A 55,534-nucleotide genomic window follows, 5' to 3' on the forward strand; every position below is an offset into this window, starting at 1 on the left:
GCGCAGAAGTCCTTTTCGCGCTTTGATTCCGAGGGCCAACGGCGTATAGCGGCCTTGCACGACGGCCGTCGCGACAATCTGGAAATCGCCCCCAACCTGTGGGCTGGCGTCGGCCTGGTGCGTGGCGGTGCCGGCACGGCGTTGGTGGGCAACCCTCAGGAAGTCGCTGAGCGCATCAAGGAATACGCCGACCTGGGCATCGAGAGTTTCATCTTCTCCGGTTACCCGCATCTGGAAGAAGCCTATCGCTTCGCCGAACTGGTTTTCCCGCTGCTGCCGGAACCGTATCGCAGCCTGGCCGGACGCGGCATCACTAACCTGACCGGACCGTTCGGCGAAATGATCGCCAACGATCTGCCGCCGCAGAAGTGAACCCTATGCAGTTACTGACGTTGCCGCCCAACCCGGCGCTGGCCACCTCGATTCGTGCCACCGCGCAGGTGTTCGAAGACCCAAAATCCAAAGCCCTGCTGGCACATTTGCAGCAGGTGGCGCCGAGTGATGCCAGCGTCCTGATCATTGGCGAAACCGGCACCGGTAAGGAATTAGTGGCGCGGCATATCCACAATCTGAGCGAGCGGCGTAATCAGCCTTTCGTTGCGGTGAATTGCGGGGCTTTTTCCGAATCGCTGGTAGAGGCCGAACTGTTCGGCCATGAAAAAGGTGCCTTCACCGGCGCCCTCGGTGCCAAGGCGGGCTGGTTCGAAGAAGCCAACGGCGGCACCTTGTTCCTCGATGAGATCGGCGATTTGCCGATGCCGATCCAGGTCAAGTTGCTGCGCGTGCTGCAAGAACGCGAAGTGGTGCGTCTGGGTTCGCGCAAAAGCATCCCGATCAACGTCCGGGTGCTGGCGGCGACTAATGTGCAGCTGGAAAAGGCCATCAACGCCGGACATTTCCGCGAGGATCTGTATTACCGGCTGGATGTAGTCAATCTGGAACTGCAACCGCTGCGCGAACGTCCCGGCGACATCCTGCCGCTGACCCGGCATTTCATCGAGGCTTACAGCCGACGCCTTGGCTACGGTTCAATTCGTTTGAGCAGCGAAGCCGAGCAAAAACTCAAAAGCTACAGCTGGCCAGGCAACATTCGTGAACTGGAAAACGTCATCCATCACACCTTGCTGGTGTGTCGCGATGGCGTGATTCAGCGTGACGACCTGCGCTTGTCCAATCTGCGTATCGAACGTCAGGAAGACTCAGCTGCCATTGACGACTCGGCTGAAGCCCTGCTGAACCGGGCGTTCCAGAAGCTGTTCGAAGAACAGGCCGGCGCGCTGCATGAAAAAGTCGAGGACGCGTTACTGCGCGCCGCCTATCGTTTCAGCCACTGCAATCAGGTGCACACCGCCGCATTGCTGGGCCTGAGCCGCAACGTCACCCGCACGCGCCTGATCAATATCGGCGAATTGGCCGTTAACAAACGCCGCCCCGGTGAAAACCTGCAAGGTGATCGTTTGATGCAGCTCTCGGTCTGACCTGCGCCCTGGCCTAGCGCGTCGGGGTGACACCGCCCAGCACTTGATAAGCGTTGAAGTTGACTGCGCTGACACGGTGTTCGCGCAGGAACGCCGTGAAGTCCTGCTCGGCGTTGCGCAAGGCTTCTTCACTGGCCGTCCTTGATTGCCACAACACCTGATTGAGCACGCGCCGCCCGTCGTCGCTGGCCTGCACCGTTGCGCTGATAAAGCCCGGATAGGTGCAGGTGAAACGCTCGACCTGATCGAGCAGCGCCGTGACCAATGCCGCCTGCTGGCGCGGGTCGGTGGTGAACTCGATGAGCTGATTGACCAGGCGGTAACTCACAGGTTGCGTCATGTCATTTCTCCACTGTCTTGACCAGGGTCGGTTGCGAACTCAGGCCTCGAAGGGTAAAACCTCTAGCTAACTAGAGGTCAAGCAGCAAATCGCAATGAACGATGCCGAGCAAAAAAAACCTAATCGACAACTGACCGTCGGCCAACTGGCGACCCGCAGCGGCGTGGCCGTGACGGCGTTGCACTTTTACGAAAGCAAAGGCCTGATCAGCAGTCAGCGCAATGCCGGCAACCAGCGGCGTTATCCCCGGGAAATGCTGCGGCGCGTGGCGTTGATCAAGGTGGCCCAGCGTTTGGGGCTGCCGTTGGCCAGCATCCACGCGGCCTTGCAAACCTTGCCCGAAGGCCGCACACCCACTGCCGCCGACTGGCAAAAGCTGTCCGCTCAGTGGAAAGCCGAACTGGATGACCGGATCAATCGACTCACCGCGTTACGCGACCAGCTCACCGGGTGCATTGGTTGCGGTTGCCTGTCGATGGACGCCTGCCCGCTGCGCAACTGGGGGGATAAGCTGGGCGAACAAGGATCGGGGCCGCAGTTGCTTTAAACCTGAGGGAGCCAACTTGTTGGCGAAGCGTTAATCCTGCGTCCCGGTAAATATCGTCTCGCGAACAAGTTCGCTCCTTGTATGTTGCCAGCGCGAATCAGTCAGGCATCATTTGTTTTGGCGCCGCGCTTTGAATCGAGTGGCACCAACAGTATTTGCGGCTCGGCTTAATCAGGTTTCGCCCTGACGGTCGACCCCCTTTGTTTCGGCAAAGGGGGGAAACCATTCTGCGCTGACGTCCGGCCCCCGCTTCGCGGCGGTTCCTTCGCTCCGGTGCCGTGGTGGGGCGACGCGCCGACGGGCCATCCTTGGCCCAACGGCGCTCGCTCGGCATCCATGCCGAGCGCACCCCACCACGACACCTACGCTCAGCCTCCCGACGCGCGTTTGGCGGTGTCTGCCAAATCGCGGCACGGAAAAGCGAAAATCAAAAGCTGAAGTCTCGGTTTCGTTGGAGCGAGGCTTGCCCGCGAAGGCGTCAACTTAGCCAGCGAAAATGTCGGCCGATAGACCCATTCGCGGGCAAGCCTCGCTCCAACAGAACCGGGATAAATCCGGTTCACTGAACACCGCAGAACCCCTGTGGGAGCGGACTTGTCCGCGAATCAATGTTTCAGGCGCTAAATCTATTTCGGATGTACCGACCCTTCGCAAATCGATTCGTCCAAAAGGGTCGTGCTACTCCTAGGCTCCAATACCTTGCAACAGAGTATCTACAGAGCGATATTCGTCCGCACGTTAAAACCCCGCCAGCCGCGCTGCCAGGGCTTTGGCTTGCAGGGCGACGTCGGTGACTGCGGTGCTTTCCCACCACATACCGCGCAATGGCGGGCCCATGGCGAACAGTCGCGAGGATATTTGCCCTTGCGCATCGAGCACCGCGCCACCCAGGTCCGCAGCGATGCCCAATGCCAGCGGCCCCGGCTGAATCAGCCCGCGCGCCAGCAACTGTCGGGGCAGCGGGCGGTCGACCCGGCGCCAGTCGTATTCAATGCCCGTTGAGTTAATCAGCGCATCCCCCGTCACCAGCGACGCCTCCTGTTCACCGCGCCGACGAATGCGAATCTGCAGCTGACCCGAAGGCAGCGTTTCAAAGCCTTGCAACGAAGCGGCCTGGATGGTCACGCGCCCCTGGTTGATCAATTGGCTAAGCAATGCGGCGCTGGGCGGTGGCGAACGGTGATGATGGCTTTCCCACCATGGCCGCACATGTCGTACGAATTGGCGACGCTGCACGTCGGTAGCCTGATTCCAAAGCCGTCCGATGTTGGCTCGCACTGTGTCCAGCGGCGCTTGCCAGTCGATACCATTTTCTATAGCCAGCTCACACTGTTCACGTAACGCGCGCACCAACTGTCGAGTACTGCGAATGCGGTGGTCTTCGGCGAGAAAGTCCACCCAGGTCGTCGGTTGCCGACGCACATGGGGCAGCAGCCCGTGGCGCGAGAATATTTCAATAGGGCCGCGATGGCCGGCCTGCTGCAACGACACCACCGCATCGACCATGGTCAGACCCGAACCGATGATCAATACCCGCGATTGAGGATCGAGCTGGCGCATGGCGCTGACATCCCAAGGGTCGACGGCCGCTGCGTTGAGCCCGCTGGACTGACGTTGCGGGGTGCGCGCAGCGGCATACATGCCGGTCGCCAGCACGGCATGTTGACCAGAGAGTTGCTGACCGTCGGCGAGGCTGATTGTCACTCCGGTTTCACTGACTTGCAGATCCACCACTTCACCGCGCACATGCTCGGCCGCCGAACCCCGGCTTGCCCCAAGCGCACGGGCTTGCGCCAGACGCTGCTGCACATACAGGCCAAAAATGCCCCGCGGCGGGAACAACTCGGCAATCGGCACGTGCTGCTGATCGGATTCAGGCCAACCACCACCAGCGATAAAATCTGTCAGCCATTGAGTCAGGTCATCGGCATTGTCGGGATCGACGCTCATCCGCGCCGCATTGCCGTTGAGCGTATGGCCCAGTTCCGTGGCGCTGTAGGCTTCGCCTCGGCCCAACTCTTCCCGTGGTTCGACAATCAGGATGCGTCGCGTACCTGGCAGGCGCAGCAGTTGCACGGCGAGCATGCTGCCGCTCAAGCCGCCGCCGACCACCAGAATGTCGGCACTGCGAGAAAGGTCAACGGTTTGCTGAATCGGGGAGATCATTGGGGTTTTACCTTTGAAGGGCCGCGCTCGGGCTGGCGTCGATCCAGATGACAGTGCACAGGCCGTGCCCGCCCCTGGAAATGAGTTGAACGCCGCTATCAACGCAAGAATAACCTCGCGTCGGGATTTGCAAAGTAGTCATTGGTACACAAACTGTTGATCTGCTGTAGCGGGGCAAACAGTTGTTGTAGTTAGCGCTACAGCACGACGTTGCGCACAAAGCGCACGGTAACCTCGCCTTCATTTCGATAGCTGTGGACCTGGTTGCTGGCAAACATGAAGAACTCACCCGGGCCGACTTGCCGCACCTCGTCGGTCAGATTGATGGTCAAGTGGCCATGCACGACATACACCTGCTCGCTCCAGCCATCCGGGTCCGCTTCAGACTCATAGACTTCGCCGGGTTCCAGAGAGAATTCCCACAGTTCCACTTCGCGCCGGGCGGTGGCTTTGGCCAGCAGCACCGCACGACTGCCAGGGATCGAACCTGCCCAGGCAACTTCGTTGATGCGGCTGGGATCACGTCCTTCCGGCGCCTGAATCAGATCACTGAAAGCAACATCCAGCGCTTCGGCGACCCGGTCCAGCGTTGCGAGGCTGACGTTTTTCTCCCCCGCTTCAATCGCCACCAACATGCGCCGACTGACCCCGGATTTTTCCGCCAGCGCGGTCTGGCTGAAGTCCAGCGCATTACGCAGGCGGCGCACATTTTGACTGACGTGTTGCAGCACGGGTGCGCGTTGGGAATGGTCGTCATTCACTATCATTTGCTCTCTTGACCTGATTGCGCAGTATACTGCGCACCTTTTGACGCATGATGCGTTGTGCCTTTGCGATACGCAAGGCGATCAAGCCCGGTGAAAGCATGAAGTCTACCCTGATGAAGCCCCGATTCAGCAAAGCGGAAATGGTATTGGTGCTGATCACCTTGATCTGGGGCGGGACATTCCTGCTCGTGCAACATGCCATGACCGTCAGTGGACCGATGTTTTTCGTCGGCCTGCGCTTTGCTGCCGCCGCCTTGATCGTCGCGTCGTTCTCATTGAATGTCATGCGCGAGCTGACCCTGATCGAACTCAAGGCGGGCGTCGCCATCGGTGCGGCGATCATGCTCGGTTACGGCTTGCAGACCATGGGCCTGCAGACCATTCCCAGCAGTCAATCCGCATTCATCACGGCGCTGTACGTGCCATTCGTACCGCTGTTGCAGTGGCTGGTACTCGGGCGGCGACCGGGATTGATGCCCAGCATCGGCATCGCCCTGGCGTTTGCCGGTCTGATGCTGCTGTCAGGCCCCGACGGTGCGTCGTTGCAGTTCAGCTCCGGGGAGATCGCCACGGTGGTGAGCGCCATCGCCATCGCGGCCGAGATTATTCTGATCAGCGCATACGGCGGCAAGGTCGATGTACGCCGGGTCACCGTGGTGCAACTGGCTACCGCGTCGCTGCTGTCGTTTCTGATGGTGGTGCCCACGGGTGAACGCCTGCCGGATTTCTCCTGGCTGCTGGTGATCAGCGCCATAGGCCTGGGCGCGATGAGTGCAGTGATTCAAGTGGCGATGAACTGGGCGCAACGCACCGTCTCGCCAACCCGCGCTACGGTGATTTATGCGGGCGAACCGGTCTGGGCCGGCATCTTCGGCCGCCTGGCCGGTGAGCGTTTGCCAGGCATCGCCTTGCTCGGCGCGGCATTGATCGTCGCCGGCGTGATCGTCAGCGAAATGAAAGGCCGTGGCAAACCAGCCACCCAGCAGCAACCTGAAGAGGAACGTCTGAACGAAGCAGATTGATGTAATTATCTGCCTTCTCGACTTGCGAAAATGTTTAATTTGTTCGCCGCAATGAGTTGCAGCCTACAAATCTTGTAGGATTCTGCGACACCTTGGCGGTTGGTGATGCCGGGGCCAGCACGTATGATCCTTGACATTTCCCCGCAGATTAGAAGCCTATGTCCCTGATAGTTCTACTGCTTCTGCCGTTTATTGGCAGCTGTCTGGCGGCACTTTTGCCGCACAACGCCCGCAATGCTGAATCTATTCTTGCCGGAGTGGTTGCACTGACCGGCGCAATTCAGGTGGCCTTGTGGTACCCGCAAATCGTTGATGGCGGCGTGATTCGCGAAGAATTCTTCTGGCTGCCGAGCCTGGGCCTGAATTTCGCCCTGCGCATGGACGGCTTCGCATGGCTATTCTCGATGCTGGTGCTGGGCATCGGTACGCTGGTTTCCCTGTATGCCCGTTACTACATGTCGCCGGATGATCCGGTGCCGCGCTTCTTCGCGTTTTTCCTGGCATTCATGGGCGCCATGCTCGGTCTGGTGATGTCGGGCAACCTGATTCAGATCGTGTTTTTCTGGGAACTGACCAGCGTTTTCTCATTCTTGCTGATCGGTTACTGGCACCACCGCGCCGACGCACGTCGCGGCGCTTATATGGCACTGATGGTCACCGGCGCCGGCGGCCTGGCGTTGCTGGTCGGCATGATACTGCTCGGTCATGTGGTGGGCAGCTACGACCTGGACCGGGTGCTGGCCTCCGGCGAAATGATTCGCGCCCATGCGCTGTATCCCGTACTGCTGACGCTGATTCTGATTGGCGCCTTGAGCAAGAGCGCGCAATTTCCGTTTCACTTCTGGCTGCCCCATGCCATGGCAGCGCCGACGCCGGTTTCCGCGTATCTGCATTCGGCAACCATGGTCAAGGCCGGGGTCTTCCTGCTGGCGCGGTTCTGGCCGGCGTTGTCCGGTAGCGAGCAATGGTTCTGGATCGTCAGTGGTGCAGGCGCCTGCACGCTGATTCTCGGCGCGTATTCGGCGATCTTCCAGAACGATCTCAAGGGTTTGCTCGCCTATTCGACCATCAGTCACCTGGGCCTGATCACCTTGCTGCTGGGCCTCAACAGTCCACTGGCGGCGGTGGCGGCGGTGTTCCACATTCTCAACCACGCCACGTTCAAAGCCTCGTTGTTCATGGCGGCGGGCATCATCGACCACGAAAGTGGTACGCGGGATATACGTAAGCTCAGCGGCCTGATCACCTTGATTCCCTACACCGCGACGCTGGCCATGGTCGCCAGTGCGTCCATGGCCGGGGTTCCGCTGCTCAACGGCTTTCTGTCCAAGGAAATGTTCTTCGCCGAAACGGTGTTCATTTCCTCTTCCGCCTGGGTCGAGATGGCGCTGCCGATAATCGCGACCATCGCGGGTGTGTTCAGTGTGGCGTACTCCCTGCGCTTTACCGTGGATGTATTTTTCGGTCCCAAGGCCACCGATCTGCCGCATACGCCCCATGAGCCACCGCGCTGGATGCGGGCGCCGGTCGAGTTTCTGGTTCTGGCCTGCCTGATTGTCGGGATCTTCCCCACGCATTCTGTCGGCCCATTGCTGGCGGCAGCTGCCCAACCGGTAGTGGGCGGCACGCTGCCTGAATACAGCCTGGCGATCTGGCATGGCTGGAACGCACCGATGATCATGAGCCTGATCGCCATGGTCGGCGGCATCGCCTTGTATCTGCTGTTGCGCCCCTCATTCAAGCAGCACCGCTTCGCCGGCCCGCCGCTGGTCAATCGCCTTAATGGCAAGCGCCTGTTCGAGCGTTCGCTGGTCATACTGACCCGCTGGGCACGGCGCTTCGAGCGGCAGATCAGCACCCGTCGCCTGCAACCGCAGCTATTCCTGTTGGTATTGGCGGCGTTGGTCGGTGGCTTCATACCGATGTATTTCAGCGGCCTGACCTGGGGTGATCGACCGAAAATCCCTGGCTCCGGGGTGTTCGTCACGTTATGGCTGATCGCAATCGCCTGCGCACTCGGCGCTGCATGGCAGGGTAAATATCACCGCCTGGCCGCGGTGATCATGGTCAGCGTCTGCGGCTTGATGACCTGTATTACCTTTGTCTGGTTCTCTGCACCGGATCTGGCCCTGACCCAACTGGTGGTGGAAGTGGTCACCTCGGTGCTGATTCTGCTCGGCCTGCGCTGGCTGCCACGCCGTAACGAGGATGTGGCGCCGCTGGTCAGTACTCGCACGCGAGCCAGAGCGCGTCGCGTTCGCGACCTGATTCTCTCGACAATGGTCGGCGGCGGCATGGCGCTGTTGTCCTACGCCATGCTGACCCGCGCCACGCCGAATGTGATTTCCTCGTTCTACCTCAGTCGGGCGATTCCGGAAGGCGGCGGCAGCAACGTGGTCAACGTGATGCTGGTGGATTTCCGTGGTTTCGATACCTTCGGTGAAATCACCGTGCTGGCCGCCGTGGCGCTGACCGTGTTTGCCCTGCTGCGCCGCTTCCGCCCGCCGAAAGAAAGCATTCCCTTACCTGCCCAACAGCGTCAGTTGGCCCGGGATGTGGTCACCGATCTGGTCAACCCGCGCAGCGCCAGCGATACCGCGCTGGGTTTCATGATGGTGCCCGCCGTGCTGGTGCGTCTGCTGCTGCCAATTGCTTTCGTGGTGTCCATGTATCTGTTCATGCGCGGACACAATCAACCGGGCGGCGGTTTTGTTGCCGGGCTGGTGATGTCGGTGGCGTTTATCCTGCAATACATGGTTGCCGGAACGCAGTGGGTCGAAGCGCAGATGCGCCTGCGGCCGTTGCGCTGGATGGGCACGGGCTTCCTGTTTGCGATCATGACTGGCCTGGGCTCGATGCTGCTGGGTTACCCGTTCATGACCACCCACACCGCGCACCTGAATCTGCCGTGGCTGGGCGATATTCACGTGGCCAGCGCGCTGTTTTTCGACATCGGGGTGTACGCCGTCGTGGTGGGCTCGACCTTGCTGATTCTCACTGCACTGGCGCACCAATCAGTGCGTAGCCATCGCCCGACGTCGCTGCCCAAACCCGTGCCCACCCCCGTCGCTGAACAAGGAACCGTCTGATGGAAGAAGTCATCGCAATTGCCATCGGCGTTCTCGTGGCCTCCGGCGTCTGGTTAATCCTGCGCCCCCGAACCTTTCAGGTGGTGATGGGCCTGTGCTTGCTGTCGTATGGCGTCAATCTGTTCATTTTCAGTATGGGCAGCTTGTTTATCGGCCGTGAGCCGATCATCAAGGACGGCGTGCCGCAAGACTTGCTGCACTACACCGATCCATTGCCGCAGGCGTTGGTGTTGACGGCCATCGTCATCAGCTTCGCCATGACCGCGTTGTTTCTGGTGCTGCTGCTGGCGTCGCGCGGCTTGACCGGCACCGACCATGTGGACGGCCGGGAGCCTAAAGAATGACGTGGATGAATCAACTGATCGTCGCGCCGATCCTGCTGCCGTTGCTGACGGCGGCGATCATGCTCTGGCTCGGCGAAAAGCACCGTCCGCTCAAAGGCCGAATCAATCTGTTTTCCAGCGTGCTAGGCCTGGGCATCTCCATCGCGCTGTTCATCTGGGTCCAGAAAAGCGGCACCACCGGCTCGATCGGCGTGTACCTGCCGGGCAACTGGGAAGTGCCATTTGGCATAGTTCTGGTGGTGGACCATCTGTCGGCGCTGATGCTGGTGCTGACCGGCATCGTGGGTGTCTGCGCCCTGCTGTTCGCCCTGGCGCGCTGGGATCGAGCCGGTGCCAGCTTCCACGCGCTGTTCCAGATTCAGCTGATGGGTCTGTATGGTGCGTTTCTGACGGCGGACCTCTTCAACCTGTTCGTATTCTTCGAGGTCTTGCTCGCAGCGTCCTACGGCCTGATGTTGCATGGTTCAGGACGGGCGCGGGTCTCGGCCGGCCTGCATTACATCGCAATCAACCTGCTGGCGTCGTCGTTGTTCCTGATTGGTGCCGCATTGATTTACGGCGTGACCGGGACGCTGAACATGGCTGACCTGGCCATGAAAATCCCGCAGGTTCCGGAAGCGGACCTTGGGTTACTGCACGCTGGCGCGGCGATTCTTGCGGTGGCGTTTCTGGCCAAGGCGGGCATGTGGCCGCTCAATTTCTGGCTGGTTCCGGCCTACTCGGCGGCCAGCGCACCGGTCGCAGCGATGTTCGCGATCATGACCAAGGTCGGCATCTATACCTTGCTGCGCTTGTGGACCCTGCTGTTTTCCGGACAGGCCGGAGCCTCGGCCTTGTTCGGCGGCGACTGGCTGATCTACGGCGGCATGGCGACGATTTTCACCGCCGCCGTATCGATCATTGCTGCCCAGCGCCTGGAGCGTATGGCCGGTCTGAGCATTCTGGTGTCGGCGGGCATTCTGCTGGCGGCCATCGGCTTCGCCCAACCAAGTCTGACCGCCGGGGCGCTGTTCTATCTGGTCAGCTCGACCCTGGCCTTGAGCGCGCTATTCCTGCTAGCCGAATTGATCGAGCGCTCCCGCTCAGCCAATGAAATCCCGCTGGACGACGACGCCGACCAGTTGCCGCGAACCATGGAATCCCTGCATCCGCCGCCAGGCACCAATCTGGATGACCAGCAAAAAGCCGTGGTCGGTCAGGTTATCCCGATGACCGTGGCGTTTCTGGGTTTGAGTTTCATCGTTTCGGCGCTGCTGATTATCGGCATGCCGCCGCTGTCAGGCTTCATCGGCAAGCTGGCACTGCTCAGCGCCCTGCTCAATCCGTTCGGGCTCGATGTTGCCCAGAACGAAGCGATTGCCACGCGCACCTGGGTGTTCACTGGCCTGCTGATTTTCTCTGGGCTGGCCTCGTTGCTGGCGTTTTCCCGGATCGGTATCCAGCGCTTCTGGACGCCAAAAGAGCAACCGGCACCGCTGCTGCGGCGCTTCGAATGTTTGCCTATCGTGATTTTGCTGGGCCTCTGCGTTGCCCTGACGTTCCAGGCTGAGCCGCTGCTGCGCTACACCCAGGACACCGCTGCGGCGCTGCATGAGCCCAAGCAATATATCCAGTCGGTCATGGCTACTCGCCCGCTGCCGGGCCCGGTCAGTGACTCGGCAATATCGGCGGTGCAACCATGAAGCGCCTGTTTCCGGCTCCGCTGTTTTCTGTGGTATTGGCCGTGTTGTGGCTGGTCCTGAACCTGTCGATCAGCCCGGGCAATTTGTTGTTGGCGATTCTGTTCGGCGTGCTTGCCCCGCTGTTGATGGCCCCGCTGCGCCCGCTACCCGTGCGGATTCGCAAGCCAGGCACAATCCTCAAGCTGTTTTTTCTGGTGGGTCGTGATGTGCTGGTTTCCAACGTCCAGGTGGGCTGGACGGTCTGGAACGCCAAGCGCAGGCCGCCGCGTTCCGCCTTCGTCAAGGTGCCGCTGGACCTGCGCGACGCCAACGGGCTGGCTGCGTTGTCGATGATCACCACCGTGGTTCCCGGCACCGTGTGGTCCGAGTTGGCGCTGGACCGCAGCGTGTTGCTGATGCACGTTTTCGACCTGGACGATGAAGCCCGCTTCATCGAGCATTTCAAGACCGCTTACGAGCGCCCGTTGATGGAGATTTTCCAATGAGTGCCTTGCTCGGCAATGCCATTCTGGCCAGTCTGCTGATCTTTGCGCTGGCCATGGTCCTGACGCTGGTTCGCCTGTTCAAAGGCCCGTCGGCGCAGGATCGGGTTCTGGCCCTGGACTATCTGTACATCATCGCCATGTTGATGATGCTGGTGCTTGGCATCCGCTACGCCAGCGACACCTATTTCGAAGCAGCGCTGTTGATTGCCCTGTTCGGCTTTGTCGGTTCGTTCGCCCTGGCCAAATTCCTGCTGCGCGGCGAGGTGATCGAATGAATTCCCCTGTGGTTCTACCGTTTTGGGTCGAAGTTCTGACCGCCGTGTTGTTGATCGTCAGCAGCCTGTTTGCGCTGACCGGCGCACTTGGGTTGCTGCGCATGAAGGATTTTTTCCAGCGCATGCACCCGCCCGCGCTGGCATCGACGCTGGGCGCCTGGTGCGTGGCGCTGGCCTCGATCGTCTATTTTTCGGCGCTAAAGTCCGGGCCGGTGATCCATGCCTGGCTGATTCCGGTACTGCTGGCAATCACGGTGCCGGTGACGACCCTGCTGCTGGCGCGCACGGCACTGTTCCGCAAGCGCATGGCGAAGGAAGATGTACCACCGGAAGTCAGCAGCGGTCAGTCAGGGGATTCGGGCGGTAGCTGAGCGGCCATCGAAGCGGCCGCCGGTTTTCCAGCCCTTCAGCGATTTACTCGCTGGCCTTGAAAACCAGTTCGCCCTTGCGCCATTTGGCGGCCTTGGCGACTGCGGCTTTCAGAGTCTTGGTGAGCGCGCCCTGCAGCTGATCGTTGGCGGCGAAAACCATCATCACACCATGGCCTTCCTTGAACACGATGCCATGGCCTTCGGGGATATCCACGTAGGCATATTCGCCCAGACCGTAGACGGTCAACTTGATGTCACGGAACTTCAGTTCAAACTTGCCGCCTTCGCGACTGGGCAATACTGCGGCACGGAAATGATCGCCGACCTTGAGTTCCAGGCGGGGTTTGTCATCCACCACCAGAGCGCTCTCGGTATCGATCTCGGCAATGTAAATCCCTTCAGCGGATTGCTCGGTGACATACACAAATCGAGATTGGAACTGCTTGACCAACTTTGCGCGTAGGTCACCCAGTACGAATAGAGCGTGCGTATCCAGACTAGTTACTGCCAATGTGTAAACCCCCAACATGAAAATGATCCCGCCCGAGCAGAATCGGGCGATCAAAAAAGTACTTCTTTTCCTTTCTACCGCATTGAGCGGGCAAGTCCTTTGCCTGGCGTTGAGGCATTCGCGGCCACGGTGTGACGCAAGGAAGCCATCGCTGGCGCTACGGGGCAGAAGGAAATCGACAATACCGACGCGCTTTCAGCGCTGGCACGAAGGGGATTCTACCGGCTCCGGATGCCTGCGGGATATATCCCTTTCACTTGCAACAGCATCATGGGCGGTTTCCGACGCGATCAAGACCGAAATAACCCATCCCGCGAAGACAAATCCTACTTTTCAATCTCAATCCGCAACCGGTCATTCGTCATTGCCACTACTTAAAGACGCCTGTACAGGCCAACAACTGCCATACTCGCGCAAATCAAAAAAAATCAGACCTTGCGTCCATTCACCTTGGTCGCAAGCGGCTCGTCATCCATGGGAAGGTAATAAGTGACTGAATTTGATATTGGCGAGTTCTTTATCTGGGGTGAGTCCAGAGAAATAGAAGGTGAGTTTCAGGCCGTCATTGTCATGCGGGCAAAAGAAGGCAAGCAGGCGATTACCTGGCATCAGGTTGAAAAAGACCGTTGGTTCAAGACTGCCGAGGTTGCCGCCATCGCCGCCAGGGAAGCAGCAGAAGCGTTGAAAACTGCTGTTGATCAAGGCGCCTTGAGCGTTTAGCCGCCATCTGCAGCAGCCCGGACTCGCCGGTTCATCGGTTCGAACTCTTACGCCGCTTCAGCACTCTGATACATGACGAAGGCTCAAGAGAGCACTGACCAACAGGGTTTAGTACCCGCCGAGGAGATAACATGGAACTGACCACACCGACGCTGGCGACACTTTTCAAACAACTGGGTCTGGATTCCGACCAGGCGAGTATCGATGCGTTCGTGCTAGCCCATCAGCTGCCCGAAGACGTGAAGCTGTCCGAGGCTGAATTCTGGACGCCGGAGCAGGCACAGTTCCTCAAGGAAGAATTACGCGAGGACGCTTACTGGGCGCCTGTCGTCGACGAGCTGAATGTATTGCTGCATACACCCGCGTAACTACGCCGGCCCCGTAGGACCGGCTTCAGCCGGGAGGGCGCAAGGTCTTACGGCACAACTGCTGCCAATGTACCGGCCTCCTCCCGGCTAAAGCCGGTCCTACGTTCCAATTCAGATGGTTGTATGACGAGGATCGAGACGATGTTTGCAGATCCTTAACCCGGCATTTCGACATTGGGATGCCGCACCCGACCTCCGCGTGCCGGGGCATGCACGAATAACGCCTCGTTCAGTTGGCCGGTGCCGCGAATGGCAGCCTCCCAATGTGCCGAACGATGTATGTAACGTCGGCGCAATAACTGTTCCTCTCGTTTATCCAATGTATAAATTCCGTTTTTTGCATAGCCCGTCAGTTTTTGCGCAATGCGTTGCAGTTCCGGCGGCAGATTGAATGCATCGCTGACCGGAATCGGCTCCAGCGGAACCTCCTCGGCGCAGGCCAGCCCGTGCATGACGCGCAAATGCACCAGGGAAAGATGCCCGAATACCTTGCGCCGCAAGCACACTGCGGCCATCACCGACTTGACGTTGAGCTTGTTGCAGGACTTCATCAGCATCGTCTGCTCGCACACCACTGATAGCGACGCCTCACTGTCCAGCGGATCGACCAGTTCGCTGGCGTCCAGTGCTTGCAGGTCCCAGTACGCCTTGCGCCATGCGCCGGTCAACTCAGACGGCGTGTCACACCCCACCACGCTCCAGCGCGGGCGAGTCAGTAGCACTCGCTCCTGCATTTGTGGGTGATAACCGCCACCGATATCTGAATGCGCCCCCGGCAGCAGAATTTCCCGCTGCCAGTGAGGTGCGACGCTATTGAGGGCGAAATTGCGCCGCAACTCATCGCGCGCCACCAGATGCACGACATGTTCGACAGAGCCCGGCGGCAGGTACAAATTGACGTTTCGATTGCTGGCGTCCCTGACATTGCCCAGATCCTTGAAGCCGCCGATGGCCGCCACCGTGTCGAACAAGCCGACAAACTTGATTCCAACGCTGCCGTTGCCCCAGGAGAATTCCGGGCTCAGCGGAACCTTGCGCTGATTGAGCGCGGGTTCAAGACTGCCCTTTTCCTGTTTGAGTACCTCGTTGATGAAGTGCCGGGCTGCTGCCGCGCCGCGACTGAAGCCAAATACATCGAATTCCAACGCACCGATAACGCAGTCGGGGTTATCCCGTGAAAAGCCCTTGAGCCGCTCGCCTATTTTTTGCATGGCGCGAGCGACCTTTGCCACGACCCCGGTCGGCCCGCGACCGAATGTCTGTCCCGGCCAGAAAGAATCGCGCCCACCGGAAATCGTCCCCGCACCGCTGATATAGACCGGCCAATAGACATTCAGGCCTGCGCCGTTATTAATGGCTTTGGCCTGCAAGCGATAAAGCCCGGCTAGCCTGGCGATATTACTCAAATCATTGGCGTAACTACTGCCGGGCTCATCGTGACGCCCTTTACATTCGCGAATATGCGCCTTGTTGTTTATTTCAACCATCGCCCGACAATCCGCGCCGATCTGGCTGTTTACCCTGTTATTACCTGTTCCATCAAAGAAAACTCCAATACGGACAGTGACACTGAGCATAGCTGTACCGGGCGTATCGGACGATGTGTTTACATTCCATGTATTTATCATCGGAGCATCCGTTTATAACGCGACTGAATCAAGCCGCATGAACCAATGACAAACATTGATACAATCAGCTTGCTCAGCGATACTCGACCGTCAAGGCTTACAAACAAACTCAGACTTATCCCACACACTGGATTGGCAAAGATAAACAACTTAACGATATAAATCCGACATAAAAAAAGCCGCCTATTCAGGCGACCTGTTTTTAATCACATCAAACGAACCGGAGCAAGTTGAATTGAGAAACCTGCCAATCGGTCGACGCGCGGCCGGGCAACGCAGCGTAACTCAAACGCTCAGGAGTGACGCAGCGGCAAGCCCTCCGGTTTGTAGCCCAGGCGCAAACCACCCCAATGCCGCCCCTTGACCATGATCGGAACGGACAAGTCGTGCATCAGCTCACCCGTGTCACGGGTGTAGGTCTGCAGCAATACCGCCTGTTGATGACTGCCACAGCGGATTCCCGTGCGGTCGTCAAATTTGCGCTTGCTGCGATTGCGCGCCGTATCCACGGCAATATCCCCGGTCAGCGGTTGATTGAACGCATTGTTGTGGGTGGGAACGTAGCCCTGAGGCGTACAGGCAATCGCAAACACCAGGCCGTCGTGCCGCGTCAACAGCGGTTCCTGAATCGCGGGTAGCACCTGATCGGTGTAACGATCGAAACGGGTCTGAAATTTCGCCGGTGCGGTTTTGGCAATAGGTTGGTAATTGCGATCGAACAAGTCATCGAGACTGACGCGGGCTTCATCGATATCCTGTTCGAACTTCAGCGCGATCTGACTGGCGCCCTCCTTCGCCAGGTCATAGATGCGCTGGTGATAATCATCCAGACCCACTTCTGCCAGGCGCTCGCTGATGGTTTCTGCCTGGCCCTCCATCTGCACGGCGGCATCCGCCAGTTTGCGGGTCTGGTCATCGCTGATGGCCAGGTCGCTACGCATCTGTTGCACGGCGACGAACAGGCCATCCAGCTGCTCTTGATTAGTTTGCGCGCCCAAGGCGATTTCGCTGACCTGCAGCTCAACCCCGGCGGTCAGTCGCGCGATGTTTTCCAGGTGCCGCCCCGTGAGTTCGACTTGTTCCACACCGCTGTCCAGATCGGTGGATAACTGACGTATCTGCTCGACGACCTGGCCGGTGCGCTGCTGGATGTCTGCCACCATCTGGCCAACTTCCTCCGTCGCGGTTGCGGTACGCCCGGCAAGGCCGCGCACTTCATCGGCAACCACGGCAAAGCCGCGTCCATGCTCGCCCGCGCGGGCGGCTTCGATGGCGGCATTCAGGGCCAACAGATTGGTCTGACTGGCGATGGACTGGATAACCAGGGTCACGCGCTGAATCTCTTCACTGCGCTGACTCAAGGCCTCGATCAATTCCCGGCTGCTGATGGCGCGTTTACTGAGGAGGTGCATGCGGGTGATGGATTCGCCCAGCACGCTGCGGCCCGCGTCGCTGCTTTGCCGCGCCTCGCTCGAAGCGCTCAAGGCCTGCTGACTGAGCTGCGCGGTCTGGTGTTCCGTGGCGATCATCACGTCGGCACTGGTGACGATTTTTTCCGCAGCAGACAACTGCGACTGAACCTTGCCCGCCAGTTGCCTGACGGAAAAAGCCACGCCAGCTGCCGACAATGCGTTATGGCTGGTGGTGCGGGACAAGTCTCGGGTCAGGCGAGTGATATCTGCGTTCGCGTCATACGGCGGTTCGGCAGATGGCGTGCCAGTAAAGAACAGCGGTAGCCAGATAAATACCAGGGCCAGCGGCAAGGCCGCGTAGACGGACAGTCCGGCAAACGCCAGCGCCAGCAATAACAAGCCGAACGCGATGCTTTGCAGGCCGGGCACCAGCCAGCGGGCTTTCCGGGCCGATCGGGTTTCGGTTGGCTGGTTATCCAGCGGCGTGCCGGTCAAGGATCCATTTGCGGCCATAGCCTTTACCCCGTTTGTGCTTATCGTTATTTTGTCTGCATTAAACGCCAGATAGCGGCCACACGCCATGAGTCGTTAGTTGTAAGTAATCCGCGATAGAACTCTTCCTGCTCCTGCCCGGTCGTATCTGCATACAGCGGGGCAACGGCAAGCGACACGCTCGGTCCATCGATTTTTCTGATCAAGTTGAGGCATGTCTTGAGTTCTGCAACCACCCTGGTTTCGGCTGACATTTTTATCGGCGACAGCACGATGGCGCAGCGCATGAGGGCTCATGACTGGGCTGCGACTGAATTGGGTCCCGCAGAGCATTGGCCGCAGTCGCTAAAGATGGCACTGCAGATTCTGCTCACTTCGAAGTTCGAAATGTGGCTGGGCTGGGGCGATCAAGTACATTTCTTCTATAACGATGCCTACCGCCCGACTCTCGGACAGAAGGATGCCCATGCGCTCGGGATGCCACTGCGCGAGCTATGGCCGGAGATCTGGCTGGAAGTCAAACCGCGCATCGAGGCGGTGTATCAGCAAGGCGTTGCGACCTGGGATCAGTCACTGCTGCTGATTCTGCAGCGCCATGAATACCCGGAGGAAACCTACCACAGCTTCTCCTACAGTCCACTGATCGGCGATCAGGGAAAAATCCAGGGCTTGTTCTGCGCGGTCACCGAAGACACCGACCGCGTACTCAATGAACGCCGCCTGGCGCTGCTGCGCTCAGTGGCCAGCGGGATGGCCGGTACCCGGGATCGAAGCGGTATTTTCGCCAGTCTGCAAAGCGTCCTCTCGCAACAGCCCCGTGACTTGCCGTTCAGCCTGACATTTGTTCTTGATGAGCATGGCGTGGCAACGCTGAGTGGCTGCAGCGGTTTCGACGAGCGCCATGGCGATGCCGTCCAGCAGTTGACCACGCTCGAACAATCGCACTGGACCACCTCTGGCGCGCAGCGGCCGGACCGCCTGGCGCTGCTGGACGTGACGTCTGTCGCTGCGATTCTGCCCTGTGGCGCCTGGGACCAGCCGCCCGCAGTCATGGCCATGGTTCCCCTCAAAAGCACCGATCCGCTGCACCTTAATGGCTTCATGCTGATTGGCCTGAACCCCTATCGGCCCCATGACCCGGATTACTTGAGCTTCATCGAGCTGATCGCCGGGCAAGTGGGCTCCAGCCTGACCCGTGTCGATGTGTACGAAGCCGAGCACCGTCGCGCCGAGGCACTGGCCGATGCCCTGCAAATGCGTCAGGCCGCCGCCGAGCTGTTGCACCAAGCCAATCAGCAGCTGAGCGCCGAAGTCGAACAACGCAATCAGGCCCTCGGCGAGGCGTTGGCGCAGCTCAAAAAAGAGGCCAGCGAGCGTGAAGCCATCCAGGAAGCGTTGCGCCAGTCGCAGAAAATGGAAGCCCTGGGGCAACTCACCGGAGGCATTGCGCATGATTTCAATAATCTGCTGACGGGCATCATCGGTTCGCTGGAGATGATCAGCCGCCATAGCAGCAGCGGTAAAGTTTTCGACACCCAGCGCTATATCGACGCCGCTACCCAGTCAGCCAATCGTGCCGCGACCCTCACTCATCGGCTGCTGGCGTTCTCCCGACGCCAGCCGTTGATCCCGCGCCCTACGGACGTCAATCAACTGATGCTGTCGATGGAGGACATCCTTCGACGTTCCCTGAAAGAAGACATTCGCATGCATCTGTTTGCCCACGACGAGCTGTGGCAAACCCTGTGCGATCCGCATCAACTGGAGAGCGCCCTGCTCAATCTGGTGATCAATGCCCGCGACGCCATGCCCGATGGCGGTCAGCTGACCATCGACATCGGCAATGTCACCCTGACCCGCACCGCCATTGCCAGGCAGGTCGACGCGGTGCCGGGTGATTATGTCTGCATCTGTATCCGGGACACCGGTTTTGGCATGTCGCCCGATGTACTGGCCCATGCCTTCGAACCGTTCTACACCACCAAGCCGCAAGGCCAGGGCACCGGTCTGGGTCTGTCCATGGTCTATGGCTTCGTCCGCCAGTCCGGCGGCTACGTGCGCATCGATTCCACGCAGGGAAAGGGCGCCGAAGTGCGGCTTTACCTGCCCCGCCACGATCCGGTCGAGTCGCCGCAAACCGCGCCAATGCCGGATGAGAGCTCAGCCACGGTCACTGGATTTACGGTTCTGGTGGTGGAGGACGAACAGACGGTACGGGAGTTGGTGCTGGAAGTGTTGCAGGATTTTGCCTGTGTGACGCTGCAAGCCGCAGACGGGCTGTCCGGCCTGGCGATTCTGGAAAGTGAACAGACTGTGGATCTGCTGATCAGTGATATCGGGCTGCCGGGACTGAACGGGCGACAGCTGGCTGACGCGGCACGAGTCAAGCGTCCGACTCTGCCGATTCTGCTAATGACCGGCTACGCAGAAAATGCGGCGCTCGCCAGTGGATTTCTGGAGGAAGGCATGCAAATGCTGACCAAGCCATTCACTCTTGCTGATCTGACTGGACGGATTCACGCGATGCTCGATTACCGGCAGGCGCAAACGACCGAGAAGCCTTGAGGGCTAAACCCTGAGGGCTTCTCGGCGCCGTTGTGGTCAGGCTTGACGCTGATGCTTGTCGATCTGCTCGTGACGCTCTTGCGCTTCGATGCAGTATTTGGTGGTCGGACTGATCAGCAGGCGTTTGAGGCCAATAGCCTCGCCGCTGTCGTCGCACCAGCCAAAGCTGTCATCGGCAATGCGTGCCAAAGCCATTTCCAGCTGTGGAAGCATGCGCTGATCACGATCGATCACGTTCACCAGCCAGTGACGCTCTTCCTCGACCGAGGCGGCGTCTGCAGGATCGGCAGGCGTGTCCAGGCTTTCGATAGCGATGCGGCTCTGCTCGATGCGCTCGTGGATTTCGATCTTCATGCCCTGCAACAGCTCGACGAAGAAAGCGTGCTGCTCGGCATTCATGTAGTCATCGGCCGGCATGGCCAGCAACTTTTCCTTTGTCATTGATTTCTCTATAAAAAAAACGTGCATTAAGGCGAATTAAGGAGCGGCTCAGCGTTGCCGTAAAAGCGCCATAGTCTCCAAGCGCCACCTGGCACTCAATTTACGAGGGGCGGCAGTCTAAGGCCGGCTTGGGCAGTCGGCAACATAATTGACGCGAATTGGTGTAACAAGTCCCGCAACAACTTGTTAAATGCGGGCGGTAACGCCTGTCCGCTGGTCACCGGGATCGACTTGGCCAGCCCATGACAGAAAGCATTCGCGGACAAAGCCACTTAATAGCAGGTTCAAGGACCTGGAAAAGTGGTCGTGTCCGCGACTGGATGACTCAAATTCCGCGACTTGCGCCAGCGACCCAATTCTGACTGCCTGCAAGCACATCGGTTCCGAATCGTTTCATAACAACAGGTGCCTTGCCCGGGCAGCTTTTGTACAACAATCAAAGTGGCATCTGGCCTTCAGTCCGGAATATACGCAGCAACAGCAGCAAAGGTAAAGCCACTGACCGTCCTGGCGTTAAAAAATCACGACTCGCCCCTCTTGGGCGCTCAGGCGCGCAGCATCCAGCACCCGCGCCGAAGCTACCGCGTCATGCGGATCCACCGGGTTGGGCCCGCTGCCTGCAATGGCGTCCCGCAATTGTCGATAGAACTCCAGCCAGCAGCCACGTTCGGACGCCACTTGTTTACGGTTTTCGCCCTGCTCCAGCCAGCCCCAGCGTTGACTTTCTTCGACTCCCCAGCGCTCGCCTTCGGAAACAGGCGTCAACCCTGCCAACGAGGCAGCCTCCTGACCGTCAAGACCTTCGACGCTATAACAGCCGGATGCGCCGCTGACCCGAAAGCGTGGGCCGGGGTGATTCTGCAGGCAGCTGCCCCATAAATGTGAAACCACCCCGTTGCGATGGGTCAGGGAAACAAAAAACTGATGGTCGACAGGCTCGCTCGGCGTGGCGAATTGCAGCTCTGCGTACACCTTGGCCGCCGGTCCGAACAGCAGCAACGCCTGATCCACCAGATGGCTACCGAGATCGCGCAACATGCCGCCGCCACTGGCTTTGCCGACAGATTTAGGGGAATAACGCTCGACCCGGGATTCAAAACGGCTGACATCTCCCAGAACGCCCTCATCAATCAATTTGCGCAGGGTCAGGAAGTCAGAGTCCCAACGGCGATTCTGGTAAACACTGAGCAGCACGCCCTTGCGCTCGGCTGCATCCACCAACGCCTGCGCCTGCTCGGCATCGGCGGCGAACGGCTTGTCGCTGACCACCGCGACACCGAGTTCGATGGCCTCCAGAATCAGCGCCTGGCGCGTTGCCAGCGGCGTGGAAATCGCTACCGCATCGACCCCGGCGGCAACCAGATCAGCCAGGCTGTCAAAAGCCTTGGCTTGAGGATGATCCTGCGCCAGTTCTTGCCGACGCTCCGCCGAACGGGTCACAACACCGACGAAGGTGGCGCCCGGCAAACTGGCAATCAGCGGCGCATGAAAATAACGACCGCCTTTGCCATAACCGACCAATCCGATTCGCATGGTCCTTTCCTTCTATTCATGTTCGTGGGATTGGAGCCCAGGCCTTCAGATTGGTTCTTGCCAGAGACGTCACCTGTACACGCAGCAGGCCCTTGTCCAATCTTTTTGTGCTCAAAAGGCCACAGACACCCTCAACTGGATCCATTTCTTATACATGTAAAATTATTTGTACAATTAATTGCGCATTCTTGTACAAGGCTACTATGATGGCCTTATGCAATGGAAAGCATAAGGACCGTCTTGAGGTCCTGCCTGCCACGGATCTGGGCGTCACGTTGTGTACCCAGCCGAGCCCGTCATTATGCTATTCAACTCTTCCAAGAAAGAAATACTCGAACTCCAACAGGTCATCGCCCAACAAGCGGAGCTGTTGCAGGCGATTGACCGCTCAATGGCCACCGTTGAATTCGACCTGAATGGCGTACTCATCAGTGCCAATGACAACTTCCTCAGGACCATGCGCTACAAGCGTGAAGACGTGGTCGGCCAGCCGCACAAGCTGTTCTGCAGCTTCGAATATGCCCGTAGCGCCGAATACCAACAGCTGTGGTCGCGTCTGCGCGCCGGCGAATTCGTGTCGGCCACTTTTCGCAGATTGGCTGGCGATGGGCAGAATGTCTGGCTGGAAGCCAGCTACAACCCGATCAAGGACAGTTCCGGCAACGTGGTCAAGATCGTCAAGTACGCCCTGGATGTGACGGAACGGATCCAGGCCGAAAGCGAGGCCGCCAGCAAGCTCGCCGGGCTGGACCGCGCCATGGCGGTGATCGAGTTCGATATGGAAGGACGTATTTTGCGCGCCAACGACAATCTGACGCGGCTGCTGGGCTATAGAGAAGCTGAAATGGTCGGCAAGAACCACCGCATGCTGTGTCCGCCCGAGTTTATTAACAGCAGTGAATACCGGGATTTCTGGGAGCGCCTGAACAAGGGTGAATTCTTCAGCGGCCAGTTCAAACGTCTGAGTCGCCAAGGCGACACAGTGTGGCTGGAAGCCAGCTATAACCCGGTGTATGACGCCAACGGCGATCTGGTGAAAGTGGTCAAGTTTGCGACCGACATCACTGCACGTATCGAGCAGCATATCCGTGATACCGAAAGCGCTGCACAGGCTTATCACATATCAGTTGAAACGCAGAAAGTTGCCGAGCAAGGCACGCAGGTGATTCACCTGGCCGCCAGCGAAATGCGCCAGATATCGTTGAACATTGATTCGTCGTCACGAATGATTGCGCAACTCGGTGAGCGTTCGGATCAGATCACTACCATCGTTAATACCATTCGCAGCATTGCTGACCAGACCAACCTGCTGGCGCTCAATGCTGCCATCGAAGCCGCTCGCGCTGGCGATCAAGGCCGGGGTTTTGCCGTGGTCGCTGACGAAGTTCGTCAACTGGCGGGACGCACCAGCCGCTCGACGGCAGAAATTTCGGAAATGATCGGGGTAATTCAATCGGAGACCCAGCAAGCGATTTCCAGCATGGACAACACCCGCGCCAATGCCAGCAAAGGCGTGGAACTGGCTGACCAGGCTGGGGCGGTGATCGTGCAGATCAGCGAAAGCACCAACAATGCGGTGGATGCGGTGAGAATGTTTGCGCAGGCTTCGAAGCGGTAAGGCCCGAGCGAAGTGTGTTGGAGCGAGGCTTGCCCGCGAATCAGGCACCTCGGTGAGCCAGGCCCACCGCATTATCGTTCTTCGCGGGCGAGCCTCGCTCCAACGGGTAAAGGGCTAGAGCTTGGCCTGATTCCTCTCCCCCATCTTCTTGCTGCGCTTTTCCAGGATCAGATACACGACAAGGGCAATCAGCAGTGGCATGAGGAAGTAGATGGCCCGATAGCCGATCAACGCCGCGAGCAAGGTGCCCTTGGAAAACTCGTGCTGCATCAAGGTGATGAATACGGTTTCCAGTACGCCCAGCCCGGCCGGGATATGGGTGATCACGCCTGCGATGCTACTAATCAGCAACACCCCGAGAATGGCCGGATAAAACGCTTTTTCCGGCAGCAGGATGTAGATCACCAAGGCCATCAGCGACCAGTTCAACGCGCCAAGGCTGGCCTGGGTCAGCGCCTGTTTCAGGGAAGGCAGAGTGACTTCGTGCTCACGGATCGTCCAGGAACGACGTGTGGAAAAACGACACGCCAGCAGATAGCCAACTGCGACTACCAACAAGGCAACGCCGATCAGGCGCAATGAGGTCGTGCCCACCGCCCAATCCTTGGGCAGCTCAAGAAATCCCATGGAGAACACCACGCCCGCCACCAGCATATAGCCCAGCCAGTTGGTAATCAGGCTGAGGCTCAGGATGCGCGTAATGGTTGGCACGTCCAGCCCGAGTCGCGAATAGAGCCGATAGCGCAAAGCGATGCCGCCAACCCACGAGCTGAGATTAAGGTTGAACGCGTAACACACGAATGCCACCGGGACGACTTGCTGGATCGACAGCTTGTGTCCGGTATAAAACCGCGCCAGCACATCGAAACAGCAATAGGTCAGGTAACTGCACAGGGCAATCCCGAAGGCGAGCGCCAAGGTGCTGATCTTGTAGGACAGCAAGGCCTGTTTGACTTCCTGCCAGTCGAGATTCTTCACCAATAAAAACAGCAACACCGGCACCGCGACGAGGAAAAACACGTTGAACGCGCGCTTGGCCCATTTCCATTTGCTGCCCTGCTTGCTGCCCTGTTTTCCGCTGGTGCGCTCGGAAGGTGCATCGGATGCCTGAATCATGCGGATTTCTCCTGATCGGACTGCAGATTGACCCGCAAGTCATGGGGGACGCCATCTTTTTGCTCTTGCTCGATGACACTCGCCTCGGGAATCACATCCGCCGCGCGCAGCGGTTTAAGCCGCAGGCCATGGGCGGGAAACAGGCCGGCAATGGCCGGGAAGTGCCGCAGAAAATGGAAACTGAGGAAGATCATCGGCGCTCGCCACCATTGCCCGCGCGCGGCACCTTTGAGGCTGATTTGCTGACTGTGCGCAGCGGCCAGATCACGCAAATGTTCATGCAATTGCTGATTGAGCCCAGGGTCGCGAATAAACAGATTCACTTCCAGATTCAGCGCCAGGCTCAACGGGTCGAGGTTGCTGGAGCCCACGGTGGACCATTCGCGATCAATCAGCGCCACTTTGCCATGCAGCGCCCGCTGTTTATATTCGTGGATCACCACGCCTTCACGCAGCAGGAAGGTGTAGGTCAGCCGCGAGCAGACGCGTACAAATGGCATATCAGGCTGCCCTTGCAGAATCAGCGTCACTTTGACGCCACGCCGCGCCGCGTTGCGCAACTCGCGCAGGAATCGATAACTGGGGAAGAAATACGCATTGGCAATCGTGATGCGATGGCTCGCGTTGCGCATCGCCAGCAAGTACTGCTCTTCAATATCGGTGGTGTGTTCCTTGTTGTCGCGCTCGCACAGCAACATGCGCGCGCTGCCCGCGTGATGCGGCTCGATCCGCAACGGCTTGAACTTCGACCGCACGGCTTCGCCAAGCATACCCATGGCCGAGGCGTGAATATCCGCGACGATGGGACCACGCACCATCACCGCGTAGTCCTGCTTGGCGGTCACGCCGGTGTCGCTCATGTGATCGACGCTGTAATTGATGCCACCGATGAAACCGATCTCGCCGTCCACCACCACGACCTTGCGATGCAGGCGCCGGAACAGGTTGGTGCGCATGCCCATCACTCGCGGCCGAGGATCGAACAACTGGATATGAACCCCGGCGGCAATCATGCGGCCGACAAAGGAGTTACTCAGGTCCGAGGTGCCATAGTCATCAACGGTGACCACCACCCGCGCGCCATTGGCAGCCGCCTGGAGCAAGGCTTGTTGCAGCGCTTCGCCGACCCGGTCTTCGAAAATGATGAAGGTTTCCAGCAAGACTTCCTTGCGCGCCGCGCGGATGCAATCGAAGACTCGGGTGAAATAATCCTCGCCATTGATCAGCAGCTCTACCGAGTTACCGTCGCGCCACTGTCCGTGGTGTTTCATGTGATCGTTCATAAGGTCACCTCCACTGCGAGTGGCGCATGATCGGAGAGATGCGACCATGGCCGGTTGGACAAGACTTTGGGCCTGTGGGTGGTCGCGTTGCGCACATAAATCCGGTCCAGCGCCAGCAACGGCCAGCGCGCCGGGAAACTCTTGGCCGGTGTGCCAAATTTATCGACGAAAGCCTCATGCAGGCCGGTGCCGACCAGTTGCGCATCGGCGCGTTGGCGCCAGTCATTGAAATCCCCGGCGACAATCACCGGAGCCGACTCCGGCAGACGCGCCAACAGCTCGGCGAGCAGCTTCAATTGCTGACGACGGTGCCCTTCACGCAGACCGAGGTGCACGCAAATGGCATGCACCTGACCAAACTGCGGGACTTCCAGAATGCAATGCAGCAGCCCGCGCTCTTCCGTGCCGTGAACGGATACGTCGAGATTCTCATGGTGGCTGATGGGGTATTTGGACAGCAGCGCATTACCATGATCGCCATCGGGATACACCGCGTTACGGCCATAGGCGAAGTCACTCCACATGCTGTCCGCCAGGAACTCGTACTGCGAGGTTGTCGGCCAACCCTTTACCCGCTGGGCATGGCTTTGATGCTCGCCATGCACCTCCTGGAGAAACACCACATCGGCGGAAACGCTGCGAACGGCGTCACGCAGCTCAGGCAGAATGAAACGCCGATTGAAGATCCCGAAACCCATGTGCATGTTCATCGTCAATACGTTCAGTGATACACCGGTCGCGGTGGGGGTACGTACGCCAGTCGGCGTAATGGCACTGCTCAAAACTTCACTCCTTGCATGTCGCCCGGCGCCACTTCCAGTCCTTGAGTCAAGTCGAAGCGTTCCAGCAGTTGGCGGGCGTCATACGGCGCCCGGACTTTGATGTCGTTGTCGAAATAGCAAAATATATCCCGCGATTTACGCTTCGGACCGGCCTTGGCGACAATCAGGTGCGCGTCAGCAGGTTGCGATCCCTCGCGCCAGTCCTGAATCCGGTCGCCCCAGCGTTTAAGCGCCTTTTCGGTATAGCCACTGGCGTAGAGCTTTTCGTCGCCGTGCAAGCGCAGGTAAACGAAGTCGCTGGTCAGGTCTTCGATGTACGGCCACTTGCCTGCCGTATCCGCCACCACCAGCGCAACCTTGTACTTGCGCAACAGGGCGACAAACTCAGGAACCAGAAAGCTGTCGTGGCGGATTTCCACGGCATGCCGCACGCGGCCAGTCTTCGGCATGTCCAGGTAGCCGGGCTTTTCCATGCGCTCGTCGCAATCTTTGGCACAGGCCTTGGCCTGTTTCATGTCCTTGGGCAGCAACCCAAGGAAGTGCTCGAATTTCTGCGCATCGAATTTGAAGGTCGGAGGAAATTGCCAGAGAATCGGCCCTAACTTGTGCTTGAGCTGAAAAAGGCCCGAGGCAAAGAAATTCGCTACGGGCTTTTCAATGTCGTTGAGACGTTTTACATGCGTGATAAAACGCGGCGCCTTGACGCTGAACACGAAGTCGTCAGGCACCTCGGCAAACCAGCCGGCGTACAGCTTCGGTGTTTTCAGGGAATAAAAAGAGCCATTGATCTCAATGCTGTTCACGGCACGTGAGGCAAATTTCAGCTCGTTTTTCTGCGTCAGTTCCTCGGGATAGAAATCGCCCCGCCATGGAACATAGCGCCACCCGGAAATGCCAATGCGGATATCACTCATGGAAGTGGTCTCGGTTTCGTGTGCGATGTGAGGCGACAGTCACGTCATATGAAGCCTGTCGCTCGCACAGGTTCCCTAACCCGTCTGCCTGGCAACCGCAAAGACTCGTCTAGAGCGGGCGATCCAGCACGGAATCATCGTCTTCATCAATGACACCGAGGCTGCCTGGCAGGGTTTCCGGATCCGGCGGATCCACGTCATTGCCAATGCCCGGTTCTGCTTCCGAAAAGCCTGGATCAACCACATCGCCGTCGTCCAGATCGGCATCCTCATCGTCAAGTAAATCAGGATCGGGCGGGATTGATTGTTGGGTTGTTAAAGTGTCCATAACCACCTCTTTGGCATAACCTCCGACGGAGGCCTTAACGATTCGAATACGCCAAAGTTGCTCCGTTCAATGCATTTAGCAACCTTACATCGACAATAACTGACTGACTAACTGCGCCGCTCACTTGCTAAACCGTTCATCTGCAACACGGAACCTAATGAGATTTCTCAGCGATAAGCGCCATGACCGCTCGTCGGCTTTGGCACTGTTTCAATAAACTTTCCTCACCAAAATTGCTTCTCAAGAACACGAGGCAACTGTCTCGCCAGTGCCAACTCAAACAATACTCGCGGGTGAAATGATCATGCCTAATACTTCGAAACAGAAAGATGATGACAAGTCGAAAAATACCGGGAAAGGCTCGGGCAACTTTGCCGACAATCCTGAAAAGGCTTCTGAAGCAGGCAAAAAGGGCGGCAAGGCCAGCTCCGGAAGTTCAAGTAAAAGTTCAAGCAAATAAACATTCCGTCCTATCAGGACGGGAACTTCTGTTCCCGTCCTCCGCTATTAACGTTCTGGAGATCTGCCCATGAAGCAACTCACCGCATTACTGCGCCCTACCCTGATGACCCTTGCCCTTGGGCTGACAACGATGAGCGCCTTCGCCGCAACCCCGGCCGGATTCGTTGATGACGCATCGGCCAAAGGCCTGGCCGAAATCCAGACAAGTCGGTTGGCTTTGCAAAAAAGCCATTCGGCCGATGTGAAGAAGTTCGCCCAGATGATGGTCGATGACCACACCGCAGCCAATAAAGAGCTGGCACAGGTGGCGACAGGTCTGAAACTTAAAGTGGCGGACGACGCGGAACTGATGGCCCGTGCGAAAAAAATGGTCCTTGAATATCGTGAAGAGTCGTTCGACAAGGCCTACGCCAACAATCAGGTTGTGGCACACGAGCAAACCATTGAACTGTTTGAAGAAGAGATCAAATCCTCCAAGACGCCTGAGTTGACAGCCTTCGCCAAGAAAACCCTGCCTAAACTCCAACATCATCTGGAAGAGGCCAAATCGCTTCAGGCCAAATACAAGTAATTCAATCTGCACAGCCGTTTGCGTCTTCGGCGTAAGTCGCCGGGACGCAAATCTGGCTTTCCTAGATCGGCCATCCCGCGCTACTGCGTTTTCGTGCTTTTTCGCGACTGCCGCAGATATTCATCTGGCACCAGCGTCGACCGCCATTTTTTGAATTGTCGATAAACAACCAGTCGCAATCAGGCGTGGCGCAGACTTTCAAGCGCAGTTGATCCGGTTCGGTCAGCAGGCTCGCCGCCTGGGTCGCCAGGCGAGCCATAAAATTGTCTGTCATATCATCCAGACTATTCCCGATTTCCCACTGCCAGATTACGTGCTGCCCTTGCATGACGAGCCGACGTTGCGCGGCCGTACTCGCCAGTACCTGATTCAGGTAATTCAAGGCGCGATCATCCAGCAGTCGCCCCTCAGCCACTGGCAGCAGCAGTTGGTAAAGCTGTTCACGGAACGCAATCAGGCGCTGGAAGGAGAATGCAGCTGCCGGTTGCTCGACCAGCCCCAGGTAATGTTCAAACTCCGGGTCATTGATCAGACGGGCATGCTGAAACCAGCGCACCACATCCTCCAGCGTCGCCAGCTTGTCCACCACTTCCCCCAATGAACTGCCCGGTCGGCGCCCATTGCAGGTATTCAGGTAATCGAGTACTGCCAAGCCACCCACCAGCCGCAGTGAGCTGATTTTGAGTTGACTGATAAACATGATCAGCCCCTTGTCTTGATCCGACACCTGAAGCATGGCAGATATCAGCAAAGAACCAAGTGCTATCGGACGGCGTACAACCTGTAATGCGCCGAGCGGTTTTCACGACGCTTCTTGATTTACACAACCCATGGCGTTGATGAAGATCGTCCACTCCTCAGCCCGGGCGCGATGCCGCGTACCAAGCCGCTCTTTGACATTTGTGGGATTTAAGTCTTGAGTCAATGCAGCCGTGTGGAAAACCCGAAACGTGAAACACGCATAGTTGGCATCTGCGATGGAACGCATATTTTTTCAGATCAGGCTTTTACGCTGCTTAACTGTGGTCGCAGTTTTTTGCGCGGGATTTACCGCTGTAATTGCAGCCACCCTGGGAGGGATTGCGGTAGAGGTCGAGAACCAATCCGAGCCCGTTTTGTGTGCCGAGAAAGACAACGTTACGCTCAATATCAAATCAACCGAGGTCCTGAGTTTTCGTATCGAAGCGACCCATCCTGCGTATATCGGGTCATTGCAGGCGGACCGCACCGCCGCTGACTTCACTGCCTGCGACATACGGGAAGACCCGGCTTTCCATACCTCAGGGCCGGAACAACGGGTGACCCTTTACGAAACCAATGATGTGCGCCTCATAGGCTATACATTTCCAACCTTTTGGCGGCCCAGTGACGTTCCCTTCAAGGTGGGTGAACGGACCGAGAGAGGGCTGCACATGGTGCAACTCTGGGTCCATGCCAGTGGTCGCCTTGAGGAGATTCTGGTCCTGTATCCGCCGGACGGTTACTGGCGAGCACGACCGCTACCACCGAACCACATGCGCTCGACGTCCTATGGAAGCTCATTCCTGGTCGGGCCGATCGAAGTCAAGGGCAGGCCGGTGGTCGAGATAAAGGAAATATCATTCGACCCCAAAACAACGACGTTTCTGCTGAGCTTCGTCAACGGTGGAACCGCCAGACTGACCGTGAGCGCAATAGACACTGATGAGCAGGTGATTGAGGTCTCTTTCGACAAGCCAATCAGTAATGGCCCCTTTGCAGCCTTGCGGTCGATGTATGTCACCGAGTTCAATGCCGACGCCGCCCGCATCGCAACACGAGGGCCGGAGCAACCGGGGTGGAGTGAAGAGCCGATCATGGCATTCAGGAAAGCCGATGCGACCGATATCTGGACCGGAAGACTTGTTCCATCACGGCACAATACCAGCGCGCCGGACATCATCTTCAACGGGTTTTCCAGAACAATCACACCCACCGGCAGGCCGGTATCCAATGGCCAGGTCGATTCAACCGAAGATGTCGATCAGCGTTAGCGTGAGTTTCCGGCATTGATCAAGGCTTTCACCGCGCTTTCCCTGAGCATGCGTGGAATCGCGGAACCCGGCCCCGCAAGTTGAGCGCCGGTGGTGACTTCGAAACTGGCCTGGTTGTCGGTGGCCGAGCTACCGCCCACAAAAACCGTGAACTCGCCCGGCTCGACTCGGCGCAAAAAGAAGTGATCCAGCAGCGCCAGGTCATCCTGATCAAGCTGGAAAGCAAGCGTCCTGGTTTCGCCTGGTGCAAGTTTGACCCGTTCAAAACCACGCAATACGCGCACGGGTCGGGTGACACTGGCGGTGCTTTGGCGCAGATACAACTGCACGATTTCGTCGCCCTCACGTTGCCCGGTATTACTGACATCAACCTTTATCGTCAGTGTCTCGTCAGGTGCAATCCGCCGGGCGCTTAGCCGGGGTGGCTGATAGGCGAACGTGGTGTAGCTCAGACCATGACCAAAGGGATAAAGCGGCGTCCACGATCCGTCGATATATTTGGAGGTGTACTCGGACTCGATACTCGGTGGACGGCCAGTATTTTTCCGGGCGTAGTAAATGGGCAATTGCCCAACTGCCCGAGGAAACGTAATGGGGAGTTTGCCACTGGGGTTCACATCTCCAAACAGGACATCGGCGACCGCGTGGCCCATTTCCGAGCCGAGAAACCAGGACTCAAGAATCACGGGCACTTGATCACTCATCAAGGAAAGCGCCAACGGGCGACCGTTCATGAGCACGACGACCAAGGGTTTGCCTGTCTCGACCAACCGAGCCAGCAGCGCTTCCTGACCGCCAGGCAAACCCAGCGACATCCTGCTTCGCGCCTCGCCGCTCATTCTTGCGGTTTCACCCAACACCGCGACGATAACATCGGCATCGCTACTGGCGCGCAATACGTCATCAATGCCCGAGAGGTCCAGACTTTCAGGCGAGGCACCCGGTACGTGAATGACCGCCGTCGTGGACGACACAGCTTGTTTTATACCCTCGAACACCGTGACCGACTCTTCGGTACGTATTGGCCCGGCCCAGGGTCCCAGGATGGATTCGGCATCTGTAGCCAATGCACCTGTCACCACCAGCTTTTTGAGGTCCTTGCGCAGTGGCAGCAATCCCTGGTCATTCTTAAGCAGCACGATGGATTTCTGCGCCGCCTCCCTCGCCAGGCTCCGGGTCTCGGGTATCCGGGCAAGAGCCTGCACACGAGCCGCATTACTGTAACTGTACGGATCTTCAAAAAGACCCAAGCGTTGCTTGGCTTGAAGCACGCGTCGTACCGCATCATCCAAAGCGTCATTTTGGAGTTGGCCGCTTCGAACCAGTGCGGGCAACTGCTGTTGATAGAGGCCGCCGGCCATGTCGATGTCGATGCTTGCGTTGAAGGCCAACTGCGCGGCGCTGGATTCTGTCGCAGCCACGCCATGCTCGATCAAATTGTCCACACCGTTGAAATCGCTGACGATGAGACCGTTGAAGCCCCATTGTTTACGCAGATAATCGTGCAGCAACCTATGGTTGGCATGCATCGGCGTGCCCGCGATTTCGTTGAATCCAGGCATGATCGCGTCAGCCCCCGCCTCCACTGCGGCCCGAAACGGCGGGAGATAGACTTCACGCAGCGTGCGTTCCGAGAGGTCGGCAATGTTGTAGTCACGTCCCGCTTCAGCTGCTCCATATCCGGCGAAATGCTTGGCGGTTGTCATCATTGTGGAGAGATCAGGCGGTCCTGTCCCGTGAAAGCCTCGAACACGGGCAACCGCCAGGGCGGCCCCCAAAAACGGGTCCTCACCGGCACCTTCAACCACACGTCCCCAACGCGGATCACGCGCAATATCGACCATCGGCGCGTAGGTCCAATGTATGCCGTAAGCAGTGGCCTCCATGGCCGCAGCCCTCGCCGTGCGCCGTGACAGTTCCGGATCCCAGGCCGAGGCTTCGGCCAGCGGAACAGGGAAAATGGTTCTGAACCCATGGATCACATCGAAGGCAAACAACAAGGGAATTCGCAACCGGGATTCTTCGACAGCCACGCGCTGAAGCTTGCGTGTGGCCTCGACGCCATAAGCATTGAGCAAAGAACCCACGCGCCCGTCACGAATGCTGTCCTCTCCGCCGATTTCCACGATGGGACCAGCGGATGTTGTCTGGACAGCCGACTGGCTGAGCTGGCCGGCCTTCTCTTCAAGGGTCATCCGGGAGAGCAGGCTGTCGATCAGATCATCGTTGTCGAAATCCGCGCCAGCACTCGCACCCAGTGAAGTGCCAGTAGCGAGCGCGGTGAACAAAAGCACGGGCAGGAGTCGAGAATGTGCCATGACATTCACACTGCCTTCACTCTGCTCATCAGCTCCGAGCTTTCTTGCTCGGCAGACGCCAATGGCGCTGAAGTGAACGGGTGATACTGATAGAGCCACGTCTCTGACAACGCTTCATCGCCCAGTTGCAGAAACAACCGCAGCTCCACTGGCTCGCTGCCCTCCACGCCCAAATCGAACTGAGCCCGCCAATGCCCCTGCTTGCCGTCAGGGACGGCCTCCGTGAATACATTCGATACTTTGCCTCTAGATGAAGAAAGCACCGCCAGCGGTCGAACCCCGAAGGGAATTTTTGCGAGGCCGTCGCCCTGAAACTCCACAACGAACTTGCGATCGCCCTTGGGTCGCTCCTGACCGGGCAGGCCACCGCGGCCGAGACGAGTCGCCACGCAACGAGCCAGTGGCGAAGGAAAAGGTTCGTCCGCCTGCCAGNGTCCCCCTGCCAGTGCAGGCGGTAACGCAGGCGGAAATTTTTACCTGTCTCGGCCGCAGGCTTGGGGACCCACATGGCGACAATGTTGTCGTGCGTCTCGGCGTCGGTTGGAATTTCCACCAACTGCACGCTGCCTTCGCCCCAGTCGCCCAGAGGTTCAACCCATAGACTGGGACGCCGTTCGTAGTGCACACCATCCTGGTAATGGTCGAAATCGCGATCGCGCTGCAACAGGCCAAAGCCTTTGGGATTGTTGTCGATGAAAGCCGATGCCATGGTGCGCGGGGCGTTATTGAGTGGACGCCAGATATGCTCGCCGTTGCCGGTCCAGATGGCCAGACCGTCCGAATCGTGCACCTGCGGCCGCCAATCGATGGCAGTGGGCTTGGCGGTATCGGAGTACCAGAACATGGAGGTGAGCGGCGCGATCCCCAGACGCTCGATGTCCCTGCGCAAAAACAGGGAAGCATCGATATCCATGATGACCCCTTTATCCCTGTGCAGGACAAAACGATAGGCTCCGCAAATACTCGGTCCTTCAAGTAACGCGTAAACAGTAACCGCAGTGCTGCGTGTGTCTGCGGCTGCTTCAAACCAGAAATGGCTGAAGTCTGGAAACTCCTCAGGCTGGCTTGCCTGCGCCACATTGACCGCAATACCGCGAGCGGAAATGCCGTACTGATATTGATCACCGATCGCGCGAAAGTAGGAGGCCCCGAGAAAGGCTACCCAGTCATTGGTGCGCCAATCCAGTTGGCGCTGGTCGCCGGAGCGGCTCTCCTGGAAACGGAAACCGGCGAAGTGATTTCCTGGCGGCAGCAGGCGAGCGGGACTGTCTGCAGGCATGTCGAAATAGGATTCGTCGAAGAGAATCTCACGCGCCATGTCGTCGTGAACAACGTGCATTGCCACGGGAAAACGAAAATAAGTACCCAGGTGAGAGAAAACAACCGGGTACTGCCCCGGCCCCAGGGCAAACAGGGCGTGGGACGTGTCGAATTTTATTTTCCCGTGCGCATCATAATTGATCTGCGACAGCACCTCGGCTGGGCCGGCGGTGGGAGCAAACCAGGGCATCCGCGACTTTGATTCCGCCAGTTCAATCAAACTTTCAAATGAAAAAGGTGAAGCGTCCCCCAACCGGAGTTTTTCCTCTTCCCTGCCTATCGCTGACGAAAGTTTGCCCATGCCGGCGAGCGCCACTGACAGGGTTGAAAGTGCGAGAAGCGATCGACGAGTAAGCATGATTTTCGTCCATGATTTGATTTCGATTAAAAGTGTGTAACCCCTTTAGCCATGCGGTATTGGCGACATCACCGTTTGTAGAGATGTTGAGAAAGTGCGTTGAAACTACAATCCGCAAGATCCAGCCAGGCACATATGTCCTCCACCGACTCACCAATGCTCAGCACATCGCTGCGCAGATGCACTTCCGGGAAAACCGGCGTTTCATAAGGCGCATCGATGCCGGTGAAGTTTTGCAGTTCCCCGCTTCTGGCTTTGCGGTACAAGCCCTTGGGATCTCGTTGTTCAGCGACAGCCAGCGGCACGTCGACGAAGACTTCAACGAAGCGCTCGCTGCCAACAATTGAACGCGCGTGATGCCGTGCCGTGCGGGTGGGTGAAATAAGCGCGACCATTACGGTCAGCCCGGCGTCTGCCATCAATGCGGCGACTTCGGCCACGCGCCGAACATTTTCTTCCCGGTCGGCGGCACTGAAACCGAGGTCCCGACACAGTCCGTTACGCAGCACATCCCCATCAAGAATGCAGGTCCTCAGGCCTCGGGAGCGCAATGCAAAATCCAGGGCCTTGGCGATGGTCGATTTGCCGGACGCGGACAGTCCGGTAAACCACAGCACCGTGCCTTGGTCATGCATAGCCATAGCTGATCGATTGAACGCATAGGCACTGTGGTCATTTAGTTTTTGATAATCATCAACGACGCCTTCCATAGCGAGCTATCTCCTGTTGGTAAATATTCAGTCGTCGGGGGGTTTGTCAGGCAGCAGGCCGACCACCATCAGCTGCACCAGCAATAATCCGGCGATACACAGATACAGCGGCGCAAAGGAACCCAGCAGTTCCTTGCAGGTGCCGCCGAGAAAATTGCCCAATACGCCGCCCACACCGATCAAGACATTGGCGATACCGAAGGCACGTGTCAGGCAATCAAGAGGCACGATCTGCCCCAGATAAGTCGGGACCAGACCAAATACCGGGTAAAACGCCAGCGCAAATAAAAAGCCGGCCAGATAAAACCCGCTGTCGCTGTCCAGGTAATAGACGCAAAGACTTGCCAGGCATGCACTGACAAAACACAGCATCAATGCCCGGCGCGAGCCCAGCCGATCGGCCACCCAGCCGACGAGAAAGCCTGCGGCCATTCCCACCGCGCCGATTGTCGACCACACCATCCCCGTGGTCGCTACGGACATGGAAAGCTCTTCACGCATGAATGGCGCCAGGTAAGTCTGAAACGGCAGCAGCGTCAGGCCGTTGAGAAAAGCCACCAGCCAGGTGAGATACAGCGGCACGGACAACCAGCTTTGGGTAGCGGTCTGTCGTGACGTGACCGGGTGAGAGTGCAACGCGCCTGGCGACTGACGCAGCAAATACCAGGCTGCGACACACACCAGAATCGACAGCAATCCGGCAATCAACCAGATGGCGCGCCACCCGCCGTGCAGGGTCAATAGGCTGACCAGCACGCCATTGATGAATACGCCGTAACTGGTCCCACTGGAGATCAGGCCCATCACTCGCGCCCGGGTTGTGACGGAGAAGTGGGTCGCGACGATTTCGGCCAGCGGGATGTACGCCGACGCCGAACAGCCGCCAAGCAAAATCAGCAGCCCTCCGGATAACCAGATTGAATCGCTGACACTCAGCCCCAGCAACGCCAGCGAGGTCGCCACCGTTGAATACAGACTGATTTTCCAGCCCGCGACAAAACGGCTGAGGTAACCGGCGAGAAATGAAAAGCCCAGAAACCCGATCTGGGCGCCGCCGGTAATCAGCCCGACGGTGGTGTAGTCAAAGCCGATGTCACGCCGCATGTCCACCAACAGGTTGGCGAACAGATAGACACCAAAACCATAGGTACAAGCAACGAAGCCGGTCAGGACAATCGCCAGCACCACGCCGCTACCGACGCGAGTGGAATCATCGGCGGCCGCCGTCAGCGCGGGCTCGATCGGGTTGCTGGCAGACGACCTATTCATTTGGCAATCGCCGTATGAATGATGAAGTCACAGTCCAGCGGATCATAGATTGGCCGGAAATCACCAAACGACTGAGGCCGAAAGAAGCCCGCTTCACTGATCTCGCCTTTGAGTTCCTCCGGCAAAATCGGATAGACCTGCAACCTGTAGCAAGCGCCGTCGCTGAAGGTATAGATGAACTCGCACAGTTGATCGCTGACCTGCCCCAGACTGACTTCGGCGTTATGCCCGCAATAGTAGTAACGGCCGGAGGACTTGAAGCGACCGGCACGTATGGCGCGGAAGTTGCGCTGATCCACCACCAGGAGCCCGCCCGGCTTGAGCAGCTGCCTGAACCGACGCAATACCCAATGACGATCATGCTTGTCGAACACGTGGCACAGAGAACTGCCCAGGCACAGTACGGCATCGAAAGTGCCCAGTCGGCGGGGGTCGAGTTCCAGCCAGTCGCGCTGCAGGATCGGGATATCCAGCCCTCTTGATTTAGCGTTGACGCGCGCCCGCTCCACCATGGTCGAGCTGCCGTCGCACGCCAGGACGTTGAAACCGGCCTTGTGCAACTGCACCGCATGGAATCCGCTGCCAGTGGAAACATCGATAACCGTTTTGGCGCCCAGTTTGCTCAGCAAATCGGCAAAAAAGCTGCCTTCGCCGGCTGCACGTTTGTCCCAGTCGATCAGTTCATCCCAGCGGCTGACAAAGTCGTGGGTGTATTGAGTTGCGTAATCAGCACAGCCGCTGCGGTTACCGACTGGAGCGTGCCCCTTGCGACCTTCACGCCGGATGTAGGTCATGTCTGGCGCTCCCTGTCTGTTCGAGCCTTTGAACGTAGTCCTGGTATTTGCGCCCCAGCTCCGCGGCCCATTGATGCACGTCTTGCAGGGACATACGAGACACGGAATAACCCAGCAGGGATTCCATGATCGCCATCTGCTCAAACTCGAAGGAAACGCTGCCATCGGCGTTTATCGCGCGAATGCCGTCCTGTTGCTGGCCGCGTTGGTTCATCGCAATCGCCTCGGTGCGGGCCACACCGTAGGGTAAACTGAGCAACACCCGGCCCAGACCGACGCTGACCGGATATCCACCCGGCAAGCCACCCGGTGCAGGTGCATGGGTCTGCACCTCGTAGTCGGCAAACAGGTTTTCGATGACGCTGATTGCCGAGGTTGCGGTCAGGAACTGCCCATCGACTCCGCCCAGACGGCGAAACTGCGTGCGCACGCATGCGAAGATCAGCGCATCGTCAAATGCCCCAGTGCAATCCTTGCCGTTGACGCGGTAGTGGAGCGAGTAATTGGCATCCGCCGGAAGTCCGGCACGAGGCACGTAGTGGCTGAAGAAATGCGAGGCGATCAGTCTGACCTGTACCGCTTCAGGGGAACACATGGCCAGCCGCGCGATGGCCATGCGTGTGGCAGGAACCAGATTGGCGACATTGCCGATGCCGGTATCCGGCGCCATGCCCGCCTTGTCCAGCACCACATTCACTGCGTCAGGAAAGGCGCAGTTGACCACAATGGCCCTGCACCCCGCATGTTTGACAGCTCGCATCAACTCATAGGCCGGCGCCAGGTGCATCGGCAACCAAGGGCCCAGCTGCGCCTGATCCAGTGCCTGAAAAGCAGTAGCCGGCAATTGGGTAATCACTCGCCACGATTGCAGGGAGGCGCAGTTGAGAATGATGTCCGGATGAATGCGGGTAATGATCGCGGAGTTTTCTTCGACGTTGCCCTCGCCAAGATTCATCTCCATGGGATGAATCGTACACAGCGTATTCATCTGCAGGCAGCTCAGGCGTACGAGATTACAACTACGGGTAACTTTTTCCAGGTCACGACTGGCAACGTAGAAAATATATTCGTTGCGTGGCGCCAGGATCTGGAGAATCTGCAGGCACAGATTTCCTCCACCCACGATCAGTAATTTTTTCTTGTCCATGACGTTTCTCCTTATCGACAGACTGAAGCCCACGCAGGCTGAAAGCACTCTGGCTAACGTGGGTAAGCGCCGTTATCCACGGCAATAACCTGGCCGGTCAGGTGCCGGCTTTTTTCTCCCAGCAAGAAGACGATCACATCGGCAACCCCTGATGGCTGGATCGGCTCCCTGAGGATTTCCTGACGTTCGTACTCCCTGCGTCGATGCTCAGGAATGCGGTCGAAGATCGAGGTATTGCGCACCAGAGCGGGCGACACCGCGTTGACGCGGATCGAAGGTGCGAAATTCCAGGCGTTGGCCTTGGTCAGGCCGATGACGCCCGCCTTGGTTGCCCCGTACAGTGCGTCGAAACTGCCCACCTCTCCCGCCACTGAAGTGACATTGACAATGCTTCGAGTACCACCGCTCGACATTTCTTGCCGGGCAAAATCCCGAGACAGGTAAATCAACGACTTCAGATTCACCGTGCACATCTCATCAATCTGGGCATCGCTGTAATCAAAGACACTTTGACCGTGATAAAGACCGGCGTTATTAACCAGACCCGAGAGCGACTCGTGACGAGAGTAAAGTTGCGGGATAAAAGTCTTTAATGTCGAAAAGTCCGCGAAATCGGCACCGATAACTTCGAGCCGATCACTGCCGGCTTCGGCCAGCAAAGACTCCAATCCTGCGACGTCCTTGTCGGCGGCAATCACATAAAAATCTTCTGCCAGGCAGGCCATCGCCGCAGCCCGGCCAATACCATTGGCCGCTCCGGTTATAACGACTTTCTTTTTCATGTTGACCCTGACGTGTTTGTAAACTGATTCATGCGTTCGAAATAGGGCCGGTGAAAACGGTAGTACTCAATCAGGCGGGAATTGTCGCCAAGTTGACTGCTGTCGAAAGCCGAAGAAACCATCGAATTAATCTGCGTACTGTTCTCGGCGGCTTTATGCCAGCTGCGCCAGGGCAGCCATTGCTGCGGGCATTCCTTGTTCCAGTTGAGTGCATCGGGCAAAAACGGCAGTTGCAGATAATCACACAATTTACGAATGGTCTTTTGCGGCTCCCGGGCAAGTTCATCGGCATTGATGACATAGGGAATACGTCCCGTCAGCCGTGTCACCTCGCAGAAAATTTCGTACTGTGCCTTATGCCCAATGGCCATGAGCGGCATCTGCGGATAAATCGCAAAATGGGAAAGAATGGAACTCGCGGGTTCGCGGATAATAAAGATATTCTCCTGCTCCAGAAGAAACTCTGAATCAGCTTTCAACTCAGGCAGGCAGTGATAACACATGTCCTTGTGAAACACGGCGCGCTGCTGCCGCGCTTCACGCAGCAGCGCCTTGACCCCCTCGTAAGACGTCGGCAAGCCACAGTCCAGGTTGTCCGACGGGATCGGCGAATCCTGACCGAAAGCCACATGAGCAAACGGCTCGTGGAACACTTCGAAATCCTGACGCTCGATGAACACCCGCTCCAGTACGGTTGATCGCGAGCGAGGATGAGCCCATAGCGCTATCATCCGATTCATGACTGCCCACCTGCGCTAGCTCGCAAGACGGCTGTCGGCTTTTGCGACAGACCCATTCTTAGCGACTCGATGAAGCTGTCCAGCTCAGGCCGTGCGCCACAGGCATACTCATGCGCCGTGACAAATGCCGGGTGCAGCGCAAACCCTTCAGGTTCAAGGCCGCCCAATTGGTAGGCTTCCCTGAAGTAATCGATGCGCAGCAGCTTGTCCAGAACCTGGCTCGGGATTGTCAGACTTCGGGCAGGCAATACTGGCCGGCCTGCGCGCTCGCGGCGCAGCAAAAACTCGATGATTGGCGCCGGCAAGGTGTAGAGAGTGGTCCGTTCGCCAGTGCGCTCAAGGTGCCAGCAATGCTCACTTTCCTGCCCCTCGCCATCAACCTTGATGCTGGCGATGAGCAGACGAGCCGGGCTTTTCGTGGCAGCGAGCAATGTCTGGATCGCATCATAAACCGCCAGTTCAGCCCATCGTTTATCTTCAGTGGTCAATACGATACCGAGCGCCTGAGCCTGACGATCGAACGCTTCATGCACACCGAAACGACCGATCATGAAGGTGATGACATACCGCGCATGGGCAATGTCTACGCCCAGACGACGCGCCTTTGCCCGCCCCCGCTCGATAGCCTCAAGGCCAGCGGCAAATTGCGAAACGGTAAAGCAAAATGTGTTGTTGATCGAACACCCCTGAGCGACAAGTTGTTCAATCGCCCGATACCCTGCCTGACTGCCGGGGATCTTGATCATGATGTTCGGTGCCAGCCGGGACAATTCCAGGCCGTGTTTGACAATTGCCGAGGTATCCTCGCCAAGAAACGGATCAACTTGAGCGGACATCCAGCCGAAACGCTGACCCGAATCACGCCACATTGCGTCTAATTGCCTGGCGGCATCCAGAACAAGCTGGCTGTAGATATTCCGGCGACGCTGTGTAACATTCAGCCGTTCATCCCAGCTATTATTTCGCTCCGCCCAGCAATAATGAGCGTGTAAAAAAGCCGAATTGATTAGCCGTGGATTAGTCGTAACACCCGTTATTCCAGAAAAACTTTCAGATAACGGCTCCGGCAATAGAGAATCGATAACACCTCTCAACTCATGATAGCGTTCCACCATTGCTGACTTGAAAACCCCATAGCAGGCAGGTGAACCATCCCACCAAACTTCCGAATCCGGATTAGCCTTTTTCAGAAGGCGAACATATCTCAAACCAGCCATTAGCGGCTCCAATGAGCAGTCAACTTAGACTTCTCGGCGCCGGTGCGCAGAGCACCGAGAAAATGCATTATTAGTATTGGGCGGAGGCCATCTTAGTATTGCCCTAAAGATGGATCCCATACTTACACCTGTCAAACGGGCAATGGTGGTTTGCTGAGCACAATTGGAAATAAAGACCAGAGGTTTAATTTCATCCGGGCAGATAACTTTGTTGCCCGGCCATAAGCATCCGAAATCGGTCTGCCCACGTCGTAATTCCAAACGTCGGGATATAAGCGTTCGCCAGAAGCCAGCGTGCGTCTGCTGGTAAAGGATGGGGCGCGTTGCCCCACTCCGGGGAAGTCCCCTATGCTAGAGCGGTTACGACACGCGACGTGAGTTTGCCGCATGCTTGCGTTGAGCCATCGCCATTGTGCAAGGCAGAACGAATAAACAACGGCCGCAGAGCTGATGCCCCGTCAAGAACCAAGGAAAACACCGTGAATACATCTTCCGACCGCTACACGTACAAGGCCCGCTGGTTTCACTGGGCAATGGCAATCCTGATCGTGCTGGCCTATGCGCTGATCCTGAGCCGTACGCAGTTCGAACGCGGCTCGCAGTTACGGACCTTCGTGGTGCAGACCCACTTCTGGGTGGGCATTGTGGTGCTGATCATGGCGTTTTTTCGTATTGCCGAGCGCCACCGCCATACACCGCCTGGCATCATGCCGCCCCTCGAAGGCTTCCTGCGCACCGCCGCCACACTTTCCCATTACCTGTTGTATGCGTTTCTGTTCGTCCAGCCAGTGCTCGGGCTGCTCACGGTATTGATCGAAAAGGGTTCGCTGCCGATTCCCCTGACTCAGCTGCTGATCCCGTCGCCCTTCCCGGTATCCGAAGACATCGCCGAATCCCTGGAAGACATCCACAAACTGCTCGGGACAATCTTCTATTACGTGATCGGCCTGCATGTGGTCGCGGCGATCTGGCATCACTTTGTGCGCAAGGACAATACGGTCAAGCGGATGGTGTGAGGTTAAACCCCAGGATCAATGTGGGAGATTCTATGTTTGGGGTGAAGCCCGAGTGATCGTCGTTGGAGCGAGGCTTGCCCGCGAAGGCGTCAATTCAGCCAGCGGACATGTCGGCCGACAGACCCATTCGCGGGCAAGCCTCGCTCCAACAGAATCTGGATAAATCCGCCCCATTGGCGTCCGCGAGGCGTCGGCTCGGGCAGCGCTGGATAAAATATTTTGTTACACCCCCAGCGTCGTCTCGGAGACAGCAAGGTATGATCCCGGCGCTCGCCTCTGGGTCCCTGGATTAAGGATTTTCCATGCATAACCGCTTGCTGACTTCCCTGGCACTTGTCGTGGGTGCCACCGTGTGTGTCCAGGCTCAGGCCAGCAGCGACGATTCCTGCTACCCAAGCTGGTCGATTTTCAATAACGATCTGGATGTCTGCAGCAACCTGCCCTTTCTCAGCCCCGGTAACGACAGCTCGGTCAACCTGCGGCTGTTGCTGGCCAACGCCGGTCGCCTGGAACTGACTCCCGCGGCACTGAACAAAGAGGATCTGGCCGAAGGCTATGGTGAGGTGCCATTCGCCCTTTATCGCCTGGCGCCGGTCGCAGGCGGCACCGAGGAAGAGTTGCCGGATGGAGCAGCGGAAAATGAAGGCAATGGCGTGGTCGGCTTGCGGGCAATGCTCGACACGTTGGGCGTCAAGCGCGAAACCACGGAAGTGGCGGGCGACTCGCTGGTTGATGGCGAAGGCAGCCGTTGCCGCAGCAACAACGAAGACAGCGCCAGCGACTTCATTCGCCAGGTGGTCAGCACGCCTGAACTCAGCCCGGCCGAACGCGCATCCTTGGCCAGCAGCCGCGTGCAGATGCTGTCGGCCTGCGCCTGGGAACCGGATCAACTGAGCAGCCTGCTGCCGGGGGACATTAAGTCGCCCATGGGTAAGGCTTTCCTTGGCTACCTCAACGCGGCGGGGGATTTTTACAGCGGGAGCTTCATCGAGGCGACCAAGGGCTTCACCCTGCTCGCCGACAACCCGCAGGAGTGGCTGAAAGACACGGCGCTGTACATGATCGGCCGCACCGAGCTGAGCCTGGCTCAGGGCAAGGCGTTCGAGTATGGGGAATTGAAGGTCGAGCGTGTCGACCAGGCCGCCGCGCAACGCGCTGAAAGCGCCTTCCTCAATTATGTCGATGCCAACCCGTTCGGCCGCTACTCGACGAGTGCGACCGGCTTGTTGCGCCGTGTCCACTGGCTGATGAATGACAACGTCAAGCTCGCGGCGGACTACAACACGCTGTTCTTCGCCGACAGCGAAGACTTCAAACTTGAAGCGGCCGACTATGAGCCGTTGATTCGCGAAGCGGACCTGAAAATGGTGACAGCCAATACCAAGGCTCTGAAGACGCCCTTGTTCGCGGCAGTCAACGACTTGATGTGGATGCGCGGCCAGTCGAAGAACAAACTGACCAAAGCTGCCCTGCTCGCGCAAAAAGACACCTTCGCCCAGCAGCCTGAACTGTTTACCTATTTGCAGGCAGCCTTTGCGCTGTATGTGGAGAACGACGCGGTTAGCGCGCTGCAATTGCTGCCGAGCGCGATACCGGACGAATTGAATTACCTCGCGTTCAGCCAACAGATGCTGCGTGGCCTGGCCTTGCAAGCCGATCAGGAATGGAAAGAAGCGCAAACCTTGTGGCTGCAATTGATCCCGCTGGCGAAACTGCCGCTGCAACGCGAGCAGCTCGAACTGGCACTTGCGATGAGCTACGAGCGCGACCAACAATTGGCCAAAGTCTTTGCTGCGGACTCGCCGATCAAGTCAGAAAAGGTGCGTTATATCCTGCTCAGCCACACCGCCGACGCCAATCTGCTGCGTCAGCAAATCACCGAGGGCCAGAACGACACAGAACGTAATACCGCGCTGTTCGTGTTGCTCTACAAGGACCTGCTGCGCAGTCAGTTTGCGGCGCTCGCCGACGACCTCAAGCAAATGCCGCAAACCCCGTCGCCCGACAAACTGAGTTACAGCCTCAGCTACACCTATGACCAGGGCCAATCGCTGGCATTGTTTCGCTGGACAGGCGACAAGGCCGAATCCGGTTACCTGTGCCCGAGCATTGCCGAGACCGCAGCCGCCTTGCAAAGCGATGCCAAAAGCCCGCAAGGCCTGAACTGTCTGGGCGAGTTCATCCTGCGCAACAACCTGGACAGCATGCCGCTGGACCGGGCGCGGCATGCCGACCTGCTCGGCGGTACCGCGCCGGGGTTCGCCGGCGAAGTCTTCTCCCGCCAGACTGCCTATCAAACCGTTATCACCAATCCGAAAGCCGGCCATGAAGACAAGGCCTATGCACTGTTTCGTGCCATCAACTGCTATGCGCCTTCAGGCAACAACGGTTGCGGCGGCAAAGAAGTGACCCCGGCCGCACGCAAGGCCTGGTTCACGCAACTCAAAAGCGGTTTCGCCGATACGCGCTGGGGTAAATCCCTGCAGTATTACTGGTAATCGCCATGCGATTCTGGCTGGCAATGTTCTGCTTGCTGCAGATAATTGCGGCCAATGCTGCGGTAAACGCCGACGACTATGAGGCGTTCTGGCTGTGGGGCGGCGTGTCCTCCCAGCCGGTGCTGAACAAGGCCAAGACGTTGTACGTGCTGCAAGGCCAGATCAGCAGCGCCCGAAGCGAGCAGCATCGGCGAGTCAACTTCGTCGCTCAGGGCATGCCGATTGCGAAGCTGCCTCAGGCTGAGGTCTGGGTGGTCTATCGCGCCCACACTCTGCGCTGGCCCGAGCCGATCTACCGGCAGCTGTTGGGTCAGGTCAACCGCTGGCGTAATGCCGGCAACAATGTGGTGGGCATCCAGATCGACTTCGACGCACGCACCCGCTATCTCAACGAGTACGTCGATTTCCTGCGCGACCTGCGCCAACGCCTGCCCCAGGACTATCGCCTGAGCATCACCGGCCTGCTGGACTGGAGCAGCAACGCCGACGCTGAGGTCATCGGTCAGCTTAAAGGGGTGATCGACGAAGTGGTGGTGCAAACCTATCAAGGCCGCCATAGCATTCCCGATTACGCCGCTTATCTGCCGCGCATGAATCGTCTCGGGCTGCCGTTCAAGATCGGCTTGATCCAGGGCGGCGAATGGCAGACACCGGAACATCTGCAAGACAGCCCGTGGTTCAGAGGTTACGTGGTGTTTCTACAAAACCCGTGAGGATTTCGTCGGTGGCAAGCACCGTGGCGTATTCGCCGTGCAGATTACCCAAAGACATGGCGTGCACCTCTTCCGCGCTGTGGGGCGTGCCGAAAAAATCCGCTTGATCGAAGGTAAAGCAGGCGTCATGAGCCACGATGACATCGAAACCGAGGTTGCCGCCGCTGCGTGCGGTGGACTCCACCGAATTGTTGGTTGCGACCCCAACGATCACCAACTGACTGATTGAATCGGTTCGCAGCCACCCTTCCAGCAGCGTCCCGCAGAAGGCATCGGGCACCTGTTTTTGAATTTCCGATTCGCCGTTGACCGGCAAAAAATTCGGCTGATATTCCACACCGGATTGCTCCGGCCAGAACACCGAGGTTGGCGTGCGGGAAAAATGCCGTACGTGAATTACTGGCCGCTGGCTGCTGCGCCATCCCTGCAACAGCCTGAGCATGTTGGCATCGGCCTGGGAATTGTTGCGCCGGCCGAGTTTCGGATGCTGAATACCTTGTTGCATGTCGATGATGACCAACGCGGCATTGGCGAGGATTTCCATAAAAGAAGCAGCTCCCATTAATGAGGGTTAGATGGCGCTGAACACCTGCGCCAGATTCTGCCGGGCAAACTGTTCGATTACAAAATCGACAAAGGCTCGGGTCTTGCCCGGCAACAATTTGTGCTCGCTGTAATACAACGAAATGTTGCCGTCATCCACATACCAGTCCGGCAACACCCGCGCCAGCGCGCCACTGCGCAGATAAGGCACGGCGAACGGCATGCTCACCAGCGCGATCCCCAAGCCTTGCTCAGCCGCCGCACAGGCGGCCTCCGAATCACTCATGGTCATGCGTGCCTTGAGGTTCAGCGGGCTGTGTTCCTGATTGCGATGGGTCAGCGGCCAGTTGCGGATCCGGCCGGTCTGCGGCGAGCGAATCAAAATCCCCGGTTGGCCTTGCAGATCTTCCGGATGCCTGATGTCCGGCTGTTCAGCAAGATAATCCGGCGACGCAACCAGAACACGATGCGCAGGAGTCAGCTTGCGTGCGACAACGCCTTGGGGCAGATCAAACCCGCCACCAATCCCCGCATCGAAGCCCTGCCCGATCAGATCCACCTGCCGGTTATCGAAATGCCAGTCCGGCGTTATGGCCGGATAACGCCGCAGGAACTCGCCCAACAACGGCAAGATATACAGACGGCCGAACACCGTGCCCATGCTGACCTTGAGCGTGCCGGTCGGTTGCCCTTCGGCACTGGCCAGGTTGGCGACGGCGTTCTGGATGGTATTGAGGCTGGCGCTGACCTCGCCGAGAAATCGCTGGCCGGCTTCGGTCAACGTCAGGCTACGCGTACTACGCTGAAACAACCGCACGCCCAGGCGCGCTTCCAGCTTGGCGACGCTCTTGCCCACGGCTGCGGGCGTCAGGCTAAGGCGCCGCGCAGCCTCGGCAAAGCTACCGACTTCGGCGCTGCGCACAAAGCATTCGATACTGCTGAAATTTTCCATGGCGAGGGATTCTAAACTTTTGGTTTACACAGACTATCGCAATTACCCGCTACTCAGGATGCAATCGACGCCGGATACTGGCCCCCATCAACTCAACTCCCCAACGATCTGGAGAACCTCATGACTCAGCAAACAATACTCAGCGGTAAAGTTGCACTCGTTCAAGGCGGCTCACGCGGTATCGGCGCGGCCATCGTCAAACGCCTGGCCGAACAAGGCGCAGCGGTTGCCTTCACCTTCGTCAGCTCCGAAGCCAAGGCCCGCGAACTGCAGGACAGCATCACCGCCAAAGGCGGCAAGGCCTTGGCTATCCATGCGGACAGCGCCGATGCCGACGCCATCCGTGCGGCTGTCGACAACACCGTGAAAACCTTTGGCCGCCTGGACATCCTCGTCAACAACGCTGGCGTGCTGGCCATCGGCCCGCTGGAAGAGTTCAGTCTGGAAGATTTCGACCGGACCCTGAGCATCAACGTACGCAGCGTATTCATCGCCACCCAGGAAGCCGCGCGGCACATGGGCGACGGCGGACGCGTCATCAACATCGGCAGCACCAACGCCGACCGCATGCCCTTCGCCGGTGGCGGCGTGTACGCCATGAGCAAATCGGCACTGGTCGGCCTGACCAAAGGTCTGGCCCGCGACCTCGGCCCGCGGGGCATCACCATCAACAACGTGCAGCCCGGCCCGGTCGACACCGACATGAACCCGGCCAACGGCGACTTCGCTGAATCGCTGATCCCGCTGATGGCCGTTGGACGCTACGGACACGTAGAAGAAATCGCCAGCTTCGTCGCTTACCTGGCAGGCCCGGAAGCCGGCTATATCACCGGCGCCAGCCTGACCATCGACGGCGGCTTCGGCGCCTGATCCGAGCAGTCCGGGTCTTCAGGAGTCGGCCGCACACTCCCCAGGCGTGCGGCCAACTCCCGGTATTTGCTTAAGCGCATGAAAATTCTGAAAAAAACCTTTGCGTTCGGTTAAGCCTTCGACTACATTAGCGCGCCTCGACAGACCAACGGTGTGACGAGATTCGGTGAGGTGTCCGAGAGGCTTAAGGAGCACGCCTGGAAAGTGTGTATACAAGAAATTGTATCGAGGGTTCGAATCCCTCCCTCACCGCCATATTAGAAACAACCCAAACCCTTGATATTCCTAGCGAATGTCAGGGGTTTTGTGTTTTTGGCTTCTGATTTAGGGTATTTTTAAGGCAAAAGAATGACTTTCAGCCCGCAACTGACCGCTTAAGGCTGTAAGTCGGCGCTGGATTTGGCATTACTTAGCGCGATGTTTGGCACCAGCTCCGACGTAATTCTCTCCGTTTTTTAGCGCGCTCTATGGCACCAACCAGTGCCGCCTCTCAATCCGCGGCGAGCATCTGATTTGGTAAGCCAAGGGTGAGACGGGCCGTACTGCTCAGATCGGCCTACCTTGGTAAAACATCAGCCCGTTTTACTGAGAATAAAGTCAACTACTTTCCCGACTGTGGTTAGGCTCTCAGCCTCGGTATCGGGTATCTCAACGCCGAACTCCTCCTCTATCGCCATCACAAGTTCAACGGTGTCCAGCGAATCCGCACCTAAATCGGTTGTGAATGTCTTCTTATCGGTTACGTCTCCCTCTAGGACATTCAGATTCTCGGCAACAATCTTTTTGAGTCTTGCTGTCACATCTGCCCGGCTTTCCATGGCGCACCTCTCCTTCGTTGTGTGAATACGCTACCGTGTAATGTTCTCTCCAATTGCGGTGCTCGACTACTGTCAGAAATACTAGGTTTTACCCGCAAACCAGCACAATTTGACAGCCTGTACGCTATCAACCGGCCATCATCAGCCTCGGCCCAAATCCTCCCCGCTGCTTGCGTAGCAACGGCATTTCCGGCCCCAGGCGTAAAAAAACCGCTCAAGGCGGCTCGGCTAATCTGGCTGGGTAGTCCGATTACGTTTTGCCCTGGACCTGCTAGGGCTTACGAACTTATTTGGTGATCATGATCCTGGTTGTTTTGTCGTTATCAACTTTAATGCGGTGGGCAATGACTCCGCCCTGTTTTTCCAGACCGCCACCGTATCCTGTTGGGGCAAACCAGGTCACCTCGGCATCAATGAAATAGGGGCCAGGCGGTATATCGGTGAACTTGAATGTACCGGTGCCGTCGGCCTGGGTAGTCCGGATATATTTATCGTGCTTCGGGTCGGGGGCGGCGATAGGTTTCATTTCAATCTGAGTTAAACGCCACCATTGTTCGCTGTAGCTGGTCACGGGAAACAAGTAAACCGTAGAGCCTGCTCCGTATTTGACCTCTCCTCCCAGCGTTTTCAGAAATGCCTGGCCTTCAATCACACCCGTACCAACCTGAGGAAGACGCTGATATTCCGAATCATTCAGTGGTACTCGCGGTACTGGAGGCGAAGACATGCAGCCACCCAGCATCGATACTACGACCACAGCAAATGCAACTTCCCCTAACTTCATGACGCGACTCCAAAATGAGTAGCGACTTTACCACCGTAAATAAGGCACTACCACACGACTTCCAACGTATCCAATAAAACAATCGCACAGGCTAAAAGTTCAAAACCCTCTACCGCTTATTAGAAACACGTTGAGGCTCTGACTTTTCTTTTAGTAGAAGTCGCAACTTTTCCGTTTGTAAAAGCTCAATCAGCGCCAACATCGAGATGCCACACCGCCGTCAGACTACGCCATGCGCGATTCGGCCAGGTGTGGCCCCTTGAACTTGACCGTCGGTTCCCTGCTGATATAGCAGTGCCATTTCTCGAAGGCATGTTCCTGACGTGACCGAGCGATTTGCCATTCACTGCTTCCAACATCACCGATGGCGAAGGACATCATTTCAGCCGTAGCGGTATTCAGGTCATCCAGAAGATCACCGCTTCCTTCTGAAACGATTAAGACAAGGCATTTTCAGGATCTTCTTGAATTGATATTAGTCAGACCATGACTTTGGCGTTTAGCACCTTCTATTTTTGTGGGACTGACGACTGGTCAGTCACAAAACGTCCTTACTAGTCGACAACATAGGCGCACAGGGCAATGCCTACGATGGAAGTTAAAAATAACCCCAGACCATCTGATTGCATGCCACGGCAATGGTATCAACACCAATGACAATTGGTTCATTGGTCGACCGTCAAGTACCTGCTAACTATCCGTATCTTAGTGGCAAGAGTTGTTTTATTCTCCGATGAAACTGTCAATTCAATGAGACTGACAGAGGATAATGATCGGACAGGAAACAGTAATGGGGACGTCTACTGTGCAGGAAAACTTCGCGTATTGGTGGGGAACGCAGGGGCCTTGGGTGGAAGAACCAAATGTACGGCGCAGTGGTACCAGCGGGGTTCAGCGAGTCGTTCATAACGGGACCGTCGTCTACGTAAAACGTCAGACCGGCCACCTTTACCGGAGTCCCCGTTATCCGTTCGGCAGGCCGACTGTCCTGCGCGAAGGACGTGCACTGACCAAACTTGACCGACTGGATGTGGCAGCGCCCAAGCCGATCTTTTATGGCGCCCGCAAAGTTGATGGCGTCTGGCAAGGCGTGCTGGTCACGCAGGACCTCACCGGTTTTCAGGATCTGGATTCCTGGTACGCGGGCGGCGCTCGCGAACGGTATTCTCCTGACGAGCATCTGCGTTTGTTCGAGCGACTGGCGTTTCTGTTGTCGCGTCTGCATCTTGGTTACTGGCAACACAGCTGCATGCGGTCCAAACACATTTTCGTCAAAGTCGTTACATCCATCGACGGTCCGCAATTCGAACTGGCCCTGCTCGACCTGGAAAAATCCCATCGCCGAATTACATCCCTGGGAGCCGCGCGTCACGACCTTCGCCAGTTGCGACGCCATTCGTCCTGGACTGATACCGAGTGGGCGTATTTTCTCAAGGTGTATCACGCCGAGTTTGGCAGGGCTGTGTAGCGGGATCAGGTTGACCCACTTCGAACGGCATCCAACGTCGATTCTGTTGGAGCGAGGCTTGCCCGCGAAAGCGTTATTTCGGGTAATAAAAATGTCGCCTGGAATTACGATTCGCGGGCAAGCCTCGCTTGTAGGAGGGGACTTGTCCCCGAAAGGCGCCAGCTATACGGCGCAATCTCCTACAGAACTCTCCGCAAATTCGGATTTATCCGCAAAGTCAATTGCGTTGCACTGGAAGCCAGCCGGGGTATCGCGCACAATCGCGCCTTGCCGTCGAGTCTGCAACCGTGCAGTTCGACCTTCTTCGACTCGATCCAAACCTGCAGGAGTACCGCATGAACCTACTTGAATGGAACGACATCGCCCTGGCGAAATACCTCACCACCAACCCGATCCTCGAAACTGAAATTCAGCAGCTGAGCGCCGAAGAACAGAAGCAGCAGACCCAATGGGCGTTCGAGGATGAAGCCGAAGACCTCGGCATCGAACCCTGGGAACTGGCGTTGCAACTGGTCGCCGAATCCCCTGAGCAACTCAAGTCCATGCGCCTGGAAGCCCATCAGCAGGTAGCCGAGACGCTGGGCATGGATTGGAATGAATATCGCGAGCTAAATGCCATCGAGGAATGAAACTCATGAACCAGTCGTCTCAAGCCGGTGCCGCGGTTTATTCGCCCCTGACCTTGAAGCTCTATGACGGCTGGGTATTGGGAATTTCCAATCGGTTTGCCTGGCAGTGTCCAACCAGAAAAGTGCTACAGCCTTTTTTCAATCGTCATGTTGGCGCACGCCATCTGGATGTTGGTGTTGGCACAGGTTATTACCTGGCCAATGCCAACCTTCCGGCGAGCACTCAAGTAACCTTGCTTGACCTTAATCCCAGCAGCCTTGAAGCCGCACGCCAACGCCTCGGCCGTCCAGACACCAGAGTCGTGCAGCACGATGTATTCCAGCCGCTGAGTGATGAACAGGTCGCGGTCTGTGATTCGATATCGCTGTTTTATCTGCTGCATTGCCTGCCGGGAAACATGGCCGACAAGGCGGTGGTTTTTGGCAATCTCAAATCCCGGCTGGCTGACAACGGAGTCCTGTTCGGTGCAACGATCCTCGGCGACGAAGCCAACCATAATGGCTTTGGTGGCAAATTGATGGCGGTCTACAACAAGAAGGGCATTTTCGGTAACCGCAACGACACGCTTGCCGGACTGCGTAGCGCGCTGGCTCAGCACTTCGCGGATGTCAGCGTTGAAGTGGTAGGCAAAGTGGCGTTGTTCAGCGCCCGCTCGGTCCTTTGATAATCAGAACTCACAGCGCCGTGCAGTTTCTCCGAGCGATTGCGAACTGACCCGGTAGTCAGCGCTTTACCTCACCGTTGCGGGTGAGTAACTTCTGCTGACTTCAATAAAAAGGAATTGCGACATGAGTGATTTGATCTCGTACCACCTGGAAGACGGCGTCGCCACACTGACCTTGAGCAACGGCAAGGTCAACGCCATTTCTCCTGACGTGGTCGCGGCATTCAACGCTGCGCTGGATCAAGCCGAGAAAGATCGCGCCGTGGTGATCATCACCGGGCAACCGGGAATTCTGTCCGGCGGCTACGACCTCAAGGTCATGACTTCCAGCGCCGAAGCGGCCATCAACCTGGTCAAGCAAGGCTCGACTCTGGCGCGGCGCATGCTTTCGCACCCCTTCCCTATTGTCATTGCCTGCCCGGGACACGCGGTCGCCAAAGGCGCGTTCCTGCTGCTGTCGGCCGATTACCGGATTGGCGTCGAAGGGCCGTTCAGCATCGGCCTGAACGAAGTCCAGATCGGCATGACCATGCACTATGCCGGCATTGAGCTGGCGCGGGATCGTCTGCGTAAATCCGCCTTTCATCGCTCGGTGATCAATGGCGAGATGTTCGACCCCAAAGGCGCGCTGGATGCAGGTTTTCTCGACAAGCTGGTCGGCGTCGAAGAGTTGCAGGACGCCGCCCGTACTGCCGCGCTGCAATTGAAGAAAATCAACATGAACGCACACAAAAACACCAAACTTAAAGTGCGCAAGGCGCTGCTGGACACCCTGGACGCGGCCATCGTTGCCGATCAGCAGCATTCGCTGTAAGCCAGATCCAGGACGTGAAGCCCGCTGCTGCGGGCTTTTTTCCGGCTGGCGAACTCGCACTAGTTTGTCTGATCTGATGCTGTAGAGCGCCCAGCGCGCCTAAAACAACATACTTATAAAGAAGTGAATCCAACATGGGCCGAGTCGTCGCTGCCGCGGTTTACAGTGCAGGCAAAAAAGTCACCAATATCACCCTCGACGAAGGTGCTGCCTGGGCGGCCAAGCCCGGCCACTTCGTCTGGATCGGGTTGGAGCAGCCTGACGCCAGCGAACTGGCCAGCTTGAAAAAACAGTTCAACCTGCATGAGCTGGCCATCGAAGATGCCATGGAGGTACATAGCCGTCCCAAGCTGGAAACCTTCGGTGACGCGCTGTTTATCGTGACCTACGCGCCGGTGCGCGAGAACGGCAAGCTCGAATTCATCGAAACGCATATCTTCGCCGGCAAGGGCTACATCATCACCTCCCGCAACGGCCATTCGAAATCCTACGGGCTGGTGCGCCAACGCTGTGAGGCAAGGCCGCTGCTGCTCGAACATGGCGAGGACTTCGTGCTGTATGCCCTGCTGGACTTCGTCACCGAGAACTATCAGCCGGTGACCGAAGCGATTCACTGCGAACTCGAAGATCTGGAACACAATGTCCTGAACGGTTCCTTGAACGAATCCGACATTCAGCGCATCCACAGTCTGCGCCGCGACCTGCTGCGTTTGCGGCGCTATGTATCGCCCATGGTGGAAGTTGGCGAAGAGTTGCAGAGGCTGGATTTTCCGTTCATCGACAAGAACATGCGGCCGTACTTTCGCGACGTGGAAATCCACGTCAAACGCCAGATGGAAGACCTGGGCAATCTGCGCGATATCGCCAGTCAAACCATCGAGATCGGCTTGCTGCTGGAGTCATCCCGGCAAAGCATCGTGCAACGTAAGTTCGCCGCATGGGCCGCGATCCTGGCCTTCCCCACGGCCATCGCCGGGATCTACGGCATGAACTTCGAGAACATGCCGGAGCTGACCTGGCATTACGGTTATTTCACCGTGCTGGGCGTCATTGTCGGCGGCTGTACAGCGCTGTTCGCCAGCTTCAAGCGCTCGGGGTGGCTTTGAGGCAGCTGCAAGCTTAATGCCGCAAGCTGCAAGCCGAAACCCGATCTACTTGTAGCTTATAGCCTGCCGCTAAACCGCGGCTTTATCTGCTTTATGCGCCACAAACCGCATCATCCACTCGGCAACCGTCGTCCCGTTGTGCTCGTAATCCAGGCTGGCAATGCCCTGCTGATAAATGTGTTCACCCAAGCATTGCTGACGGATGTCCAGCAAAGTACGGGAGTAGTCGTGGATGAATTCCGGATGGCCCTGGAAGCACAGCACCTGGTCGTTGATGTGATACGCGGCAAACGGGCAGAACTCGCTTGAGGCGATGACCGTGGCGTTTGCCGGCAGCGCGGTGACCTGATCCTGATGGCTGATCAGCAAGGTCAGCTTGTCCATGGCCGGGCTCATCCAGGGCGTTGCAGGCGCCAGGGTGTAGTTGTGAATACCCACGCCCCAGCCTTGCGTAGCCCGTTCGCTCTTGCCGCCAAGCAGCAAGGCCAGCAGCTGATGCCCGAAGCAGATCCCCAGCAACTTGTCGCCGCGCTGATAACGTTCGAGCAAGTAGGTCTTGAGGGTTTCGATCCACGGATCAGTGCCGAACGAGTCAGCCTTGCTGCCCGTCACCAGATAGGCGTCGAAACGCTCGCCTTCGGGCGGATAAATGCCCTGCATCACGTTGTAGACCGTGAACTC

General features: G+C 57.8%; 53 protein-coding genes, 1 tRNA gene and 3 pseudogenes (1 of these 57 cut by a window edge). 28 read left to right on the forward strand and 29 right to left on the reverse strand.

All coding sequences use genetic code 11. From position 1 onward, the window contains the following. Both AFK24_RS27380 and AFK24_RS27385 read left to right on the forward strand, forming a co-directional pair. A partial coding sequence (locus AFK24_RS27380) for an LLM class flavin-dependent oxidoreductase (protein WP_139110585.1) occupies positions 1–372 on the forward strand: 372 nt, incomplete at its 5' end. A gap of 5 nt (positions 373–377) precedes the next feature. Next, complete coding sequence (locus AFK24_RS27385) at positions 378–1,478, forward strand: sigma-54 interaction domain-containing protein (protein WP_065836225.1); 1,101 nt, start codon at positions 378–380, stop codon at positions 1,476–1,478. 13 nt (positions 1,479–1,491) lie between these two features. Here AFK24_RS27385 and AFK24_RS27390 read toward each other — a convergent pair whose 3' ends face one another. Continuing rightward, positions 1,492–1,818, reverse strand: coding sequence for an antibiotic biosynthesis monooxygenase (locus tag AFK24_RS27390; RefSeq protein WP_065836226.1), 327 nt, complete (start codon positions 1,816–1,818; stop codon positions 1,492–1,494). Positions 1,819–1,912: 94 nt separating this feature from the next. Here AFK24_RS27390 and soxR point away from each other — a divergent pair, with 94 nt between their 5' ends. After that, positions 1,913–2,365 carry a redox-sensitive transcriptional activator SoxR gene (soxR, locus tag AFK24_RS27395; RefSeq protein WP_065836227.1) on the forward strand — a complete coding sequence of 151 codons (453 nt, stop codon included), beginning with the start codon at positions 1,913–1,915 and terminating at the stop codon, positions 2,363–2,365. Positions 2,366–3,103: 738 nt separating this feature from the next. Here the strand turns inward: soxR and AFK24_RS27400 are convergent. Together AFK24_RS27400 and AFK24_RS27405 are read right to left on the reverse strand one after the other, a co-directional pair. Beyond that, positions 3,104–4,531 carry an FAD/NAD(P)-binding protein gene (locus AFK24_RS27400; RefSeq protein ID WP_065836228.1) on the reverse strand — a complete coding sequence of 476 codons (1,428 nt, stop codon included), beginning with the start codon at positions 4,529–4,531 and terminating at the stop codon, positions 3,104–3,106. 197 nt (positions 4,532–4,728) lie between these two features. Further along, a complete protein-coding gene (locus AFK24_RS27405; RefSeq protein ID WP_430962185.1) occupies positions 4,729–5,298 on the reverse strand; it encodes a helix-turn-helix domain-containing protein in 570 nt (189 codons plus the stop codon). A 98-nt stretch (positions 5,299–5,396) separates the two neighbouring features. Between AFK24_RS27405 and AFK24_RS27410 the strand changes: the two genes are divergently transcribed. From AFK24_RS27410 to AFK24_RS27440, 7 genes are all read left to right on the forward strand, one after another. After that, the gene (locus AFK24_RS27410; protein WP_065836370.1) at positions 5,397–6,320 is read left to right on the forward strand and encodes a DMT family transporter; all 924 of its coding nucleotides are present in this window, start codon (positions 5,397–5,399) and stop codon (positions 6,318–6,320) included. Positions 6,321–6,478: 158 nt separating this feature from the next. Further along, complete coding sequence (locus tag AFK24_RS27415) at positions 6,479–9,409, forward strand: monovalent cation/H+ antiporter subunit A (protein WP_065836229.1); 2,931 nt, start codon at positions 6,479–6,481, stop codon at positions 9,407–9,409. Continuing rightward, positions 9,409–9,753: a Na+/H+ antiporter subunit C gene (locus AFK24_RS27420; protein ID WP_020291552.1), complete on the forward strand. Its 345-nt coding sequence runs from the start codon at positions 9,409–9,411 to the stop codon at positions 9,751–9,753. The genes AFK24_RS27415 and AFK24_RS27420 overlap by 1 nt, the downstream gene beginning before the upstream one ends. After that, complete coding sequence (locus AFK24_RS27425; protein WP_065836230.1) at positions 9,750–11,435, forward strand: monovalent cation/H+ antiporter subunit D; 1,686 nt, start codon at positions 9,750–9,752, stop codon at positions 11,433–11,435. The genes AFK24_RS27420 and AFK24_RS27425 overlap by 4 nt, the downstream gene beginning before the upstream one ends. Then, complete coding sequence (locus AFK24_RS27430) at positions 11,432–11,920, forward strand: Na+/H+ antiporter subunit E (protein ID WP_065836231.1); 489 nt, start codon at positions 11,432–11,434, stop codon at positions 11,918–11,920. Before AFK24_RS27425 ends, AFK24_RS27430 begins: the two co-directional genes overlap by 4 nt. Then, the gene (locus tag AFK24_RS27435; RefSeq protein WP_065836232.1) at positions 11,917–12,195 is read left to right on the forward strand and encodes a K+/H+ antiporter subunit F; all 279 of its coding nucleotides are present in this window, start codon (positions 11,917–11,919) and stop codon (positions 12,193–12,195) included. Before AFK24_RS27430 ends, AFK24_RS27435 begins: the two co-directional genes overlap by 4 nt. After that, complete coding sequence (locus AFK24_RS27440) at positions 12,192–12,566, forward strand: Na+/H+ antiporter subunit G (RefSeq protein WP_065836233.1); 375 nt, start codon at positions 12,192–12,194, stop codon at positions 12,564–12,566. The genes AFK24_RS27435 and AFK24_RS27440 overlap by 4 nt, the downstream gene beginning before the upstream one ends. Before the next feature lie 43 nt (positions 12,567–12,609). Here AFK24_RS27440 and AFK24_RS27445 read toward each other — a convergent pair whose 3' ends face one another. Further along, a complete protein-coding gene (locus AFK24_RS27445) occupies positions 12,610–13,077 on the reverse strand; it encodes a hypothetical protein (protein WP_065836371.1) in 468 nt (155 codons plus the stop codon). A 489-nt stretch (positions 13,078–13,566) separates the two neighbouring features. On the opposite strand from AFK24_RS27445, the gene AFK24_RS27450 reads away from it, so the two are divergent. Continuing rightward, entirely contained in the window at positions 13,567–13,797 is a 231-nt protein-coding gene (locus tag AFK24_RS27450) for a hypothetical protein (RefSeq protein WP_065836234.1), read from the forward strand. Between the two features lie 131 nt (positions 13,798–13,928). After that, on the forward strand, positions 13,929–14,165 hold the full coding sequence (locus tag AFK24_RS27455) for a DUF2789 domain-containing protein (protein WP_065836235.1): 237 nt from the start codon (positions 13,929–13,931) through the stop codon (positions 14,163–14,165). 155 nt (positions 14,166–14,320) lie between these two features. On the opposite strand, the gene AFK24_RS27460 is transcribed toward AFK24_RS27455, so the two are convergent. The 3 genes from AFK24_RS27460 to AFK24_RS31285 all read right to left on the reverse strand — a co-directional run bounded on the left by AFK24_RS27460 (position 14,321) and on the right by AFK24_RS31285 (position 17,984). Beyond that, positions 14,321–15,793: a T6SS phospholipase effector Tle1-like catalytic domain-containing protein gene (locus AFK24_RS27460; protein ID WP_065836236.1), complete on the reverse strand. Its 1,473-nt coding sequence runs from the start codon at positions 15,791–15,793 to the stop codon at positions 14,321–14,323. A gap of 293 nt (positions 15,794–16,086) precedes the next feature. Then, on the reverse strand, positions 16,087–17,787 hold the full coding sequence (locus tag AFK24_RS27465; RefSeq protein WP_430962186.1) for a methyl-accepting chemotaxis protein: 1,701 nt from the start codon (positions 17,785–17,787) through the stop codon (positions 16,087–16,089). Then, positions 17,745–17,984 (reverse strand): hypothetical protein, encoded by a 240-nt coding sequence (locus AFK24_RS31285; protein WP_065836238.1) that lies wholly within the window; start codon positions 17,982–17,984, stop codon positions 17,745–17,747. The genes AFK24_RS27465 and AFK24_RS31285 overlap by 43 nt, the downstream gene beginning before the upstream one ends. Between AFK24_RS31285 and AFK24_RS27475 the strand changes: the two genes are divergently transcribed. Continuing rightward, positions 17,983–20,262 (forward strand): ATP-binding protein, encoded by a 2,280-nt coding sequence (locus AFK24_RS27475; RefSeq protein WP_065836239.1) that lies wholly within the window; start codon positions 17,983–17,985, stop codon positions 20,260–20,262. The genes AFK24_RS31285 and AFK24_RS27475 overlap by 2 nt on opposite strands. A 36-nt stretch (positions 20,263–20,298) precedes the next feature. On the opposite strand, the gene AFK24_RS27480 is transcribed toward AFK24_RS27475, so the two are convergent. Together AFK24_RS27480 and AFK24_RS27485 are read right to left on the reverse strand one after the other, a co-directional pair. Continuing rightward, a complete protein-coding gene (locus tag AFK24_RS27480) occupies positions 20,299–20,703 on the reverse strand; it encodes a TraR/DksA family transcriptional regulator (protein WP_020291541.1) in 405 nt (134 codons plus the stop codon). 513 nt (positions 20,704–21,216) lie between these two features. After that, positions 21,217–22,236: a Gfo/Idh/MocA family protein gene (locus AFK24_RS27485; protein WP_065836240.1), complete on the reverse strand. Its 1,020-nt coding sequence runs from the start codon at positions 22,234–22,236 to the stop codon at positions 21,217–21,219. 301 nt (positions 22,237–22,537) lie between these two features. Here AFK24_RS27485 and AFK24_RS32160 point away from each other — a divergent pair. Together AFK24_RS32160 and AFK24_RS32165 are read left to right on the forward strand one after the other, a co-directional pair. Further along, positions 22,538–23,302 (forward strand): annotated as a pseudogene (locus tag AFK24_RS32160) (PAS domain-containing protein); the annotation flags it as partial. A 114-nt stretch (positions 23,303–23,416) separates the two neighbouring features. Next, positions 23,417–23,854: pseudogene (locus AFK24_RS32165) on the forward strand (methyl-accepting chemotaxis protein); the annotation flags it as partial. 114 nt (positions 23,855–23,968) lie between these two features. Here the strand turns inward: AFK24_RS32165 and AFK24_RS27495 are convergent. From AFK24_RS27495 to AFK24_RS27515, 5 genes are all read right to left on the reverse strand, one after another. Continuing rightward, positions 23,969–24,970 (reverse strand): lysylphosphatidylglycerol synthase domain-containing protein, encoded by a 1,002-nt coding sequence (locus AFK24_RS27495; RefSeq protein ID WP_065836242.1) that lies wholly within the window; start codon positions 24,968–24,970, stop codon positions 23,969–23,971. Next, positions 24,967–26,253 (reverse strand): cardiolipin synthase ClsB, encoded by a 1,287-nt coding sequence (gene clsB, locus AFK24_RS27500; protein WP_065836243.1) that lies wholly within the window; start codon positions 26,251–26,253, stop codon positions 24,967–24,969. Before clsB ends, AFK24_RS27495 begins: the two co-directional genes overlap by 4 nt. Beyond that, complete coding sequence (locus tag AFK24_RS27505) at positions 26,250–27,035, reverse strand: endonuclease/exonuclease/phosphatase family protein (RefSeq protein ID WP_065836244.1); 786 nt, start codon at positions 27,033–27,035, stop codon at positions 26,250–26,252. The genes clsB and AFK24_RS27505 overlap by 4 nt, the downstream gene beginning before the upstream one ends. Beyond that, on the reverse strand, positions 27,032–27,949 hold the full coding sequence (locus AFK24_RS27510; RefSeq protein ID WP_065836245.1) for a DUF72 domain-containing protein: 918 nt from the start codon (positions 27,947–27,949) through the stop codon (positions 27,032–27,034). The genes AFK24_RS27505 and AFK24_RS27510 overlap by 4 nt, the downstream gene beginning before the upstream one ends. 109 nt (positions 27,950–28,058) lie before the next feature. Next, positions 28,059–28,277, reverse strand: coding sequence for a hypothetical protein (locus tag AFK24_RS27515; protein WP_065836246.1), 219 nt, complete (start codon positions 28,275–28,277; stop codon positions 28,059–28,061). A 304-nt stretch (positions 28,278–28,581) separates the two neighbouring features. On the opposite strand from AFK24_RS27515, the gene AFK24_RS30320 reads away from it, so the two are divergent. Together AFK24_RS30320 and AFK24_RS27520 are read left to right on the forward strand one after the other, a co-directional pair. Then, positions 28,582–28,737, forward strand: a complete 156-nt coding sequence (locus tag AFK24_RS30320; RefSeq protein WP_240500467.1) for a KGG domain-containing protein — start codon at positions 28,582–28,584, stop codon at positions 28,735–28,737. Between the two features lie 69 nt (positions 28,738–28,806). Next, the gene (locus AFK24_RS27520; protein WP_065836247.1) at positions 28,807–29,310 is read left to right on the forward strand and encodes a DUF4142 domain-containing protein; all 504 of its coding nucleotides are present in this window, start codon (positions 28,807–28,809) and stop codon (positions 29,308–29,310) included. A gap of 61 nt (positions 29,311–29,371) precedes the next feature. Here the strand turns inward: AFK24_RS27520 and AFK24_RS27525 are convergent, their stop codons facing one another. Continuing rightward, positions 29,372–30,010, reverse strand: coding sequence for a CGNR zinc finger domain-containing protein (locus AFK24_RS27525; protein WP_170826407.1), 639 nt, complete (start codon positions 30,008–30,010; stop codon positions 29,372–29,374). 277 nt (positions 30,011–30,287) lie between these two features. On the opposite strand from AFK24_RS27525, the gene AFK24_RS27530 reads away from it, so the two are divergent. After that, a complete protein-coding gene (locus AFK24_RS27530; RefSeq protein WP_065836249.1) occupies positions 30,288–31,322 on the forward strand; it encodes a hypothetical protein in 1,035 nt (344 codons plus the stop codon). Here AFK24_RS27530 and AFK24_RS27535 read toward each other — a convergent pair. From AFK24_RS27535 to AFK24_RS27575, 9 genes and pseudogenes are all read right to left on the reverse strand, one after another. After that, complete coding sequence (locus tag AFK24_RS27535; protein ID WP_240500471.1) at positions 31,319–33,580, reverse strand: glycoside hydrolase family 3 N-terminal domain-containing protein; 2,262 nt, start codon at positions 33,578–33,580, stop codon at positions 31,319–31,321. The two genes, AFK24_RS27530 and AFK24_RS27535, sit on opposite strands and share 4 nt — an antisense overlap. Before the next feature lie 134 nt (positions 33,581–33,714). Beyond that, a pseudogene (locus tag AFK24_RS27540) lies at positions 33,715–35,261 on the reverse strand (glucan biosynthesis protein); the annotation flags it as partial. A gap of 125 nt (positions 35,262–35,386) precedes the next feature. Beyond that, positions 35,387–36,028: an adenylyl-sulfate kinase gene (cysC, locus tag AFK24_RS27545; protein ID WP_065836251.1), complete on the reverse strand. Its 642-nt coding sequence runs from the start codon at positions 36,026–36,028 to the stop codon at positions 35,387–35,389. 27 nt (positions 36,029–36,055) lie between these two features. Then, on the reverse strand, positions 36,056–37,297 hold the full coding sequence (locus tag AFK24_RS27550; RefSeq protein WP_080482346.1) for an MFS transporter: 1,242 nt from the start codon (positions 37,295–37,297) through the stop codon (positions 36,056–36,058). Continuing rightward, positions 37,294–38,091, reverse strand: coding sequence for a class I SAM-dependent methyltransferase (locus tag AFK24_RS27555; protein ID WP_080482347.1), 798 nt, complete (start codon positions 38,089–38,091; stop codon positions 37,294–37,296). The genes AFK24_RS27550 and AFK24_RS27555 overlap by 4 nt, the downstream gene beginning before the upstream one ends. Beyond that, a complete protein-coding gene (locus AFK24_RS27560; RefSeq protein WP_065836252.1) occupies positions 38,072–39,238 on the reverse strand; it encodes a hypothetical protein in 1,167 nt (388 codons plus the stop codon). The genes AFK24_RS27555 and AFK24_RS27560 overlap by 20 nt, the downstream gene beginning before the upstream one ends. A 53-nt stretch (positions 39,239–39,291) precedes the next feature. After that, positions 39,292–40,020, reverse strand: coding sequence for an SDR family NAD(P)-dependent oxidoreductase (locus AFK24_RS27565; protein WP_065836253.1), 729 nt, complete (start codon positions 40,018–40,020; stop codon positions 39,292–39,294). After that, on the reverse strand, positions 40,017–40,760 hold the full coding sequence (locus AFK24_RS27570; protein ID WP_065836254.1) for a sulfotransferase family protein: 744 nt from the start codon (positions 40,758–40,760) through the stop codon (positions 40,017–40,019). Before AFK24_RS27570 ends, AFK24_RS27565 begins: the two co-directional genes overlap by 4 nt. Next, on the reverse strand, positions 40,757–41,977 hold the full coding sequence (locus AFK24_RS27575; RefSeq protein ID WP_080482348.1) for a transaldolase family protein: 1,221 nt from the start codon (positions 41,975–41,977) through the stop codon (positions 40,757–40,759). The genes AFK24_RS27570 and AFK24_RS27575 overlap by 4 nt, the downstream gene beginning before the upstream one ends. Before the next feature lie 479 nt (positions 41,978–42,456). Between AFK24_RS27575 and AFK24_RS27580 the strand changes: the two genes are divergently transcribed. The 3 genes from AFK24_RS27580 to AFK24_RS27590 all read left to right on the forward strand — a co-directional run bounded on the left by AFK24_RS27580 (position 42,457) and on the right by AFK24_RS27590 (position 46,204). After that, entirely contained in the window at positions 42,457–42,993 is a 537-nt protein-coding gene (locus AFK24_RS27580) for a cytochrome b (RefSeq protein WP_065836256.1), read from the forward strand. Between the two features lie 302 nt (positions 42,994–43,295). After that, on the forward strand, positions 43,296–45,491 hold the full coding sequence (locus AFK24_RS27585) for an outer membrane assembly lipoprotein YfiO (protein WP_065836257.1): 2,196 nt from the start codon (positions 43,296–43,298) through the stop codon (positions 45,489–45,491). A gap of 5 nt (positions 45,492–45,496) precedes the next feature. Then, entirely contained in the window at positions 45,497–46,204 is a 708-nt protein-coding gene (locus AFK24_RS27590) for a DUF3142 domain-containing protein (RefSeq protein WP_065836258.1), read from the forward strand. On the opposite strand, the gene AFK24_RS27595 is transcribed toward AFK24_RS27590, so the two are convergent. Next, positions 46,170–46,748 carry a cysteine hydrolase family protein gene (locus AFK24_RS27595; RefSeq protein WP_065836259.1) on the reverse strand — a complete coding sequence of 193 codons (579 nt, stop codon included), beginning with the start codon at positions 46,746–46,748 and terminating at the stop codon, positions 46,170–46,172. The genes AFK24_RS27590 and AFK24_RS27595 overlap by 35 nt on opposite strands. Before the next feature lie 27 nt (positions 46,749–46,775). Next, positions 46,776–47,699 carry a LysR family transcriptional regulator gene (locus AFK24_RS27600; RefSeq protein ID WP_065836260.1) on the reverse strand — a complete coding sequence of 308 codons (924 nt, stop codon included), beginning with the start codon at positions 47,697–47,699 and terminating at the stop codon, positions 46,776–46,778. A gap of 120 nt (positions 47,700–47,819) precedes the next feature. On the opposite strand from AFK24_RS27600, the gene AFK24_RS27605 reads away from it, so the two are divergent. Both AFK24_RS27605 and AFK24_RS27610 read left to right on the forward strand, forming a co-directional pair. After that, positions 47,820–48,569, forward strand: a complete 750-nt coding sequence (locus tag AFK24_RS27605) for a 3-oxoacyl-ACP reductase family protein (protein ID WP_065836261.1) — start codon at positions 47,820–47,822, stop codon at positions 48,567–48,569. A gap of 165 nt (positions 48,570–48,734) precedes the next feature. Then, positions 48,735–48,824, forward strand: a tRNA-Ser gene (locus tag AFK24_RS27610). Positions 48,825–49,141: 317 nt separating this feature from the next. On the opposite strand, the gene acpP is transcribed toward AFK24_RS27610, so the two are convergent. Further along, on the reverse strand, positions 49,142–49,387 hold the full coding sequence (gene acpP, locus AFK24_RS27615; RefSeq protein WP_065836262.1) for an acyl carrier protein: 246 nt from the start codon (positions 49,385–49,387) through the stop codon (positions 49,142–49,144). A gap of 286 nt (positions 49,388–49,673) precedes the next feature. Continuing rightward, positions 49,674–50,171 carry a hypothetical protein gene (locus AFK24_RS27620; RefSeq protein WP_065836263.1) on the reverse strand — a complete coding sequence of 166 codons (498 nt, stop codon included), beginning with the start codon at positions 50,169–50,171 and terminating at the stop codon, positions 49,674–49,676. A gap of 790 nt (positions 50,172–50,961) precedes the next feature. On the opposite strand from AFK24_RS27620, the gene AFK24_RS27625 reads away from it, so the two are divergent. The 5 genes from AFK24_RS27625 to AFK24_RS27645 all read left to right on the forward strand — a co-directional run bounded on the left by AFK24_RS27625 (position 50,962) and on the right by AFK24_RS27645 (position 54,853). Beyond that, entirely contained in the window at positions 50,962–51,639 is a 678-nt protein-coding gene (locus AFK24_RS27625; protein WP_065836264.1) for a lipopolysaccharide kinase InaA family protein, read from the forward strand. Positions 51,640–51,974: 335 nt separating this feature from the next. Then, positions 51,975–52,268, forward strand: a complete 294-nt coding sequence (locus tag AFK24_RS27630) for a DUF6388 family protein (protein ID WP_065836265.1) — start codon at positions 51,975–51,977, stop codon at positions 52,266–52,268. A 5-nt stretch (positions 52,269–52,273) separates the two neighbouring features. Next, positions 52,274–52,933 (forward strand): class I SAM-dependent methyltransferase, encoded by a 660-nt coding sequence (locus AFK24_RS27635; protein ID WP_065836374.1) that lies wholly within the window; start codon positions 52,274–52,276, stop codon positions 52,931–52,933. A 124-nt stretch (positions 52,934–53,057) separates the two neighbouring features. Beyond that, positions 53,058–53,747: a crotonase/enoyl-CoA hydratase family protein gene (locus AFK24_RS27640; protein ID WP_065836266.1), complete on the forward strand. Its 690-nt coding sequence runs from the start codon at positions 53,058–53,060 to the stop codon at positions 53,745–53,747. A gap of 134 nt (positions 53,748–53,881) precedes the next feature. Next, positions 53,882–54,853 carry a magnesium and cobalt transport protein CorA gene (locus AFK24_RS27645; RefSeq protein WP_020291507.1) on the forward strand — a complete coding sequence of 324 codons (972 nt, stop codon included), beginning with the start codon at positions 53,882–53,884 and terminating at the stop codon, positions 54,851–54,853. 69 nt (positions 54,854–54,922) lie between these two features. Here AFK24_RS27645 and AFK24_RS27650 read toward each other — a convergent pair whose 3' ends face one another. Next, positions 54,923–55,534: the 3' portion of an amidotransferase gene (locus AFK24_RS27650; protein ID WP_065836267.1), read on the reverse strand. It continues 117 nt past the right edge of the window; 612 of the gene's 729 nt are visible here — the last part of the coding sequence; its start codon lies beyond the right edge, outside the window; the stop codon is at positions 54,923–54,925.

This window comes from Pseudomonas syringae, from assembly GCF_001698815.1.
GTDB lineage: Bacteria > Pseudomonadota > Gammaproteobacteria > Pseudomonadales > Pseudomonadaceae > Aquipseudomonas > Aquipseudomonas syringae_A.

What these genes read in the sequence shown, in the direction of transcription:
- AFK24_RS27385 (WP_065836225.1), top strand. Translation starts at nt 378, where the DNA reads ATGCAGTTACTGACGTTGCCGCCCAACCCGGCGCTGGCCACCTCGATT.
- AFK24_RS27390 (WP_065836226.1), bottom strand. Translation starts at nt 1,818, where the DNA reads ATGACGCAACCTGTGAGTTACCGCCTGGTCAATCAGCTCATCGAGTTC.
- soxR (WP_065836227.1), top strand. Translation starts at nt 1,913, where the DNA reads ATGAACGATGCCGAGCAAAAAAAACCTAATCGACAACTGACCGTCGGC.
- AFK24_RS27400 (WP_065836228.1), bottom strand. Translation starts at nt 4,531, where the DNA reads ATGATCTCCCCGATTCAGCAAACCGTTGACCTTTCTCGCAGTGCCGAC.
- AFK24_RS27405 (WP_430962185.1), bottom strand. Translation starts at nt 5,298, where the DNA reads ATGATAGTGAATGACGACCATTCCCAACGCGCACCCGTGCTGCAACAC.
- AFK24_RS27410 (WP_065836370.1), top strand. Translation starts at nt 5,397, where the DNA reads ATGAAGTCTACCCTGATGAAGCCCCGATTCAGCAAAGCGGAAATGGTA.
- AFK24_RS27415 (WP_065836229.1), top strand. Translation starts at nt 6,479, where the DNA reads ATGTCCCTGATAGTTCTACTGCTTCTGCCGTTTATTGGCAGCTGTCTG.
- AFK24_RS27420 (WP_020291552.1), top strand. Translation starts at nt 9,409, where the DNA reads ATGGAAGAAGTCATCGCAATTGCCATCGGCGTTCTCGTGGCCTCCGGC.
- AFK24_RS27425 (WP_065836230.1), top strand. Translation starts at nt 9,750, where the DNA reads ATGACGTGGATGAATCAACTGATCGTCGCGCCGATCCTGCTGCCGTTG.
- AFK24_RS27430 (WP_065836231.1), top strand. Translation starts at nt 11,432, where the DNA reads ATGAAGCGCCTGTTTCCGGCTCCGCTGTTTTCTGTGGTATTGGCCGTG.
- AFK24_RS27435 (WP_065836232.1), top strand. Translation starts at nt 11,917, where the DNA reads ATGAGTGCCTTGCTCGGCAATGCCATTCTGGCCAGTCTGCTGATCTTT.
- AFK24_RS27440 (WP_065836233.1), top strand. Translation starts at nt 12,192, where the DNA reads ATGAATTCCCCTGTGGTTCTACCGTTTTGGGTCGAAGTTCTGACCGCC.
- AFK24_RS27455 (WP_065836235.1), top strand. Translation starts at nt 13,929, where the DNA reads ATGGAACTGACCACACCGACGCTGGCGACACTTTTCAAACAACTGGGT.
- AFK24_RS27460 (WP_065836236.1), bottom strand. Translation starts at nt 15,793, where the DNA reads ATGATAAATACATGGAATGTAAACACATCGTCCGATACGCCCGGTACA.
- AFK24_RS27465 (WP_430962186.1), bottom strand. Translation starts at nt 17,787, where the DNA reads ATGGCGTGTGGCCGCTATCTGGCGTTTAATGCAGACAAAATAACGATA.
- AFK24_RS27475 (WP_065836239.1), top strand. Translation starts at nt 17,983, where the DNA reads ATGAGGGCTCATGACTGGGCTGCGACTGAATTGGGTCCCGCAGAGCAT.
- AFK24_RS31285 (WP_065836238.1), bottom strand. Translation starts at nt 17,984, where the DNA reads ATGCGCTGCGCCATCGTGCTGTCGCCGATAAAAATGTCAGCCGAAACC.
- AFK24_RS27480 (WP_020291541.1), bottom strand. Translation starts at nt 20,703, where the DNA reads ATGACAAAGGAAAAGTTGCTGGCCATGCCGGCCGATGACTACATGAAT.
- AFK24_RS27485 (WP_065836240.1), bottom strand. Translation starts at nt 22,236, where the DNA reads ATGCGAATCGGATTGGTCGGTTATGGCAAAGGCGGTCGTTATTTTCAT.
- AFK24_RS27495 (WP_065836242.1), bottom strand. Translation starts at nt 24,970, where the DNA reads ATGATTCAGGCATCCGATGCACCTTCCGAGCGCACCAGCGGAAAACAG.
- clsB (WP_065836243.1), bottom strand. Translation starts at nt 26,253, where the DNA reads ATGAACGATCACATGAAACACCACGGACAGTGGCGCGACGGTAACTCG.
- AFK24_RS27510 (WP_065836245.1), bottom strand. Translation starts at nt 27,949, where the DNA reads ATGAGTGATATCCGCATTGGCATTTCCGGGTGGCGCTATGTTCCATGG.
- AFK24_RS27515 (WP_065836246.1), bottom strand. Translation starts at nt 28,277, where the DNA reads ATGGACACTTTAACAACCCAACAATCAATCCCGCCCGATCCTGATTTA.
- AFK24_RS30320 (WP_240500467.1), top strand. Translation starts at nt 28,582, where the DNA reads ATGCCTAATACTTCGAAACAGAAAGATGATGACAAGTCGAAAAATACC.
- AFK24_RS27520 (WP_065836247.1), top strand. Translation starts at nt 28,807, where the DNA reads ATGAAGCAACTCACCGCATTACTGCGCCCTACCCTGATGACCCTTGCC.
- AFK24_RS27525 (WP_170826407.1), bottom strand. Translation starts at nt 30,010, where the DNA reads ATGTTTATCAGTCAACTCAAAATCAGCTCACTGCGGCTGGTGGGTGGC.
- AFK24_RS27530 (WP_065836249.1), top strand. Translation starts at nt 30,288, where the DNA reads ATGGAACGCATATTTTTTCAGATCAGGCTTTTACGCTGCTTAACTGTG.
- cysC (WP_065836251.1), bottom strand. Translation starts at nt 36,028, where the DNA reads ATGGAAGGCGTCGTTGATGATTATCAAAAACTAAATGACCACAGTGCC.
- AFK24_RS27550 (WP_080482346.1), bottom strand. Translation starts at nt 37,297, where the DNA reads ATGAATAGGTCGTCTGCCAGCAACCCGATCGAGCCCGCGCTGACGGCG.
- AFK24_RS27555 (WP_080482347.1), bottom strand. Translation starts at nt 38,091, where the DNA reads ATGACCTACATCCGGCGTGAAGGTCGCAAGGGGCACGCTCCAGTCGGT.
- AFK24_RS27560 (WP_065836252.1), bottom strand. Translation starts at nt 39,238, where the DNA reads ATGGACAAGAAAAAATTACTGATCGTGGGTGGAGGAAATCTGTGCCTG.
- AFK24_RS27565 (WP_065836253.1), bottom strand. Translation starts at nt 40,020, where the DNA reads ATGAAAAAGAAAGTCGTTATAACCGGAGCGGCCAATGGTATTGGCCGG.
- AFK24_RS27570 (WP_065836254.1), bottom strand. Translation starts at nt 40,760, where the DNA reads ATGAATCGGATGATAGCGCTATGGGCTCATCCTCGCTCGCGATCAACC.
- AFK24_RS27575 (WP_080482348.1), bottom strand. Translation starts at nt 41,977, where the DNA reads ATGGCTGGTTTGAGATATGTTCGCCTTCTGAAAAAGGCTAATCCGGAT.
- AFK24_RS27585 (WP_065836257.1), top strand. Translation starts at nt 43,296, where the DNA reads ATGCATAACCGCTTGCTGACTTCCCTGGCACTTGTCGTGGGTGCCACC.
- AFK24_RS27590 (WP_065836258.1), top strand. Translation starts at nt 45,497, where the DNA reads ATGCGATTCTGGCTGGCAATGTTCTGCTTGCTGCAGATAATTGCGGCC.
- AFK24_RS27595 (WP_065836259.1), bottom strand. Translation starts at nt 46,748, where the DNA reads ATGGAAATCCTCGCCAATGCCGCGTTGGTCATCATCGACATGCAACAA.
- AFK24_RS27600 (WP_065836260.1), bottom strand. Translation starts at nt 47,699, where the DNA reads ATGGAAAATTTCAGCAGTATCGAATGCTTTGTGCGCAGCGCCGAAGTC.
- AFK24_RS27605 (WP_065836261.1), top strand. Translation starts at nt 47,820, where the DNA reads ATGACTCAGCAAACAATACTCAGCGGTAAAGTTGCACTCGTTCAAGGC.
- acpP (WP_065836262.1), bottom strand. Translation starts at nt 49,387, where the DNA reads ATGGAAAGCCGGGCAGATGTGACAGCAAGACTCAAAAAGATTGTTGCC.
- AFK24_RS27620 (WP_065836263.1), bottom strand. Translation starts at nt 50,171, where the DNA reads ATGAAGTTAGGGGAAGTTGCATTTGCTGTGGTCGTAGTATCGATGCTG.
- AFK24_RS27625 (WP_065836264.1), top strand. Translation starts at nt 50,962, where the DNA reads ATGGGGACGTCTACTGTGCAGGAAAACTTCGCGTATTGGTGGGGAACG.
- AFK24_RS27630 (WP_065836265.1), top strand. Translation starts at nt 51,975, where the DNA reads ATGAACCTACTTGAATGGAACGACATCGCCCTGGCGAAATACCTCACC.
- AFK24_RS27635 (WP_065836374.1), top strand. Translation starts at nt 52,274, where the DNA reads ATGAACCAGTCGTCTCAAGCCGGTGCCGCGGTTTATTCGCCCCTGACC.
- AFK24_RS27640 (WP_065836266.1), top strand. Translation starts at nt 53,058, where the DNA reads ATGAGTGATTTGATCTCGTACCACCTGGAAGACGGCGTCGCCACACTG.
- AFK24_RS27645 (WP_020291507.1), top strand. Translation starts at nt 53,882, where the DNA reads ATGGGCCGAGTCGTCGCTGCCGCGGTTTACAGTGCAGGCAAAAAAGTC.